Genomic DNA, 57671 nt, shown 5'->3' with positions numbered 1-57671 from the left:
CATATGTTTTATTGGGGATTTGTTATATCCAGCATCTTCCGTAGATTTGGTAGAAGCGGCCTATTCATTTTCGCGGCAGTCATGTTTATTCTGTACAGTGTCGCTGGATTGTTAATGACATATTATCAGTGGTGGGTAGATGTATTTAATTGGTTGGCTAGCCATACCGCATTTGAACTTGCCTTGTGGAGTATGCCCTTGACGGTCTTGTATGCACTCTTATCGTTCTGGATGCTTCGGAAGTCTACAGTATAAGACTCTGCCTGGAATATTGTTAATATTTATAGGGGGTACTGTATGGATTATGTGAGGGATTACGCCATGTATGCTTCTATATTCGGTATGTTTAGTTTTAGTTGGTTTGGTTGGGCACAAGAAAACCCCAGATCCAGCTGGCGAAAATATATTGGCATAGCTTCTGGTGTATCCCTTCTCGTCTGCTTGATTGGTGTCTATTTAAGTGTGACGAACTGGGATGCTCCCTCCGTATTAAATGACAAGACCTCCTTTAATAATTATCTAATTTCTGTCTATATTGAATTATTGTTGGCTGGTGCTGGAGCTTCTATATTGATGAAATGTAAGTATAATGATTATGTTGCTCCTTGGATTGCCTTTATAGTAGGGATTCATTTTATTGGCTTAAAAAGTGTGTTTAACGATTTCAGTTTATACCTTTTAGCAGCACTTCTGGTTGCAATCTCTATCGTATCACTGTTCATATCTAAAAAACTTAAGGTCGCAAACAGTGCAATTACAGGCATTGGTGCTGGAACAGTTTTGCTCACCTTCGCTCTATTAGGGTTAATTCGATATTTATCGATCTAGATACGAGTATGCTAAAGTTACCTTCGATTAATTATATTCACAAAAAAACTCCCTTGATTTCTCAAGGGAGTTTCTTGTGATGCGGTCGAGAGGACTCGAACCTCCACGATATTGCTACCACACGGACCTGAACCGTGCGCGTCTGCCAATTCCGCCACGACCGCACATCATAATGACTACATATCAAACTTGCGGTCACAAGATAGATCATACCATGCTGAGATTAAAGCGTCAATATATTTTCCAGCTTTTCTTATCGATCATTATTTTATGGATAATTATTGCTTTTAATTCGGAATATAAGGTATAATAAGAACAAAAGTTCGCATAATATAAATGAGGTGATTTATAATGGCGACTACGAAGTTGAAGACATCCATTGTTGATGAAGATGTTACTAAAGAAGAACTGTCCCTTGTCAGAAGCTATTTGCTGCTAACGTTTATTCATAAAGTTTTCGAGCGTGACTGCCGTGTAATCAGCAAGAGTGGTCTATTTAAGACCCCTCAGCTTTATATGGAGCTCTTGTCTGGTGCCACTAAGAAGACCTCACTAATGCTTCAAGAGGTTACGCGTGAATTGAGCTCACATGATCTGAAGATCACAACCGTTCGCCAAGATCAACGAGGAGTCGAGGCCTTGTACTCCTGTAGAGGATATCAAGGTGAGATAAATATATTATGGCCAGGATTCCGTAGAGAGATGATGCTGAGAATGCGTGCGTATCTCGGACTGTCCACAGAGCTCTCCATACTCTCCAGAGAAGAAAGTGACTCCCAGCTAGCTTTAAGTATTTAATCCGTCAGAGGCATATATGTAAGCAGAACAGCTCCCCACCCAATTTGGGTAAGGAGCTGTTTTTGCTGCGGAAACTATATATTATCAGGTTCTTTCCTTGGTTCGCTGAAGGGTTGGAATAAATAATTCCGATCCAGCTTTACTACTCGTCTATTCTGACGACGTATCATCACCTGCGAATCATCCCAAGCCAGAACAATCCCTTTTACATCATTACTTTCTATGCCGTCCCGCACCACACGAATTTTCTCGCCGGAAATTCGGTATGCATCCAATTGTTCATCGCTAATCATCATGAATTCCTCCCTCTGTATAGCTTATCCTATTTTCATTAAGCAGAAACGGATACGCCCCCCTTTTAGGGGATAGTTCCGATGCAGTGATACTACATATCGCTCGCAAAGATCCGTTCTGCGAAAAATATAAGGATAAAGGATAGCTTAAAATATATACTTTCTTATATTTCCAGAAAAAAGACCCAAATGAAAAATCATCTGGGTCTCGTATAAGTAATTGACCAATTGCATGTCTACTAAAGCATTCTTATATCAGCGCTTCATTCTTCTCAAACCAGAAATCAAGAACTTTAGCGGACATCACACGTTGCTCCAGATACTCCACTTGGTTTGTTGTGAATTTCTCCCTCCAAGGGAAGGAAAGTTCCTCACATAAACCTTTGATTGTCAGAAGTTCTGACCAAGCTACATAGCGTTTGTACCAAAAAAACTGAGGATGTTCAATCATATAGGGATACAGATCGTCGAATTCCGTGTGTTTGCAATCCAGCGCACGCTCGAAGTGATCCTTGGCCTCGGTTAATTTATCAATAAAAAATTGCTCAGTCACCGGTTCTTTCCCCATTGTGACGCCTCCTCCCTATGTCTGATTTTATTATAAAGGAAAATCTATAGGGTGAAAAGCAGTTGTTTGAAAAATAGGCCTGTTCTTATCTCAAAAACGGGTTATTCCCCAAATTCAATGGTGCCTCCACTAAGAGAAGTAATTCTTACGAGTGACTCCAGTCGGATGCCTTGTTCTTTGATCGTCCGAGCTCCAGCCTGAAAGCTTTTTTCCACTACAACGCCAAGACCTACCAGCTCAGCGCCAGAGCGCTCGATGATCTTAATCAATCCACGTGCTGCATCACCATTAGCAATAATATCATCGATAAAGAGGATTTTATCCTCTGGAGAGATGAATTGGCGAGACAACATAATGTCGGTAACAATACCTTTCGTAAAAGAAGGAACTCTTTCACAAAGTGCGTCCGGATCTGCTAACAGTGTTTTTTTGCGACGTGCAAAAACTAACGGCACCTTTAACTCATATGCGGTGGCAAATGCCACGGCAATGCCCGAGGATTCCACGGTCACAATACGTGTAATTCCGCAGTCCGCAAACCTCCCGGCAAACTCCCGTCCCATTTCCATCGTAAGCTGCGGATCTACCTGATGATTCAACAGTGCATCCAGCTTCAGCACTTCATCTGAAACGACGACACCTTCCTCCAAAATCCGCTGTTTCAACACTTCCATGACTTTGAACCTCCAATACCCTTTATAATCGCAGACGTTCCGTACAAATGAATCACGGAAGTCATGTCCTACTGATCCTCATCATAACCTGTACTATACAGAGTGCACAAGGCAATCCTGCATAGCACGCATTATGATTTTTCTTTTGTTCTTAAAACTATTAGGAGGGGAGCCATGAAATCACATGTCCGAACATTACAGATCGCATTCACTTACATTGGCACCATTGTAGGAGCCGGATTCGCCACCGGACAAGAAATATTAAAATTCTTCACTCGTTACGGACACTGGGCAGTCCTGACCATCCTGCTCTCTACTATACTGTTTATATGGCTGGGTACGAAAATGATGGTCATCGCTCGGCGCATAGAAGCAGAGTCTTATGAAGACTTTAACCGACACCTCTTCGGCGACCAAGTCGGAAGCACCATCAGTTTGTTCACGATGGTCATCTTAATCGGTGTCAACAGTATTATGCTTGCAGGCGCGGGCGCTATTTTTCAAGAGCATCTTGGATTTCATTATCAAACAGGGCTAATACTCACGCTGGTTGGTTCTTATTTTCTGCTTAAACGGGGAATTTCCGGTATTCTGCAAATGAACAGTCTGATCGTCCCATTAATGCTTACGCTGTCACTCATCATTATTTTTAATACCTTTCAAATTCCAGGAGCTCAGCGGTTCTTATTCCTAGAAACGGATCGGACAATCTTTGGCGCTTGGATGTCGCCGTTGCTCTACACCGCCTTCAATCTAGGTATGGCTCAAGCCGTATTAGTTCCCATGGCTCGACATACTGATGAAGAAAAATCTCTTGTCTGGGGCGGTATTATTGGTGGTGCCGGAATCGGCTTTATGTTGATCGCCGCACATTTCGCGATGAGCTCCCAGATGCCTGATATTCTCCAATTTGAAATCCCTATGGGCAACATCGCCATCCGGTTGGGTACTGTAGTACAAACTATATATTTGTTGCTGATCTTCTTGGAGATCTTTAGCACTTTTGTCGCCGACATTTATGGTGTCACCATGCAGCTTAAACAACGAATTCCAGTTAAACCCGCATTGATTACGCCGATTCTGATGTTGGTCTGTTATTTACTGAGCCAATTTGGCTTTAGCTCTCTACTCTCCGTGTTCTACCCGATCTTCGGAGCTTTGTCGATGGTCTGGGCTGTCATGCTACTACGTACGCCATGGTCTACTCCACCACGTAGCGATTCTTCATCGGGTTCGAGTGGAAAAGGGAACAGCCTTGTATCCATAAAACCAGTTACACGGAAATAACTGCTGCTGTTGGAATGATTCGTGCTGCCGCTTCCGCCACATGCTTGTGACAGGTCATCATCACAATCTGGCGGGAGACCGACAGTTCACCAAGCAGTGAAAGCGCAGCATGAAGACGAGCCTCGTCAAAATTGACGAATAGATCATCGAACAGCAGTGGCAGCGATACTTGCCGAGACATCGTCTCTGCAAGTGCACAGCGGATGGAAAGGTACAACTGTTCTGCCGTCCCACGGCTGAGCAGACCGCTGTCCAGCAGTCCAGCATCTTTGTGTTCCGCTTTTAGTTCTTTATGACCTAGAGTCATAACTACTCTTTTGTATTCCCCTTCGGTCAGCTTGGAGAAATAGTCAGATGCAAGCAAAAGTACCTGCGGTTGCTTCTCCTGTTCATAAATACGGCGGGTTCTTCCGATTAATTCAGCAGTTAATGCTGCTACCGCATACTTATCAGCCACGATTCGCAGAGCAGCTCTCTGCTCTTCCAATTGCTGAATAACAGAGTCCTCCATACAACGCTCTTTCAAATACTCCCTTTCCTGAAGCAGCTTTCCTCGTTGCTCCAGCAGGGTGTTCCACAGTTCTTCTTCCCGTTCAGCTAGCTCTTCAGCTGCCGTACGTTCCTTCTGGAGTGCTGAAGCATCATGATGATCTAATAATAACTGCAAGGCGTTAACTCGCTCATCCTCCCAGCCTCCAAACATGGCTAGCTCCCACTGGCGAATGGATTTATTCAGCTCACTACGCCGCTGTACAGCAGCCGATCTCCTTAAGAAATCCTCCCCGCCTGTTGCTCCGCCTTCGTCCAACAGGTGGTCACGCTGTTCTCTTAACTCACCTAATACCCTATGGCTCTCCTTAAGCTCTTCCAGAAGCTCTTGTAACCGTGACTGAATGCCTTCCCGGCGAACCAGGTCCTTTTTCAGTTCATCCCAAGCTCTTTTTCGAAGTTCCAGCCAGCTTAGTAAAGTTAGTGCAGATCGTCGCTGTCCATCGTGCGGATCCATATCAAAGCTAGTTGCCGCTACGCCAGACTCGTCTAAAGGGTCAGTACCAGATTCATAAATGAGAGTAAGCAGCTCCTCCTCGAATACGTTACACTCATCTTCCAGCTCTTTCAGTCGTAAAGAGAGCTTATTCTCTTGGCGCAGCAGTTCGTTCCCCTGCTCCACCATAGCGAAGATATCCGGCAGCCCTTCCGGAGACAACCCTTCGGACAATCTGCGCTCACGCAGCCATTCTTCATAGTGCTCAGCAGTTTGCGTAAAAGCCGTCTCCGCCAGGCTCATTTCTTCCGCGAGCAGCTTCTCTTGGCCTGCCAGCGTCTCCAACTCCGTGCGGCAGGCATCCCGCTCGGCGGCATAGCGTTCAATGCGCTGCCGCCAAGCTGACCAAGCCTCCATGAGCCTGCGAAGATCCCTCATGGAGGCTTCCAGCCCGCCTGCGTCAGGGCTGGACCCCGGGGCGGCCGATCGCCGCCCCGGCATGGCGCTCTCCGGCTCCGCCCCGGAGAGCAGCTGCCCCCGCAGCCGCAGCATCTCGGCTGCGGCTGTGCCCACGTCCCCGCCATGCACTGGCGGGGACGCTTCCGGCCGGCGCGCTCCGCTGAGGCCGGCCCAAAGGGCCAGATCGGCCGCGCCAAGCAGGCCGATCGCGAGCACTGCGCTGACCGGCGGAGCACCGGTCAGCCACAGCGCTGTGGGCAGCAGCACGGTTAGTGCTGCCCCAGCCCACAGCAGGCGCCGGTAGAGCGCGGCCATGCGCTGCGCGCTAGGGCCGTCACTTCCGGCGCCGGGGCCGCGCTGCGGCCCTTCGCTGAGCTGTGCTTCGCGCCAGCGCTCGGCCGCCTGCTGCAGCTCGTCCCACAGCTGCAGCACTTCTCGGGCGCTGCGCGGAGCCAGCTGCGCAAAGGATTCGGCGCCGGTAGCGTGCTCACGCGCCAGCGCTCGTTCTGCTGCCTGCAGCGAAGCTGAGGCAGCGGCCAAGCGGGAACGCAGCGTCTGCCGCGCTGCGCCCTCCGCTTCCATGCGGCGATCATAACTTGCGAACGCCGCCGCAAACCTCCGTGCAGCTTCACGATCCGCCGCTGCACCCGAAAATGCAGTCAGCTCTGCCGCGCTCCAGTTGACATCAATGCCTCGCAGAATTCGCTGCAAATGCTCATTCAGCGCGGTCAATTCACCTTCTAGCCGCTGTCTTTCCGCTCGCAGGTTTTCATAGCTGCTCCGATGGCGATCCAGCCGCTCCAGGGCAGGCCCTTGCGCTGTTAACAACGCATTCGGCGGATTCTGCTCCAGCTCAGCCGTAAGCTCACTTTGCAGACGTTCATAACGAGTTACTGCTCCCTGAGCATTCCGAATTTCACCTTCAAGTGCCTGATAGCGAATCGCTCCATCTTCAGGAAAGGTTGTAATCGCTGGCAGGTCCTGCAGCTCGAGCTGCGCATCGCTCCATTTTAACCACAATTCACGAACATCCTGAGCTTTGCGAAGCATCACGAGCTTGTCTCCAGTAAGTTTACGTTGTTGTTCCAGTTGATCTAGCTCAGATTCCGTAACCTTTAATGCTGCTATATTACCGTTATAACGTGGAAGATAAGAGTGGCTCTCCGCCATCTGACGCTCTAGTTTCTCAATAGCCTGAACGATTTTAGCAGCTTCCTGTAGCTTGCCCCGAGGTTTATACAGCTTCTCAGCTTCCTGTACCAATCGGCGTTCCGCACGCATGATCGTTCCACCACCGCCCATACCCGCGTGAAAGAGAAAGCTGCCCATCTCTTCTGATTGAAGCGCAGCAAGCTCCTGCAGTTCATCGAGAGAGACCGCGAACAATTGATGGAACATGCTCCGAGAGATACCACCAAGCAAAAGACGCTCCATTTCAGCTTGCCCTAGCTCTTGCGTTGTTCCATTCGGATGGTTAACCGTGATGTTCAGTTTCTCATTTCTTCCTGAGCCCTCACCACCAGTTGTATGGCGACGAATGGTCCACAGGGCACCATTACTATCACGTGCCTTCAGTATTCCCCCATGTAATCCGCCTTGCATAGGTTCATACCTCTCCGTAGGGTTACCACGACTTGGAATTCCAAACAGCATGGAGCGAATAAACTGTAACGTCGTGCTTTTTCCTGCTTCATTACGTCCATAGAGTATAGTAACACCTTCCGATAGTTCAATCTCTCGGTTATGCAAACGTCCGAAGCCATGGATCTGCAAATGTTCAATTCTCATCTTCTGGAGCACCCTCCATTCCACCGAGCATTGTGATTCCCTGTTCTGCTGCACTACGAAGCCAACTTAGCTTCTCCTCTTGACTTGTAACCGAGAGCAGCTGTCGCAGCTCCTGATTCTCCATGAGCGGCTTAAGCGCACTGTTTATTAATTCTTCAAGCGCTTCTGCTGAATGTTCCGTACGCTCTGTAATTCGCAGCATTTCTCCAAGAAAGCTATCCTCCTCTAATAACCGTTCACGGTCAATAGCTAACCCGGATTCTACAGCGAATCCTTCCACCCAGACAAGTCCCTTATAATCTTTACGCTCAGCACGTACCGCCTCACGGCGCTGGAGTTCAGACAGCAGATCCTCTACCGCTCCTTTTTCAGCTAATACTTTATGTACGTCCCCGCGTCCGATCAGACGAAATCTGACCACTGACATCAGCTCCGGGAGTTCCTCCCTGATATCGTCAATCACCTGCTCTACCCTTTGTATCCATTCTGCTTCATTACTCAATCCCTCAATGGACAGATCCCGTACCTGCCAGCGAACATAATCAAGCTCATGAAAATGGGGCGTAGCACTTCCAGCCTCATCAACATCCACAACATAACAACCTTTAGGTCCGGTTTCCTTAATGCTACGTCCTTGTATATTGCCCGGGTATATAATCGCCGGTTTTTCATGCAATACACTACGTTTATGGATATGTCCAAGTGCCCAATAATCAAAACCCCGTTCGATAAGGTCCCTACGACTGCAAGGAGAATACGTCTCGTGCAGTAAATCACCGTCTACATTCCCATGCAGCATAGCTATATGAAACAGACGGCTGCCAGGCTTTCGAGAAAAGGTCACTGCAGTGTTGTCCGTAACTTTCGCAGTCGGATAGGAGATTCCACTAACAATAGCCACTTCTTGACCATCTTTGCGACGGTAAGCCGTAGCGAGATCTGGCTTCTCTCCTCCAAACACGGTTACATGGCTGGGCATTTCTGTAGTCAGACGCAATCCGTCAAGTGGATCATGGTTGCCATGGATCAGAAACACGTGTATTCCTTGCTGACCCAGTTCCTTGAGTGCTTCCTGAAATCGCAGTTGACCCTGTAAGGAAGCGTCAGAAACATCGTATACATCTCCACTGATGACGATAAAATCAACATTCTCTTGGATGGCAACGCGGACAAGCCGCCCAAGGGCGGCGAAGGTTGACTCACGTAAATAAGAACGAATGGCTGGCGAAATATGCGCCAGCCCAGCAAAACGGCTATCCAGATGTAAGTCAGCAGCATGTAGAAATCGAAATGGAATCATAGCTGCTCACCCCTTCGTTCCTGAGGGATACTGTAAGTATGTCTTTTTAAGTTCATTAGCGACACGAGTCAGCGAATACAAGCTTTTCGCTTTATCCCAAGCTGAACGAGAAAGCTCATAACGATAAGCCGGATCAGATATCACCTTCTCTAAAGCGTCAGCAAGAGCAATCTCATCATCAGGACTGACGAGCAGGCCATTCACACCATCTTCAATCTGCTCCGGTATCCCGCCTACATTCGTCCCAACTAAAGCCAAGCAGCTAAGCGCTGCTTCTGCAAACACCGATCCGAAGGCCTCCGCCCGAGAAGGCAGCACGAAAATATCAAAGAAAGGCATGAATTCTTCCGGATGGAGCGTATATCCATAAAAAATTGTTTCATTATAAATCCCTAATTGCTTAGCCATGTTTTCCAAATCCGCACGGGAAGGTCCATCTCCAATAATATGCAGTACATATTCATGGCCGCGATTTTTAAGCTCAGCACAGGCCTTGAGTAAAGTATCAATTCCTTTGGCTGGAACTAGACGTGTCACAGTCACTAGCTGTGGTACAGCGTTGTCATGCGGGACTGGCTTAAACCTTTTCTCATCAAAACCATTCGGTATTACTCCTATATTAGAAGGATCTAGAATATAAGGCGCCACATACTCTGCAAAAGCTTGCGACACAGTCATTAACCGATCACTAACATGCTCAAGTTCGCGGTATAGCGAAACTAGAAACTGATGTTCCAGCCCACCTTCAGAAATAGCTCCATTCAGAATCAGCTCTCGCTCATAACTGGAATGTAAGGTTTGAATTAACGGAGTATTTGGAAATACTTTTTTCATTGCTAAACCAGCAATTGGATGATGGGAATGGATAAGATCATATGTCTTGCTCATTCGTAGTTTAGTCCACCATAGATAATCACGGTAGGTCTGAATATATTTCTGAACGATCTGACTTTCCCCAAACTGGGTCCAATCAAAGGTCTCGAATATGACTTCTTCATGTCCCTTGTTGCGAATCCGCTTAGGTAACCAAAACAAATCCATCTCCCAGCGGCTTGAACGGAACCTTTCCTGAAGATAAGGGATCATGGACGATACACCACCGGGTTGCTCCGGTGGGAAGAAGAGCGCTTGCAGCAAATTCATATGGTACATCCCCTTTACAATTGCCTTACGTACAGTAAGACTTGGCAATTATGATATAGTTGTGTATATGTAGAATTTCAGGTACGATTACGTTCCCCATACCTTGATTTTATCGGTATAAACATGAAACAGCAACTAAGAAAAAGGAGAATGATCTATGAAGGAAGAACAGCTGCCTGCCTCTTACACCGCATATATACAAGAAATGCTGGGGCAAGAGGCAAATGCTTTTCTAGAAAGTTATTCAGCTCCACGAACGCAGGGACTTCGCTTTAATCCATTGAAAAGTATCTCAGATTCAGGTCAAGTCGCAGTAGAACGCACAGTCTCACAGTTTGATCTGAAACCTATCCCATGGTGCCCTGATGGTTATTATTATGAAGAGCCCGCTCGACCAGGCAGGCACCCTTACCATGCTGCTGGACTATATTATATTCAGGAGCCTTCCGCAATGTCCGCAGCTGAACTGCTGGCACCTAAACCCGGTGAAACCGTCCTCGACCTTGCAGCAGCTCCTGGGGGTAAAACTACGCATATCGCTGGTTTAATGCAAGGACAAGGCCTCTTAATTTCTAATGAAATCCATCCAGAGCGCGCAAAAATCCTTGCAGAGAACGTAGAACGTTTAGGTATAAAGAATACCCTCGTAACCTGTGCAACGCCAGAGCAGCTGTCTTCGCGCTTTCCACTTGCTTTTGACCGAATTATGCTGGATGCTCCTTGCTCAGGAGAAGGCATGTTTCGAAAAGATCCAAATGCCGTTCAAGAGTGGTCTCCTGACCATGTGGTTATGTGTGCGGCGAGACAATGGGACATCCTGCAAGACGCCTACCTTATGCTTAAGCCTGGGGGGACTCTAGCCTACTCTACTTGCACCTTTAACCGTCAAGAGAATGAGGAGATCATTGCCCGATTGACGGATCGTTACCCCGATATGGAATTAATCACCCACAAGCGCCTTTGGCCACATTTAGAAAAAGGCGAAGGCCACTTTGTTGCACTCCTACGTAAGCAAAGTGTCACCGAAAACGACGTTAACGATGACGCCAAACGCAGCACCAAAAAGCGTCGAAGCAAAAGCAACCCAAAAATTAATTCTTCCGTTCGCGATGCATACCAGTTATTCCAAGACTGGGCTTCGTTAGAGCTTCCTGGTTTCTCATATCAAGGCGTCCCTCTGCTGTTCGGAGAATCCCTTTATTTACTGCCTGAATCCTTTAATGGCAACCTCCATACTGGGCTGCTGGATGGTTTGCGTATTCCTCGTGCCGGGCTACATATTGCCCATTTGAAGAAAAATCGGATTGAACCCGCTCACGCCCTAGCGATGGCGATTCAGCACACACAAGTAACACGTAGTTTTGATCTCAGTAGTGGGGGGCTGGAAATACATGCTTGGCTCCGGGGAGAAAGCTTACCAGTACCGGTGGAATTACATGGATGGACACTAGTAACTTTAGATGGATTGCCGATAAGTTGGGGCAAAGCAAGTGCAGGCCAACTTAAGAATCATCTTCCTAAAGGACTTCGCATCTTAAAAGCCCATATTGACGAGCAATAGGCCATAGACCAGTACATCCAGTCCACTTTGGCATATGATGTCATTATCTCAGAAAGCTGCGACACCCGCCGCAGCACTTGAGAACAAAGACATATGGTAAGGAGGAATTAACATGGGTGAATTTCATGGAGGAGCCTTCACTTCGACTGGAGCGATCTTGGTACTTTTTATCTTGCTCGTAATCATTTCCCGTTCGTTGTTCGTTTAATACCAATCCGGCTAATTAGACGGTGAAATTAAAGCGGCTGTGTCGTCCTTTGTAGGGCGGTGCGGCCGCTTTATTTCTTTCCAGCATAACATCTCCATTTGTTGTTCTCGTGAATATTTACCGTTTGAAAGCCAACTTTCCGAAATAACTGATCTATCTCTTCGTTTTTTGTGTATTGTTTCATGTGATAATTGATTTTATAGACCTCAGAAATAATAACAAACGTTCCGCCTGTCTTCAGCACCCTAAACACTTCACTTATATTTTGTTCAAGATCTGGCCAGAAATAATGCGTCTGAATAGCCGTGATCGTCCCGAAAAATCCATCATTGAACGGTAAAGCCGATACGTCTCCCTGACTAATCTTCACCTTACCTGCGGCAACAGCCTTATTGTTTTTTTGATTGGATGTCTCCACAGCTTGCTGAGAATAATCTATGCCGTAGATTTCCTGATATTTATTATGTTTTGCAAGCATATGTATAGTTTGACCGCCACCACAGCCTATGTCCAAAATAGGTGCGTTGTTCATCATTTCTATTTTTTTAAGCCCCCACGTTGTTATGCTGGAATGCGCCTGGTTCATGATCTTGATCATGATATTCCCCACGAATCCTCTCGGGTTCTTGGCTTGATCGATCAGTGCATTCAATAATCCCATATTTGTACCTCCCAATCAATTGGACAAACCAGCAGCCTGATCACTTGATATATGCTCCGTAAGATTTTCAGCTGTAACTACCCACTTATCTACTTGATACTCTATTTTATGAATACTTGTATATGAAGTCGGGAAATGGGCATTCTTATTGGTCCACGTTAGCCCTTTTAAAATATGATAAATAATATTAATTACGCCACCATGCGTAACCACAATTACATTTTCTTTTGGATCAGTACTCTCCAGTTCATTACATAGTTTTGAGAAACTTGTATTAATTCGCGTAAAAAAATCCTGTGGGCTCTCTCCTCCTGGAAATCTCTCATCCATTCTTAATTCTGAGAAATAGAGACCCGGGTATCGTTCATTTGCAATTTCATGGGGCATTCCAGCGATTACACCATTATTCGTTTCTCTCCAAGACTGACTGCTTTCAACAGGCAAGCTTAGCGCTCTGGCGATCTCATTTGCTGTATCTAACGCACGCTGCAAATCACTACTAAGGATACGAGTGATGTTAAAGCTAGACTGATTTTCCTTAAGATAACAACCAAGTCGTTCGGCTTGTCTATAGCCCTCTACTACAAGCCCACGTTGACTCCAACCCCCACGATAGCCTTCATCATCTATTCCATGCCGTATAAAATATATAGCCATCGATTGTACACCTCCAAAAAAGATTGTTATACATTTGCATTAAACTTCGAGATCGCTTGTTTTTGAAGTTGATCCCAATGGGGCGTCGCAATGTTTGCTTGTTGTTTCAACTTATCAAACGAATTAAACAAAGCAGCAATTTCGCTGAAAGAACCATCTACAAATTTCATAAAGGGTAATTTATGAATTATTTTCAGACCATAGTATACACCCTGTTTATGTTTTCGAATAAAGTCAACTTGACCTGCTGGAGTGATCGTATAGTCTAGCTTCTCCATCATTTGAAACCCTTCGTCCATTACTGAAATGGCTTGTTTTAATAGCTTCTTATCTTTAGATACCTTTTTTAAATCCCCGTCATGAAGATAATTAAGGGAGTTCAAAGCCACTATAGGCACGATATGACTTTTGAGCCAAGCATCCATATCCTCATGATAAGTTAGCTTATACTTAGCGTTCTCAAACGCTTTTTCCAGTAAGTGTTTTATTGGGATCTCACCGTCAAGACTGCCAAGTACCATTTGCCCACCTGCGTGTATTTTGATAACTCGACCGCTCGCTTCACGAATTCCTGCGCTAAGCTGAAATCCAAAGAGTATATTTTTTCTTACATCGCTCATTTCCTGAAGATCCTTTTGCATTTCGTGAGCATCGCCATTATTACCCACAAGAATTATATTCAGACTCTGATTCTCAGCTAGAATAGGTAACACAGATGGAAAATCATTATATTTCATAACAACAAAAATAAGATCATAGAGATCATCCGGTTGAAGCTCTGAGATGACTTTTACAGAATCCATAGTGTTTTTACATTGAAAATAATGGCGAAGTACAAGACCGTCTTTCGTCAATTGCTCTGCACGCTTCCCTCTGGCAAGCACTGTGACATCGTTTCCCCCACGCACCAGGACATGTGCAAGATAGCTGCCTAAAACTCCCGCTCCGAAAACTAATATTCTCATATTTAACTCCTCTATCCCTTTTTAGACATTTGTTGAATTTCGATCATCTGTTCGATAAAATCAGATTATCACATCTCAGATAGGGTTCAATCGTTAGTTTGATCGGTTTTGTTGGTTTTTCAACAAAATACAATACATTGTTTAATAAAAAGGGAGTATTACCATGGATAGAAGAATTAAAAAAAACCAAACAGCCATCATGAATGCATTAATTCAACTAATGGCTGAAAAAGATTTTGAAAAAATAACGATTAACGAAATCGCAGAGCGCGCTGATGTAAACCGCGGAACGATTTATTCCCATTATGCGGATAAATATGACCTGATGGATAAATGCCTGGCGGCTCAGCTCCAGCAACTAATCGAAAGCTGCTCCGCAGTGGAGGATGAAACCGAACCCAATCCCTCTAAGGCATCATTACTCCGCACGCTGGAACAATTGGAGGAGAATGCTCTCTTTTATAAGACTTTATTAAGAAACAAAGCTTTGCTCTCCTTTAGAAACCAATTACAAGATATGATAAATAATCAAATCAAAACACAATTCTTAGAAAACAATTTAAACCTAGATAAGTTAAGTAAGGATATATCCGTACAATTTTTGAGTTCGGCAACTGTCGGAGTGATTGAATGGTGGTTTACCCATAGTAATCCTTGTTCTGCAAAAGAAATTACTGAAAAGTTATGGTCAATGCTAGATCTGAATCTGCAAATGATCCGTTCCCAAGCTTAAAAATATTATCCCATATCCATCTCATAAATGGAGCTGATGATCTTTTCAATTTGGATCTCCTTAATGGATATATCAAGAATCTCTACCTTTTCACTAAGAATATGAAGAAACTCACCCATTTTACACTGCTCGGTATCGATCTCTAATTCCACTTCGTAATCCGATATTCTTTCCGATATCAGAGTCCCAGGCAGGTCAATATCTCCAATCGTTGTAGCTGCAGAAAGCCTGACCACTTTTTTAGCGCCTAGATGAAGTCGAAGTTCGGAGAACTTATCGTCATATACTTTTTTACCTTGATGAATAATTAGTACTCTTTGCACCAAACGCTCCACATCTTCCAAGTCATGTGTCGTTAGAATAAATGTGGTGCCTTCCTGATTCATTTGCTTAATGAATTCTCTGATTCTTTGTTTAGCTATAACATCCAGCCCGATCGTCGGCTCATCCAAAAAAACCACTGGCGGAGAATGAAGCATTGCCATAATAAACTCGCATTTCATTCGTTCTCCCAGTGAAAGGGTGCGCGTAGGCTTAGTGATAATATCACCAATCTCAAACATACTTACAAATCGATCTAGTCTTGTACGAAAGTCATTCGTAGGAATATCATAAATTTCCTTGTTCATATAAAAGCTATCCAAAGGAGGAATGTCCCATATTAACTGCGATTTCTGTCCGAACAGTACTCCGATTTGTTTTACATATTGATTTTTTTGCTTATGAGGGTTGTATCCTAGAACATTTATTTCTCCCGATGTGGGATAGAGAACACCTGTCAGCATTTTAATAGTCGTAGATTTCCCCGCACCATTTGGACCCAAAATGCCAATGATCTCTCCTTTTCCAACACTGAACGAAAGATCTTCTACAGAGGTGATAATCGATTTTTCACGGTGAAACAGACTTTTAAATACGCTTTTTGCATCTTGTCCACGGTGATACGTTTCATATTGCTTAGTTAAATTCTTGACGGTAATAATGTCCAATGTAATTCTCCTTCATACAAATTCATCCTCCGGCACTTTTGTAACTACGAAGCATGTACGTATAGAGCCAAATTCCGAAGGCAGCAAATAGCACACAAGGGATAATCGCTATAAAAAAATAGGCTTCCCATCGTCCAATCAGAGTAGATGCTGGAAAGTAAGCAATCATGGAAACCGGAAAAAGAAAAGAACTTACGGCTACGACTGCTTTAGGGAAAATCGTCCCTGGATAACGCCCAAAAGACTTAATGCTCTCAAACATCTCCGGCAAGCGGGAATTCGCCACCCATTTGAAGGAAATTGCTGCCACAATGAGCGCCACGCCGAACATAACAAGCAGACCTGCGCCAAACAACAACAGGAACAATAACCAAGAGCCGATGGTCATCCCATCGATTCCGCTAAGTGCGTAAACGAACATGACTACTCCTCCACCTAAAAGCCCGATACTTTCGAACTCAAAAGATCTGGCCAACAGCAGAAAAAGGCTCGAGGTTGGTTTAATTAATACCACTTCCAACGTTCCTTCCACTACATGGGACATCGTATTCCACATGATTCCGTTGAAAAAAATCCCGGCACAAGCCGTAGACAGAATGAAGACAGATTGAATTAATAGTGCCTCTTTAAAGGTCCATCCTTCAAATGAAGCATTCGAATTATAAATGAATACTGTTACTAGAGGAAACAACACATTCCCTATAAGCATGATAAGACTATTAAGAATAAAATTAACACGATAAGTGATAGCAGAAGCTATATTCGCCTTCATACAAGTTTTGTATATTAGATACATACGTTTCATGCGCCCACCCCCGTAAAATGCTTAAGCGATACCGCATACAACACCCGGCAGACTATTCCGGCAATAATAACGGCTACAAGCTGCAACAACAAAACTTGGGGAATAGGTAAGGTTATATCAGCTAAAGTATAGCTACCTGTATAGACCATTGCAGGCAGAAAGGTCGTATATTGAAACGGTAAGAAAAAGGAAGCCATCTGTAAGGACTTTGGAAAAAAGACTAATGGAATCAGTGATCCTGAGAATATCCCCTCACAAAGACTAAAAAAGTTACGAATACTGGAGGATTGCACCATCCAAAAGGCCACCATTCCAATACTATAGTGGATGAAAAAATTCATCATGAACGCCATAGCTATCGATAGCATTGCGTATAGTAAATTTGCGGGTAAAACATCAATATGAAAAATAAAGAAGAAGATCATAAAGCAGGGTATAAATTCAAATAGAAGCCCAAGTACCCTATGCCCTGCCTTCTGAGACAATGCATAGAACATATGATTCATTGGTCTTAAAGAGAACGTAATGAATTTCCCGGTGCGAATGAGCATTTGCAAGTTCCAATCGGCAAAATCCATGGTCAAGTAGTTGATCAACATCGTAGCGCAAAAATAAGAGAGCATCTGAGAGAGCGACATCCCGTTAATAGAGGATTCTCCGCTATAAACAGCGCTCCATATATAATACTGCACTAAAAAATATACCGGGCCTACAAAAATAGAAACCATCGAATGCGTTCTGTACGCACTCCATTCCTTATAAGTAACAAAAGCAACCGCTCTCATAACGCGAAAGCGGTGCTTTATCTTCTCAAACATAAGTCACATCCTGCCTATCTTTGATATCTCACAACATATAATCTTATTCTTATTCGAGTCCGGACCAGATCACATTGTTTGTACCGAAAATCCCTCTACCGTCCCATATATTTTTATGAAAAGGGATATACCAAACGGCAATCAGCTTTTCTACCGGATCAACGACCAAAGAACAAGACCCCCATCCTTCGTGAAAAAAAGTGCCTTCAGAATAAGATGTACTTTCATTATATCGAAGGTCTGGCCCAAGACCGTATGGTCTATCCGCTCCTCCATCTCCCCATGCGTAGTTTGGAAGTTTTTCAGAATTGAACCGCTTGGTCATTCTCTGAACAGCCATCCGACTTAAGATATGACCACCTTCGTATTCCCCATGGTTAAGCAGCATGATTCCGAACTTTTGTAGATCATTAACGGTTGAATACAGTCCCCCACCAGTTCCGGGAGTCTTGATTTCTTCCTCAGACCTTTGTTCTTCATCCGTAATTTCCCCGTTTTGCAGCTTCAGAAGATATTCCTTGGCTTCTTCCGAACGAATAGCGATCCTACCAGCTTTCTCAGGCGGTATATCAAAGAAAGTATCTGTCATGCCTAACGGTTTTACAATGTTGTCCATTATGTAATCTTCTGCAAAAACACCTGTTATTTTCTCAATAATTGCACCAAGAACCACGTATCCGAACGAGGAATACATCCATTGAGTCCCTACCGGAAAACGAATGCCATAGGAAAGTCCAGCTTTAATCCAGTTTTCTTTTCCAAGCTCTGATTCATAAATATACCACCATGCACTTTTATAGTAGGTATCACTTATAGTGCCATGATCAGGTGCGATGCCGGAGGTATGCGTCAGTAAATGAGCAATTGTAATCGGCTTAAAAGGATCGGCATCAAACTCCGGAAGAATAGAACTAACTGGTTGTCCCATAAAAATTTTTCCATCATCTGCCAGCTGCCAGATCGCTGTTGCCGTAAACAGCTTGGTAATAGAAGCGATTCGAAAAATAGTATCCGTTTTTAATTCTTGGTCGCTATCTTCTTCGTAACTGAAGCGTCCCCCCGCTCCATTAGCAAATATTTTTCCATAACGACTAAGAGAATAAATATAGCCATCGGCTACTTTCTTATTACAGAGATCCTCATAAAAATGATTAAGTGCCTCTAAACGGTCCTCCCTGTAATTCGCTTCGTGCAGCTTGCTAAGCTCTGTAGTTGATAACATCATTCACACTCCTCTAGTATTCTATGAAAAGCCATGTCAATTCTCAAAAATGTAATATATTGCTTATTAATAATACCTTTTCAGTACTATTGTTACAACAAAATCTAACGAACTGGAAGGTCAACTTTATATTTAACTATTCTATACTGATCTCACTTCAATATGTATGGTTTGCGTCTTCTATAACCTTAAGAGGAGCCCGGTTTAACCGTCAGCTCCTCAGGAAGGTAAAATTATCTGCGTGGCATGGTAACGCCTACTTTGTTATTATACTTTTCTGTAGCTTCTTTGATGACATCGTTGCCGCCTTTGGAAAGCCACTCTTCTACAACCTTCGGCCAGTCGCTGATAGGCTCCTTCCCATATACCATCTTTACCATATGCGTCAGCAGCACCGGAGGAGCAGTGTCCGAGTTAGGTGCAATGTCTGGATTCTTCACCAAGGCATCAAGCCGCGGGTCGAATTGAATTCCATCACGGCCTTCATTAGCCAGAATAGTATCATATACATTGATCAAGCTTCTGCCTTCTTCTGTCGTATTAAGGGCACCCTTGTTATACGTAGTATCCTGCACCAACCAGAGGAAAGACTGACGGTAACGCTCCTCATCTACAGCAACGGAATCCGTAGGAGAAGTGTATACGATTTTGCCGTTCTCTTCCTTATAGGTTTCATCCTTGATCCCAAAGGTAAAGAAGGTTTCTGCCTCTTCACTCAGCATCCAGTCAAAAAATTTCACAATATCCGCAGCATTCTTCGTCCCCTCTTTGATAAAGTAGGTGCGCGTAGCGGAGCCATACAAATAAGAACCCCCTTTTCCGTCAGGTCCAACTGGCGAAGCAATAATCTCCAGCTTGGCGGATGGCGTTGAAGCCTTCAATTGCTGCTCCCATTGTAGAAGTTCGTTTGCATTCATCGTCCACATACCGGCTTTGCCTGAGAGGATCGCATTCTTGTAGTTGGTCGGGTTGATAGTAGCGAATTCTTTGTTGATCAAACCCTCTGTATACATGGTGTTGTAGGTTTGTAACGCCTTCATCATATTTTCGCTATCCATAAACTTCGGCTGAATCTGGCCATTTACTTCCTCGAACATAGTCAGGTACGGAAAAACATCATAAGCGCCAAAGAACGCATCAGCATATTTGAAATCTTGACGGCCCATATAAGGGTTCTCTATCCCCAGCTTTTTGAAGGCACGTAACACATTCAAGTACTCATCAACCGTTTTTGGAACCTGCAAGCCGGTTTGATCCAGCAGATCCTTACGAATCCAAGTCGCACGGCGGGATGGATTGGACAGAAACTCCGGTATTGCGTAAATTTTTCCTTGATAGGTGACGTTCTCCCAAGCTTCCTTCGGGATTACTTTCAAAAGGTTCTGGCCGTTTTGCTGCAGCAGATCATCCAAGGGCATGAACACACCAGCTTCAACGGAACCAGCCATTTCCTTGCCATTTACGCCGCCCGAGCCTTGAACGACATCCGGAATATCATTAGTGGCGAACATCTGCACCATTTTCTGCTCGAACTCTTTATGAGGAACCAACACTATATCCAAGTCTGTGTTTGTCATCTCCTCCAGCTTTTTCACCCATTTGTCCTTATTCAAGTCGGGGGATTTCTCAACATAGTTAAAAGCCAGCGTCCGCATCGAGATCGAGAATTCAGTTTTCTGCGGCGTATTTGACGAACCTCCGGCAGTCTCTTCTTTGTCCTTGTTCGAGCAACCTGCAATAACGGTAGCACCCATTACGGTAGCCAGACAGATGCCAATCCATTTTTTCATAATATAACCCTCTCCTTGTACAATGGGGTGTATACGTAAAATGAAGATATTTTAAGGCTAATAAGCTTTTGGGATCTCAACCCGGTGGGTAATTCCCTGATTCGTAAAGTAGACATGAACCCCATGGTCCTGATCGTCCATAAAGTACGATACGTAATCCCGGCTTCCTGCTTTTTGGGGAATTAGAAGAGTGACGATCCGATGACTTACAGCCTCTTGGGTAGAGGCAGTCAAATGCCAATGCTCGGGCAGCCCTTCCCATTCCTTGGGATCTACATCGGTAAATTGATTGCTTTGACTAAGTGCCATTTCTCCCGAGGAACTATAGACAAATCTGCCCGCCATTTGAGCTTTTTTACCATTTACTTTAAAAGATTGATCCTTCAGCTTCATAGGATAAAGCGTATGAAACAGCCAATCCAATTTTCCTGGACGTTCCAGATCAACACTGTCTGTGATAACAAAGTAAGCGCTATCAAAGAAATGGATTTCCCGCACATAACGCTTGATATAGGGTACATTCTCGCGGTAGGCTTCGGTGGCATCCATTTGCGTGTAGTTGATTCCGGGCGTACTGTACGCCTTCAACACCTTGCCGTAGGCTGCCATGTTCTTCGACTTGTCCGTGCCAGCATATTGGCCTTTGCCGTCAATAAGAATTGCGTTCTTGGAGCGGGTCTGCCTGCGCCACTGCATATGCATCGTACTGTTGAATGCAACGTAATAACCGCTTTCAATAGCCAAGGGCTCGCCGAAGGCATGCAGCAGGAAGGCGTTTTGATCCCCATGGCTATGGCTCACAGAGCCGTAACGGCTGCTCTTGGTCAACAGCATGATATGTTCCTGCGGATCCTCCATCCGATGATGCATGGCCACCCATCCTACATCCTGAAACCACTTCAGAGGTTCTGCAGCCACCGGTGGCTCTGAAGAAATCTGCGGATAATCCGTGCGATAAACCATCTCATCGAACCGGAAATCCCACCAGCCGTAGTTATAAAAGATCATCTGGGTATCAGGGTTCAGTTCCTTAGTTTGCTCAAAAAACCACTGGTACTGCCCATTTCCGGTTAAACCGGCAAATTGGCGGATATTGAAGCCCGTCTTGAGATTGACCGGATCTCCCAGCGACGATTGATCGCCGAAGCTGGCCCTCACGGTATCAGGACTGAAGCAATAGAGCGGAAAATCACCGGTTTTGCGAAAGAAAGGACGGTCATAGAAATTGATTGCCATGTATTTGCGAATTAAATTGAGCGCCTCCGTAACGAACGCCATCTGAGTGGTCCAATACATCGGACCTTCCGCCCACCCGCCGTCTTTGCCACCCCATGGGGTATACATGGCGGAGAAGTACTCCAGCGTATAATCAAGCCATTCCTGCGCCTTCTCCTCCTCACCCAACATGGAAATACAACAGGGGACGAGTACAGAGGATAAAGAGCGGATCGCATGGCTGTCATAAGGAACTTGATGGATTTGGGAACGTTCGATGACATGGAATGCGATCTGCCCGGTTCTTCGCAGTAGCGCCTGCCTTACCTTAAGGCGTTCTTCTTCCGTAAGAGAGCCGTGAAGCCAATCATAGCCCCATGCCAACGCTCCGGCTATGCGAAAGGAGCATTCATCATTGTAATCCCGGCTGGTGGTACCATCCGTGTTCCAGCTAGCAGCATGAAGCAGCCACTCTTTAGCTTTGGCGATAAGCACCTCGTCTTCCAACACAACTCCAGCTATAGCAAGATGCCGGACAGCATAGAAAACTTCCTGGCAGTCCATATACATCTGCCGCCATAGTTTGGCGACACGCTTATTATCTGGATACGGTGCAGGTTCTGGAATAAGATCGCGCTCTGTCCAGGGTAGAACGGAATGCTTCAGGAAGTCATCCCAGCCAGTTGAAATGGGGTCTTGGCGGACAACTTCCCGGTAAGACGGAAGTTGCTCCGCTTGAAGCCAAAGCCGCGGATGGTTGGCGGAAGCAGTTGAATATCGTTCTGTTCGGGAAGGCAGTGGCGTTAGCGGCAATTCATCCTCCACCACAAAAGCTCTTACTTTACTCCACTCGGATCTGATATCATTCTCCCCGATAAGACTGTATCGCCAATAATACGAGCCGGGCGCCAACGGCTTATCCGGGGTAAACAAATTATAGGGAATTCTACTGTAGGTCAACGTACCTTCAGACTCAAATCCAGTGTTTGAGGAGATCTGCAGCTCATACATACTCTCTTCCAGACATGCAGGCATCCAAGTAAACCGTGGAGGATTCTCTCCAACATCTGTATTTTCATCTGGCCCATATGACAGGTCGAGTACCCCGCTGGTAGGTTGAAATAAAGGTTCTAACATCTCTACTCCTCCGTATTCCGGGACTCTTCCTGAATCAGTCCCTCTTTAGGGTCAAGGCAATAGACCACTACTTGCCCAGTTGTTGCTATCTGGATTCGGGGCGGTTCGCCCACCTGACTCACTAGCTTCAGTACAGCAGGTTCGTGACCGTCCCGATAAACCGTAATAAATTCAACCGACGGACCTTTGTGCCGAAGCATAATGCCTCTTAGCAATCTACTCGGATCTTCGGCATTACCCGGTGTGCGGATTTCATACATAGTGGAGCTGGGCGCCAGTAGAGTACTCGTGGATAGTTCATACTCCCGGCCGGTGCTCACTCCATCATAACGGATATTCCACTCCGTATTTAACGTACATTCCGTCTCATTTTTCATTGCGGACAGTACTTCTACTGAGCCATAACCCGCTTCCAGTCCAAGGACTGTCGGAGAATCCTTCTGGACACGGTGAGGGTCGAACGGTAACAGCAAATGTCCCGTCGGATGAAACCATAAGTCTACTTCCTGACTCCGCTCCGTCACCTGCTCAACATGAAACCAATCCAGCAGCCAACCGTCGGCCAAAACAAGATGCCGGTCTAGAACAGCTCCTTCATAGGCGCCGTCTGAGCGAATCCATAAGTACGTAGCGTTGCCTTCCTGGCGGAATTGACAGCAGCTTCCGGTATGTGGAGCTTGGGAGCAGCCTCCGATGGTGACCGTGTTATGGCTCGCGGTTTCGGAATACCATTCCTTGCGCAAAACAGATCCATAAGGAACCATACCCAGCTCGGGAGCAACCTCCCCCCATCGGTGCATAATCGTAATATGAAGCTTGTCGAAATGCCCATGTGATCCGCCATGCTCTCCGAAATCCGCCAGAACGGACAACGGATTGCCCGGGTGGCGGAGCACGGCGAATCCGGAATCCGGCAGTAGGACAGAGTCTCTCACTCTGTAACTGGTCTGAAGTTCCTTACTCTCACCTGCTCCATACAACACTGCCTCCAGACCAGTCCTTAATTCCTGTCCATATAGATACCTATAAGCATTCGCCAGTATTGGCTGGAGACTCGGGTCTTTGTAAACCGCAATACCTATTTCAAATACTTCAGCAATTTCTCGGGCGAAAGGAACGCGCGCATAAGGACCATCATGCACGGCTGGAAGCTCCCCGTTATCGCCGCTAAGCTCTACCAGCAACTGAAACATGCCACGGATGGATTGTCCCTGATCTCCTTTGGCAGCATAGAGGTCAACCCCGAAGCGCCCGTACATCTCGGCTGCTATGAGATAAGCCCGCAATACAAAAATATGGTAGTACGTGCTGCCTTCAAATTCAAAACCATCTGGCTTCACGCCAATGGACAGATGATGATAAAATCCGCCTTCTCCCTCCAGCAAAGAAGCAAGCCTTTCTCTGGTACCTTTGGCGGCATATACACAAGCCAGGCTAGCGTTCAGCCATGCGGTATAATTGTTCTCTGCATTCTTCTTCTCGTAAATGAGGATGTGGCGGTATTGCTCCATACTCTCCTCCAGCATCGAGAAGAACACTTGCAGCTTTACCTCTTCCTCCCCAGTGAACGTTACTCCATGATCCACAAGCAGCAGATAAGCCCGAATAAGCGTGGTGGACCAGATAGCCTCTGTCAGCGCCTGATGAAAGGCACGGCCACTGAGCATCCAGGGTTGAGCATCGGGATGTACCGGATACAAGGGGAACTGCTCTGCATATCCGACAAGAATCTTCTGGGCTAAGCCGCTATAGAAGTCTTCCCCGTCTGCGGCGAATACCGCGGCAGCATGCAGTGCATATCGCGCCATCGCCTGATGCCGGTATACCAACCATGCTCCCCGGTAGGGTTCACCTTCCAGCTTGCAGCCCTTCGGACAAGCAAAGACAACCGCATTGCGCTCCATAGCATCGAAGATTAGCTCAGTATGATGCTGGGGACACACATATTGGTGCCACCAACCACCGGGTTCTGTCGGGAGCAGAATCTCTTCTTTCCAGAAGGGTTCCAGCTCCATTTTCAATTTATCCACCTCGAGACCAACCCAGGAAAAAGTATCTGCTTTCTCCTTAAGGTTCATCATCGCATGAACAAGCCTCCATTAATTTCAATAATTTCGCCTGTCAGATAATCCGACAGCTCTGAAGCGAGGAAGAGTGCCACATTGCCCACATCCTGTGGGACACCTTCCCGGCCCAGCGGAATCTTCGCAATCGTCGCCTGTCTTGCCGCATCCGCGGTAAAGGTGGCATGGAAAGCGGTCTGACCGATAAATCCGGGCGAGATAGCGTTTACATTAATTCCGTGAGGACTCAGCTCTTTGGCAAGTCCCTTGGTATAAGACCATACTGCAGCTTTACCTGCTGCATAAACGGAAGCCCCCGGTCCGCCGCCGTCATGAGCCGCGAGGGAAGATACATTGATGATTTTTCCGCTTTTCTTGGCAATCATTCCCGCTGCTACAGCTTTGCAGGCAAACACGCATGATTTAAAATTGACGTCCATTACCTTATTGTAATGTTCTTCGTTCATTTCAGTATTGGGGACCCGATTGATCATACCGCCCGCATTGTTGACGAGGATATCGATGGTTCCGCCAAAATGCTCCTCTATTTCCTTCACCATATTGTCCAGTTGGGCTGGACTTGTTGCGTCTGCCTGAAAAGCATAAGCTTCTCCTCCGGCCTGACGGATTCCTTCGACCGTCTCCTCCGCAGAACCAAGCAAATAGTTTACAACCACTTTTGCGCCGGAAGCAGCCAAGGTCTGCAAGATTTGCCGGCCTATCCCTGCATTGGACCCTGTAACAAGCGCAATTTTACCCGTTAAGTCAATTTTCATTGCTAATTTCCTCCTAGTAATAGTCTTGTCTGAACACATCTATTTTCTCACTCCGCAGGCATGGATAAGATCAACCGAGTACCTTCATTCTCCACGCTTTCGACGCTTAATCCGTATTGTTCACCGAACACCATTTGAATTCTCCGGTGCACATTCATGAGCCCGATCCCACCGGTATGATAGAGGGAGTCTCCTTCCGTATCCGCCAGCTGATTCAGATTCAGCTTCTCACGAAGTTTAACAAGCCGCTCATGGGACATCCCTGCTCCGTTATCCTCTATGAAAACTAGAAACCGATCTCCCTCAATTCTGGCGTCAATTCGAATATAATGCCTGTCTTCAATTCCCTCAGGAAACGCATGCTGAAAAATATTTTCGATCAAGGGCTGAAGTGTCAGCCTGACCATCTTAGCCAGTAGCAGCGTCGGTGGAATCACAACGTCGATTTCGAACTCCCTGCCGATCCGGTGTTTGAGAATCGTCATGTAGCTCAGAACATGATTAAGCTCATTGGCAATCCTGATCTCCTCAAGGTTGGTTTGGATAGAGTAGCGCAGCATAAATGCCATAGCTTCCACTATTTCTGTAATTTCATCCGAATCCTGAACAACCGCGTAGCATTTAATAGTCTCTAAAGTGTTATATAGATAGTGTGGATTAATCTGCAGCTGGAGTGCTTGGAATTCAGCCTGATGACGCTCCAGAGCCTCCTTCTGGGTTGTAAGCTCCGCTTCGTATACCCGCTCAATCATTTCAGACAACCGGGTCACCATGAGATTGTAGCTACGCATCAATCCCCCCAGCTCATCCTGACGACCGTTCATCTCAAGCCTGCGCCACTTGCCTTTTTCCGTCTCCCTCATCCCTTCCTTAAGAATCAGGATCGGCTTCGTGATGGATCGTCCGAACCAGATGGCAAGCAATAGTGTGCCAACAAGCGTAAGAGCCCCCACCACCAGTGTGGTCGTACGAATGGTAGAAATAGGCTTGCGTAGCTCGCCAACCGGTATGGATACTACAAGCTGCCAATTGGAATAATCGGATTTTCTCGACACGAACAAATACTCTTTCCCGCCTATCTTTTCCATGACAGAGTCATTTGGGTGTTGAAATACGTTCTGAATGTGCTCAGCAGATAACTCAGGATAGTTCTTGTTTCCTTCTGCCCGGTATAGGAGCTTACCGAATTCGTCCATGATAAAATAGGACCCGCCCTGTCCCAGATCAAGAGGTTCCCATATGCGGGCCAGATCCTCTGCCTTAAATTCAATGGCTACTATACCTTTCGGGCGATAGGAAGCGACTCCTCTGATCCGGCGGACCATTGTAATAATGTTCTTATCCCCTTCATTCATCAGATTCGTGTTGAGAATGGTGATGCGGCCGCTCTCCGGCGTATGTTCGCTTAAGAAGCGGTAGCGTTCCTGCGGATGAAACTTCAGGCTATGCGCTTGATTTAAGTTATCGTCGCTAATGGCCTTGCCATGTTCACCGATAACGTACATCAGATTAATCTGGGGATACAGAATAAACAAAGATCGAAACAAATACTTCTGTATGTCATTCGTATATTGATAGTAGGAGTAGCTATCCTCCGGGTCCATATCCAGGAACTCTTTGACTTGATTGTAGGACAGGATGGAGTCGCTAGCCTTTTCATAATTTTGCAAATACAGATCTGTTTGATAGGACGCGCTTCGGATGACTTGGGCAATGGACTTCTCTGAAGATTTATCCAGCTCAGCCGAAGCCTGAAAATAGGAGATAAATCCAACCATGGACAAGGAAAGAAGAATAACGGTCAAAAAGGAGGCAAACAACTTGTTCGACAGACTTTTTCTCATCAATCTATCCCCAGCTGGTTGCGATACTCAGAAGGAGCCAGCCCGGTAAACTTCTTAAATGTCTTCGTAAAATGGGGATGGTCTGCATACCCGACCTCATAGGAAATATCGGTTATCCGAAAGCTTGCATCGGCAAGCAACCTTTTGGCCTTCTCCATCCTACGTTTGATGCGGTAATGTACAAAGGTCTCTCCCGTCGAGTGTTTAAACATCTGGCTGAAGTAAGAGGCATTTAGACCAAGTACTTCCGCCACCTCCTCGAGCGATACTTCCTGGGCGAGATGCTTTTCGATGAATGCTTTAGCTTCCTCTATCGGATCCTTCGCTTTGCCCTTGCGCTTTCTACGGAGTTCTTCCAATATAGTTGCTGACGCTTCTGCGAAGCAGTGGAATAACTGTTCAGGTCCAGCTGCTGCGGACAAGTCTAACACGCTTTTACCGGGTATGACCGAATTGACAAGGAGCTTCTTCACGAGCAAGGCGTAGCCCTCTTCCAAAAGCTCTTTTTGCTGACTTCGGCTCATCTTGCGCTGGAGGAAGTCAGTTTCCCATTCCTGAAGTACAAGGTACAACCTCTCTTTATCCAAGGTCCAGATGGCATCATCCATACGCATGACCCATTCATCAATCTTAGCGACAGAAACAAAACTCTCCAGCTTCTTTCTATACGCTTCCAGTTTGGCGATCACATTTTGAAGGTTCACTTTGCTCACGGGCTTCAGGAGATATTCTTTCACTCCATAAGACACACATTGGCGGGCGTATTCAAAATCACCGTAACCTGAGATAACAACGGTTTGAATATCCGTTTCCATCTCCGACAACCGCCGGCATAACTCCAGTCCGTCGACTTTGGGCATGCGGATATCTGTAAAAAGAAAATCCGGCTGTTCCTCCATAATGAGCTGAATTGCCTCTTCGCCATTCTGAGCAAGTTTGATATTATACGGATGCTCGCTGCATTGCTGGATCATGATAGACAGTCCCTTTCGAATCATGGGCTCGTCGTCTACGATTAATACACATCTCATCCATGGATACCACCTTCCGATTCGTCTCGCTTAACGCGTTCCTATTCTACCACACTATATTAGATCAGGATTTGACGGATCCGACCATCATTCCTTTAACAAAATGGCGTTGAAGAAACGGATAAATCATGATAATCGGAATAGTAGCGACAATGATAACAGCCATTTTAATGCCCTCAGGTGAGGTGTGGGCCAAAGAACTATAAACTGAGGAAGCCGGATCAATGCTGATATCGTCCGTCTCGAAGAGCTTCTTCAACATCACCTGCAGAGGCCATAAAGAAGGCTTGTTGATATAATACAGAGCGCTCATGTACGTATTCCAGTGCCCTACGGCGTAGAAAATCCCCAATGAGGCCATTACCGGTTTGGATAATGGCAGTACCATATTGACAATGATCCGCAGCTCACCACACCCATCGATTCTGGAGGAATCTATCAGCTCCTGAGGTAGCTGCATGAAGAAACTTCTCATCACGAAAAAGTTAAAAGCGCTGATGGCGCCCGGAATCATAAGTGCCCAAAGGGAGTTCATAAGACCCAAATTTTTGATCAGGATAAAGTTTGGAATAAGAGGGGCACTGAATACCATAGTGAACAATACCATCATGACAATATATTTGCGTCCTACGAATTCCGGCCGTGACACCGGATAAGCGAGAGACGCTGTCGCAATCAGATTGATAGCGGTGCCCAGCACCGTAATATAGACGGAGACACCGAACGCCCGCCAAATGGAATGATCGCTGAAAACGTACTGATAATTGATCGCCGTAAAGTCCTTTGGCAGCAAGCCTACCCTGCCATTAATAATTGCTTCAGAGCTGCTAAAGGACTGGGCAATCACATTCAGAAACGGCAGAAACATAGCCAAAGCGAGAGCGGTTAGAAACAATAGATTGAACACATTAAATAGATTCTGGCCGCGAGTATAGCGTACTCTCATCATCCCTACCTCCATAAAGAGCGATTAATACAGCGATTCACCGGTTGTTTTTTTGCTCAAAATGTTGCCGATGAGCACCAGAATGAGTCCAACTACCGACTTGAATAGCCCCACTGCTGTTGTATAACTGTATTGCTGAGACAGCAGCCCCGCCTTATAGATATAAGTGTCCAGAATCTCCCCGTTCCCAGTATTAAGCGCGTTCAGGAATACCCATACCCGCTCGAAGCCAAGATCAAGAAATCTCCCGATATGGAGAAGGAACAAAATCATAATCGTCGGTATCAGTGATGGAAGTGTAATGGCTAAGGTTTGTTTCCAGCGCCCGGCTCCGTCCACTTCAGCAGCCTCATACAGATCTGGATTTATTCCTGCCAGCGCGGCCAGATAAATGATCGTACCGTACCCGGAATCCCTCCAAATGCCGGAACTGATCAAAATCGTGCGAATATATGAATTTTCACCAAGAAAATAAATCGGTTCGAAGCCGAAGGCTTGTAAAACCTGATTCACAATCCCTGTTCCTGGGGAGAGGATACCCAAGGCGATACCGCTCACAATTACCCAGGACAGGAAATGGGGCATATAAACCACCGTTTGCAAAAACCGTTTGTAAAACACAAGACGGATTTCATTCAGCAGAAGCGCAAGCAATATTGGAGCCGGGAAGGCAAATATGAGATCATACAAGCCTAGCAGAATCGTATTGCTTAAGATTCTTCCGAAATCCTGGTATTGAAACATCGTCCTAAAGTGCTCAAGCCCTACCCATTCACTACCTGTAAAGCCTTTAAAAATGTTGTAGTTCTGAAACGCAATCACTGAACCGGCCAACGGCAAGTACTTGAAAATGATAAAATACAAGATCCCGGGAATCGCGATCACATAGAGTGCTCTGAATTTCCACATGTTTGAGAGCAGTGACCTTCTCGTGTCGGCTTTGTAGTTAATAAGGTCAATCCCGGTTAACTTAGCCTTCATAACCGTTTCCTATAGGTCCTTTTTTCAGCAGGTTCGCTGGAGCATTCTCATCTAAGGGAATTTCTTGAAATTCGACGGTAATAAACCGTTCCTCCCGTTCAATAATTCGGGATAACTCCCGTGTGAATACAGTAACGATCTCCTCCTTCTGCTCACTCGTTCGGCCTTCGTACATCCTAATCTCAATATGTGGCATCAGCTTTCCTCCATTTCCTCGAATAGTGATTGAATCTAACCTCATTCTACCTGCAATAAAGCGCTTGCAATATGGATTTTCTATGAGTAAGCTTGTGTTTTCTTTAGGGTATATCCAGTAATAATCGAGCTGGAATTCAAGCGAGCCCCTAAAAAAAGCAGCATCTCTACCGTAGTCTATGGTAGAAATGCCGCTTTATCATTTTAGATTTTTAATTACTATTTTAATACCCCATATAACTTTCCAAACCCGCTGGATCTATAATGAGCATTTGCTTGTTTCCAATTAGTTCAATAAGGCCTGAATCTTCAAACCTTGAGAATTTTCTGCTGATGGTTTCGCGGGTGACCCCAACATAACTGGCCAGTTCTTCACGAGACAACGGAAGGTCAATATGAATATGAGCACCACGTTGTTTGCCATATTTGTCACCGAGTTCCATGATCATATAAGCAATTCGTATTTCTGGATCTTTGGTCGCCAAGCTCTGCGCCAGATTTTCTGTATGGGCTAATCTTTTGGTCACACTCTTCAGCAGCCGGAGTGAAATATCCGGATTTTCCGTCATCAGCTGCTCCATATCTGTTCGAGTCAGCATGCAAATGTTAGTATCTTTTAGAGCATAAGCACTGAAGTTGCTCAGCTCATCGCTGTTAAAAATGCTCAGTTCCCCGAAAAAATCCCCGTTCGTCAAGATGTGCAAAATTTGTTCCTTGCCCTCGGGAGTAATTTTGGATAATTTAACATGGCCTCGCTGAATAATGTACAGCGTATCCGACGGTGCTCCTTCCAGAATTAACGGTTGACCTTTGGTGAACTTTCGATGTTTGATCATGGCACTGATCCGGGAGAGATCGTCATCGCTTAACGCAGCAAAAATCGGCACCTTGCGGGTACAAGGTTCAGCAGCGTATTGGCAAGAATACTCCTTCATAACTGTCCCCCCTGTTGTTCATTTTTTTTATAAACCTTACTTCCCTTTAAGATGCAGAAGTTTTTTTCTCTTCAACCGGCGCAAAATGGCTTGTATCTTCACCACATACAGGACAAACCCAATCTTCAGACAAGTCTTCAAATGCAGTGCCTGCAACAACATCCTCATCAGGATCGCCTACTGCCGGATCATAGATATAGCCACATGGTAGACAGATATATTTTTTCATCATTGTCATCTCCTATAAAGTTAGTAGTTTAGTTCAATCTGGATTGTACTTCAGCCATAATTTCCACGATGCTACTCCCGTTAACATCAATCCCCGTAAGGGGGATGCCTTGCTCCACAGCGGTTTTATACGCCAGAGAAGCAGCTGCACCTTGCCAGGATATCGCACCGATTATTGTGTTATCTTTCACAAAGATACGCGTATACGCCCCATTTTCTTCTCCGTTCACCACCGTATAGCAATACCGCTCATCAACGTTGCCTATCGAAAATAAAGAGACTCCAAAAGCGTTAAACAATGTAACCGGAACAGCTCTACGATACGCAGTCAGATTGGCGACCATATTACTGCCGGCAATCCGGCCCTGCTCCATCGCTCCGCCCCACAGTCCTTCCACATGCCCGTTAATTTCAGCAACATCTCCGGCAGCGTACACATGCGGATCATTTGTTTGCATTTGTTCATTTACGATAATGCCCTGCCGGACTTGAATACTCGAGCCATTTAGCAGTTCCGTATTAGGTACAATACCAATGGAGTAGACTACATGGTCACAGGAAAAATGAGATTGGTCATCCAGCGTAATTCCGGTAACAAACTCTGATCCTGTAATAGACGCCACATCTGCTTGAAGAATAACCTTCACACCTGCTTGTTCAAGGTTCTCTTTAAGGAGCTGTGAGGATTTCTCATCAAGCTGTCTGCCCATCAACCGGTGAAAAGCTTCGATCACCGTTACCTGATATCCTGCTTCATGCAGCGCCCAAGCGGTTTCGATTCCCTGCACTCCACCACCAATTACGGCTACATGGCTGCCATCCTGCAGGTTTTCTTTCAATCTGTCCGCGTCGTTCATATCCCGGAGGGTATGGACATTGTTCAGGCCGAAGCCCTCAAGGGAGAGTGTACGATTCTTCGCTCCCATACACAATAAAAGCTTATGATAAGAAACACTTTGCCCATCTTCTGTCACAACAATTTGCCGGTCCGGGTGGACAGAACTGATTCGGGTCGAGGTTTTTACGGATATACGATTATCGCGGTACCATTTTTCCTTTTTAATCAGCACCTTCTCACTGTGCAGGTCGGTAAACAGCCCTTTGGTCAGCTTAATCCGGTTATAGGGCAGTTGACTTTCCTCCCCGAGGATCGAAATTTCCGATTCTGCGTCTTGATCACGGATGGCTTTGGCGGCATGGACGGCGGCTACTCCGCCGCCAACTATAACGTAATGTTTTGTCATCCTATGTTCCTCCTCCCTAAAATGAACTCAGCAGCAAATCCGAAACAAATTCAGCCGCGTTTTTAATTTTTTGAACTTTCTCAGGCTCTTTCGGGGAAAATCTGATTCGTACAGGGAACTCTACATGTGTCATCCCCGTGGATTTAATAACCTCAGATGTGCTTTGCACCGTCATATTTGTTCCATTCAGATAATCCTGAATGACTTCAATGGCTTCACCACTCCAGCCGTAGGAGCCAAAGGCTGCAGCAAGTTTACCTTCCAGATTCATATTGTGCAATTCTTTCAGAATGTTCTCCAGGTTCCCAATCATGTCCGCGTATTTAGTGGAGCTGCCAATAAAGACCGCGTCAGCTGACGTTATACTGTTCAGAATATCGGTGGCACTACTTTTATCTGCATCCCAGACCTCTGTCTCTATATTATTTTCCTGCAAGCAATCCTGTAAGATTTTGGCCATCTTCTTGGTACTGTTTTTGATGGTGGTATATACGATCGTTGCCTTTTTTCCTTGCGTCGTTTCACGGCTCAACGTGGCGTACATCCCGATATATTTACGTATGTCCTTCCGAATCACAAACCCATGGGAAGGAGCGATTATCCGGATCTCAAGATCCTTAACCGCCTCTAACAGTGTTCTTACATATCTTCTATGAGGATGTATAATAGCTGCGTAATAGCCCTGGAAATCTTCCGTAATATCAAACCCGGCTTCATCGCTGAATAGATTTTCCACCGCAACATGCGTGCTGAAAATATCACAAGGAAATAAAATTTGATCTTCGATACAATAGGTTATCATCGTTTCAGCGGTATGGAGATACGGTGTTTCTTTAAACAGCAGCGTTTTCCCGCCAATATCCAGCTTATCTCCGTCTTTAACCACCAGGAAGTTCCAGCTATGAAGCTTGTACATTTCCTGCAATTCGGGAACAGCAATCTCGGTGCATACGATCGTGGCATTTGCAGCCTTGGCGGCGAGTGCTGCCAGTCCACCAGAGTGATCAGGCTCTGTATGATTAATTACAATGTAATGGATATCTAGAAGATCAATCATTTCACCCAGACACTCGGCATATTCACGTCCGAATTCCATATCTACGGTATCAATGACAGTCGGCTTACCTGTTTTTAATAAATAAGAATTATAGGTAGTTCCTTTTGCCAGAATCAGGCGGTGAAATGGAACCTGGCGGTTATCGATTTTACCTATCCAGTAAGTATCCTCGGCGATTTTTTTGAATTGTGTACTCATTTCTTTAACCTCCAATGATTGATTGATAATGTTTATCAACAACCTTATTTTATTATGGCTGCCAAACAAAAAAGAGGATTTGAATCAAATTATAAAAGTTTGAAAAAAATGAATACCTTAAATTTAGACGATCTAAATAAAATGATTATGCGTTGAGTCACATTTTAAATAAAAACCCACACAAATGTTTGCACTTCGCCTTAAAGAAAGAATAACCCATAACAACTTTATGCCATATCCTAATGAAAATAATAAAAAGGTGGATATCCATGACTGAAATACAAATAGCTGCTGTGGGAGATCTAATGGTCAAACGTTATATTATTTCGGATGCTAAACAGCCTGACGGAACCTATTCGTTCAGCCCCCTGTTTGCAAAAGTAGCTCCTTATCTGAAACAGGCTGATTTGACGATTGGCAATCTCGAAACCACCTTTGCTGGAAGTGGCCCCGAATGCCGGAAAAGTCCCCGATCAGGCGGTCCGATATTCAAATGTCCAGACGAACTGGCCCCTGCACTTAAGGAAGCCGGATTCGACGTATTAGTAACGGCCAACAATCATTGCATGGATTATGGTGCCCCGGGTCTGGTTCGGACGTTACGAGTTCTGGACCGTAATGGAATCGACCACACGGGAACAGCTAAATCATTAGAAGAATCCAAGAGAACGCTTATTAAAAACGTCAAAGGAATTACGATTGGCATCCTCTCCTACACAGCAGGAACCAACCGAATTCCTGTACCAGTGAGTAAGCCATGGCTGGTTAACCGGATATCTACGCCCAAGATCATTCGGGAGATTCGAGATTTAAAAAAGAAAGTCGATCTAGTCTTGCTTTATCTGCATTTCGGAAGCGAATATCGTTACACTCCAAACAAGAGGCAAAAAGAGCTGGTCAATCTCTTCTTTAAAAATGGCGCCGACATCATACTGGGGTCTCACCCACATGTTCTTCAACCGTTAGCGCTTCGTGGAAAAAAACAATTCGTTATTTACTCATTGGGGAATTTTGTTTCGACTAAACTAATGAATATTCCTTATACACAAAGCGGTATCATTCTTACGCTTAAAATAAAGAAGGATGAAAAAGGACACACGAGTATAACTAACGTAGGTTACATCCCGACTTGTGTAGATCGAAGAATAAAAAGCGGCAGGAAAATTACAGAGATCATCCCCATCCGCGACGCATTAAAGAGAAGCGACACCGACATAAAAACAGAACGGCGAAATCTCATGAATCGAATGTTGAAACATACGACAACAATCTTAAAGAGGGAATAGAGTCGTTACAGAAAAATAACGTTCCGCGGAATTTACCGCGGAACGTTATAGATTTAGACCTCAAAACTGTGTTTGGGTTTAGCGTAAACGATCAGGCATCATTAATTTAAGGAATTCTAGAATACCATTCTCTACTACAAGTTCTTCTCTATCTTGATCAGCAAGTACTCTTCTGATGAGATCTTCTTTACCCTCCAGTACTTTACTTGTCCAATGAGGATCAATGATAAGAGACCGTCCTACTGCTACTAATTCAGCATTTGTCAACGTGTCCTCTGCGTCCTGTTTGGTACGGATATCTCCTACCCCAATTAAAGGTATACGGCCATTGATTTTCTCATGCACATATTGCAGGATTGATTTTTCTTTAAAATCTTCTGATGCAGATACTTTCTTGAAGTCCCCTAATGAAATATGCAGATAATCCAGCCTTTTATCAGCTAATTTATCAATGAGATAAAAGGTATCGGTGATTTTAATTCCAGGCTCTTCATATTCTTCTGGAGAAAAACGATACCCGACAATAAAATCCTTAATCTTTGAATTGTCAACGACAGCAATAACTGCATCCACTAATTGGTTAATGAAATTAAATCTTTTCTCTAAGCTTCCGCCCCATTGATCTTCACGACGGTTGGAGTGTGGAGAGAAGAATTGTTGGATTAAATATGTGTTTGCTCCATGAATTTCTACCCCGTCAAATCCAGCTTGAATAGCACGTTGAGTCGCTTTTTTAAAATCCTCGATCACACCGAAAATTTCATCTTCTGTTAATGCTCTTGGAATTTCTGCATTCGGACGTTCGGCAGCAATGGCGCTGGAGGAAACGGGTTGTACGCCACGCAATATTTTTGAATCTGTCATTCTTCCTGCATGGAATAGCTGTAAAATAGCTTTTGTTCCATTTCGTTTAATAGTAGATGCTAATCGGCTAAGGCTAGGAATAAATTCATCGGAGGAAACACTAAGTTCACCTTCCCATCCTTTTCCACCCTCTTGTACATTTGCTGCCGCAGTGATGACCGCACCTACTTCGCCCGTTCTTAGCGAATAGTATTTCAATTCATCTTGTGTTACTACACCGTCATAAAAGCTCATTCGTGTGGTCATTGGAGCCATAACCACTCGGTTTTTTAATGTCAGCCCTCTGCGAAAAGTTAATGCTGTGTCTAGTGCTATCATCTTTTTCCCAACTTTCATTAAATTATATTTAGATAAATTATTATATACATGCGCATACATATAAATTACAGCAATGATTTATTCTTGTCAACTAATAAAGAACTGCTGTTGGATACAACAAAAAGCGCTGTTCCGCTGAACAGCGCTTTTCGCTCGTTATGAATCGTCCTTATTATTCTAGTTCGGCCGGTTTTACAATGGCTGCACCTTTATTATTTTTGGAATATTTAGCTTCGATTTTCGTGGTGTATGTATCTTTGGCTCCATCACTTACCAGCACATAACTCAGATCGACTGTCAGCTTTTCCGTTTGCCAGGTCTTAGTATTGACGAATAATTTCCACGTTACACTTTTGGGTTGAACTGTCTCTCCATCCCAGAGGTTCTCCTGGTCATAGAGTTTGATTATCCCCTTAGCTGCTGTCGGATCGGTTACCGTGAATTGTAAGACTGTTTGTGCGCCAGCAGTGCTGACTTTCATGGATTTTTTATAACTTTTGACCGAATCAAGCATGAAAACAGGATCGTATTGGCCTTTAGAGTAAAAGGCATCCCATTCCGTTTTCTCCAGTCCAAGCCAATATTGTGCATCAGGATCGATTGGCTCCCCGTCATCGTCGTAACCTTCATCTTCAGATTCATCGATCAGTTCACTTCCGTCTACAAGATAGTAAAACTCCTTGTCATTGGCATATAGACTGTACGATGTTTCTAAAAGACTACTAGCGACAGTGCCTGCTGCGGCAAAATTCGGCAGACGGTTGATATCCAGCTTCAGAGTGTTGGTGTTGCTGATACGCACCCCGCCGCTTTGAATATCCTGTTTTTTGGTCACATCCAGATGGAAATTCTTTATTGCTTTGGAGGCTGCCGTTACTTTGCTGATCATCTGATCCGCGGTTACTACTGTTGAGGTAGCTGCTGACACTACTCCTGGATTAGACATCCATCCGATCGTTCCGGACAGCAATAAAGCACCTACTGCCAAACTAGTACCTATTGTTTTGAAAAAACTGTTCATGTACTTCCCCTTTCGGCCCCTTGCGATAATGTAACGCCGTATAGGTCGAAATAATAAAAGAGCTCAAAATAGACTACATATTCTTAGAGCTATCCTTTATGCTTCATAAGACATCCCTATGGCGGCCTGGCGATCATTTCCTTCTGTCGAAAGGCTTTAGACCCATGGCTTTGTGTCATCATCTTTCGATGATTTTACCTTTAACGCGGACATTCAATTAGTTTTAATAGATTACGGACGCATGTCCCACCGCTAATTTTATCATGGTTATAATTACCTGTAAACGACTTATCTTCCATTCGAATTCGCTATGATACTCAGAAGAAATACTACAATCAAAATGAAAAATGAACGATTACATACGCTTATAAGTCTTATTAATGAGAACAGCAAAGACAGGGGGTGCAGCAAAATGAGTGACCGGGAAATTTTCGAGCTCTATAAAGAACAAGTATATTATTTTTGTTACTACTTAATGAAAAATCAGGCAGATGCGGAGGATATTTCCCAAGAGGTATTTGTAAAAGTTATCTTAGCGGATAAGTCGAAGGTAAGAAACTTGAAAGCTTGGATTTTACGAATTGCTTCGAATGAGTGCAACAGTGTGATCAAAAGGCGTAAGACGGGGTGGATGAAAGAAGTACGTAATTATTTACTATCCAGGTCTGAGGAATCAAACCCTGTAGAAAAACGTTTGGATCGACAGGAAACTAAAAAAGAATTACAAGGGTTATACAGTCAGCTTTCCGACAAAATCAGAATGGTAGTAGTCCTTCGTTTTATAAACGAATTGACTGTACCCGAGATCTCTAAAGTTATGAGCATACCCGAAGGAACTGTAAAATCCAGACTGAACAAGGGACTTAAAATACTAAATAGAATGGGTGGAACCCAACTAAAGGAGCTGAATAGTAATGAGTCTCTATATTGAAAAAGATAAACATATTCCCCGACCGGATTATGATTTGATGTGGACTGCCATAGAACAAGAGGCATATACACGTCAAAGAAATCTGCATTCCTCCCAGAATACTCCTAGGTCTAATAAAAAGGTTATTCCTATCAGTATTGTCTTCTCTTGCCTCTTACTTGTAGCCATTCCTGTATTCGCTAGTATGACGATTAATTGGGATAAAATTGGTGGTCGAAGTGTGAGCAATGCATTAAATAATGGCATCGGTCAACAGTATAATCTTCAAGCTTCCAGTTCAGGAGTAACAATGAATTTGAACGGTGTTGTAACTGACGGAGAAAAAATGAAAATGCTGTTATCACTTGATACTAAATCTGATCTATCCCAATATACTGGATTTGCTACAGAAGAAAACACTATGACTAGTGAATCCGGTGCCAAGGCAAAGGTATACGGTTATTTAGAATACGATCCTGAAAGCCAGAAACTCATTGGAGTATATGAGACACCTGATACATTAAAGGATGATAAAAAGGACTACAGGTTTGAAGCACGGAATCTCATTTTTTACAGTGATCGGAATATTCCCTTACAATCTAATCATAAAGCAGGAGATACAATTGATACGGGAGTTAAGCAATACCCAAGCATTCAAATCGAATCCGTTCGACAAGTTTCCAATCAAACCATTATCCGTTACAAAGTCGCTGCATCACCAGCTGACTTAGGACGGGGTAACCCACATTTGGTAGTTAGTACTGCTGGTCAAGAGAATGAGGCAATTCCAACCATCATGCCTAACGAAGGATCGGATTTATTTATTGAACAGGTTTTCAATATAACTGAATCAGATTGGAAGGAAGCTAGTCTTCATTTTAGTTACATTGAAGAAGCGAAACGAATTTCAGGTACGTGGAAGTTCGATTTTAAAGCAGATGGACAAAAAGCAAGTGAAGCGATTTACACTAAGAAACTGTATAACAGTCCTGAATTTCAAGAAAAGACCGGTATAACCTTAGATCAGCTAGTGGTTACCCCTTTGGATATCCAAATTCTAATAGATGAAAATGATTCGCTTAAAAAAGGAATTGTCCACTATAATACCGCTCAGTTGGTTATAGGTGATAAAACAATCACTGGGGGTTGGAATTTGAAAGGAGATCATTCCGAAAGCTACCAGCATTTATTTCAATTCGAATCTCCGGAATGGTATAACGACTGGTCCGATGTTCCAATGAAACTTATATTAAAGGATGCTGTCATTGAGAAACGTGATACCAGCAAGAATTGGATCACAATAAACAAACCTAAAGAAGAAAAACAGTTCACTTCACTTGATGTCGATGGATTAGAAATTGAATTCACGTACTATACTGAAGGCGAAAATTTGATTGTTGAATCATCATCCAAATCTCCTCACTTCAAAAGCGTTAACCAAACTACGTTACGGATTTATGGCAAAGAAGTGGTGCCTGAAATTACACCTAAGGGCATGATATCTACAGGAACTAATATTGATAGCTACAAAGATATTCCTTTCGACGAAAAAATTGAACTGAACCCTGGTATCTATAAATATAGAGATCCTAGCCGGAACGAGGAAATTAAACTTTAATACAGGAAGTTAATCTATTGTCCCGCCCTTTCTAGTTAATCCTAAGGGCGGGTTATTTTTGGATAGAATCAATTCTGTTATGTATCTCTTTTATTTCCTTCATAACAAAAAAAAGCATAGAACGGACTCAAGTCCGCTTTATGCTTTCCATTATTAGGATAAACAATATTTAACCAGCGCATCACGCACACCATGCTCGTTGTTCGAACCCGTAACAGCATTCGCTGCCGCTTTTACCTCTACAGGAGAATTATCCATCGCCACGCCCATCCCCGCATAGGTAAGCATTGAAATATCATTAAAATAATTACCGATTGAGAGGACTTCTTCTTGCGGAATTCCCAGCTTCACAGCGAGATTTCTTAATGCGTTGCCCTTAGAAGATTCGGGATGCATCAAATCAACGAAAAATTCACCACTTCGCAAAATATTGTACTCAGGAGCCCAAGTACGCCATTCACGTTCAGCTTCGTCAAGGATTTCTGGCTGTGTAAATACAGTAAACTTAACAACCGGTTCACGGAAATCTTCCCAGGCTGGTAGCGTCGCTGGCACAATACGGAAGTGCTCATACATATAATTAGCTTCTTTAGTCAGATTCTCTACATTATCAACATACATATCAAAAGCAGTATTCACATCATAATGAATATTGTGCTTACGGCAATAGTCAATATAGGGGTCAAGACCACGTGCATCCATACCATATTGGTGCAGCACTTCTCGATCTTCCACTCGTACCGTCGCTGCTCCATTGTGACCAAGCACGTAACCAGTCAGCCCCATTTCCTCCATGAAAGGAATCGAGTTCTGTGGACTGCGTCCCGTACACAATACGATTTGACCGCCAAGACGTGTAACCTCAGCAATAGCTTCCTTATTCTCAGAGCTTAAGTGGTGATCATCATTTAATAGCGTACCGTCCACATCTAGTGCAATCAGTTTGTATCTCATACTCCACCATCCTTGTCTTTCTTTTTCTATATTATCCTTGAGATGATTCTGCGCCTAAGAGTGCCAGTTCCTCTAACGTCAGTTCCCGACAAGCTCCAAGCGGCAGACTTTCATCCAGCTTCAATTCTCCCATAGATACACGTTTCAGAAAAGTGACTTTTTTGCCAACCGCCTGAAACATACGCTTCACCTGATGAAATTTCCCCTCAGTGATGATAAGTGAAATATGAGAAATCACTTTGCTGCCGCGCTCTCTTCCAAGAATGGTTAAGTGTGCAGGTAAAGTAACGTAGCCATCTTCCAGCTCCACCCCTGCTGCAAAAGCCGCGACATCATCCGCGTCTACATCGCCCTCGATGGTTGCCTCATACGTTTTCGGGACATGCTTACGTGGCGACAGCAATTCATGGGCAAGCTTCCCATCATTAGTGAGCAGCAGCAGTCCCACAGTATCCTTATCTAGCCTTCCTACAGGAAACGGTTCAAACTGTGCATATTCGTGCTTTAAAAGATCCAAAACCGTCCGATCCCGCTTGTCCTCCGTAGCTGACAGGACACCCGGGGGTTTGTTCATCATAAGATATATGAATTCACGGTAGGTAACAACCTCTCCCCCTACCTCTATTTTATCGGCATAAGGATCCACATGGTACCCACTATCTTTTACCACTGTCCCGTTCACCAATATTAAGCCTTGTTTAGCTTGTTTACGGATATCACTGCGCGACCCCACTCCAATATGGGACAACACTTTATCTAATCGTTGTTTTTTGGCGGGCTTACCTGATTGGCTCATTGTTACATCCACCTCCAGCCTGCGGGATATTCGTTCTTGAGTATGCCATCCTGCCACTTACCCCAGCCTGCGCTGTAGCCATCAATGCAGACCAGAACGTATCCCTTTTGGGCACTTCCTATTCTAATAGAGAGACGTTCTTGAGAAATCGACAACGTCTCTCCTTTAAGATAGGAAATAGCTTCATGATTCGTACTGGAGAGTGAGACACTTCGGCAGCTTTCTTCCGGATGCAAAGCTGTAGCCATTGGATGCCCTGGAATAAATCTTCCGTTACGGATTTGTCCTACATACCATCCCGGACGAATCGTCTTTAATCCATTTAGTCTTTCCTTAGGAAGTGGAGAAATGTACAGATGGTCACCGAACAGAACCGGATATCCTTGCGGTTCCCACCCAAGCTGATCTCGCACAAAATTTCCATACGCAGTCAAAGCTTGCTCGTCACCTGAAACTTGCCGACCACGGTCACCACCACCAGTAGGTTTGTGAGAGGGTTTCCCTTCTTTCCCCCGTCTTCCTTCTGATTTATTGGATGATTTAACGTGTGCTGCACTTTTTGGAGTAGTAGTTCTTGCTCTTGCAGATTCGTTTAACTTGACCTCTAAGTGATCACGTTCCTCCATTGAGCGCTTAGTTCCCCCATGTTGCAATACAGCCATGAAATGTCCTTCGCCTTTCACCTTATGCGGCCACAGTCTTGCTGTACCTGAGAGTTCTCCGAAGCCAGGAGCGAATGAGCCTGTACCTCCTACCGCTACCACTGAGAACTGTGGATGTTCAGAAATAAACTCCGCTATAATTCCCTCATTTTCTTCTGTAGCAAAGGTACAGGTGGAATAGACAAGTGTACCTCCCGGTGCCAATGCTGTTGCAGCAGAACGTAAAATATCCCGCTGCATGGAAGCATATTTGGCAGGTGTACCTGAATCCCACTGCTTCACCATGTCTTCATCTTTACGGAACATCCCTTCACCAGAGCAGGGAGCATCAATCAAGATCTTGTCAAAAAAAAGCGGGAATGCAGCCGCGATATGATCTGGACTTTCGTTCAAAACAATACCATTACGAACCCCATACAGCTCCAGATTTTTAGCTAGAGCTTTAGTCCGTTCTGGATGAAGATCATTACTAACCAGCAATCCTTCTCCTAACAGCTTGGCTGAAATCTGCGTAGATTTCCCCCCAGGGGCGGCACATAAATCAAGTACACGATCACCTGGTTCAATATTAAGTAATTCCACAGGTGCCATCGCACTCGGCTCTTGAATGTAATACAAACCTGCGTGGTAGTGAGGATGTTTACCAGGTCTAGCCCCATTCTCTGTATAAAATCCTGTCGGACACCAAGGAATGGGTTCGAGTCCTAAAGTAGAAAGAGCCTTTAAGCTCTCCACGGAAATCTTCAAGGTGTTAACACGGACGCCTCCGTATGGGGTTTCCTTATAAGAATCCGCAAATTGATTATAATCTGTTCCCAGCATGTCCATCATACGCTCGCTGAAAGAACTGGGCAATTGTGCCGCCATGATAACGTCCTCCTGATAGTATTGCAAAAATTTAGGTGTTTAAAGATTCAAGGAACACCCCTACGGGTGTCCCTTATACAATACTCATATATAGAGGATCTTTTACTTACGATGAAAGGATGTCGGTCTCTGAGGACCACGTCGTTGAGGGTTATTCGGTGTGATAGCTACAGCTGCATTCTCCACTTGGTCCGCTAGACTCGGATCAACAATCTCTATGGTCAGATCGTAATAAGAAAATGGCCGCTCATCATATGATGCTAAGCGCCGAACATAATCTTTCACTTCCTCCACGAGTTTCGCCAGATTAATGCCGAGTGTCGCTGCTGGATATTCTTCCAGTTTGGCAGAAGCACCACTCAGCATAATAGCTGCACCGCGCACATTCTGATTGCGAAAATGGTATAACCCTACCGCTACTTGGAGAAGTGCTTTGTACAAAGGATCTCGTTCCTGGGCAAGCCACAGTTCTTCGAGTACCTCGTGACATTCGAAATAATCCCTGTCACGATTAAAGTACACTAGGTATTCCAAGTACAATGGTTCATAAGCCATCCGGCAAACTATCCTTTTTAGCTGCGGAAAGAAGTCCCCGCACATGATCTAGAAGTTCCTTCATCGCTTCCATATCCTGAACCTGCCATATTTCGTTAAAGCGAGCCTGTGTATCTATAGCCTCATTCACCAAGTGATAGAAATACAATTGATGAATGGCCTTGAGAATCTGAGTGGTCATATTCGAGTTTTCCTCGAATGTCTTCTGTGCTTCCAGAATCTCTTCCCGAATACTGGACATTTCACTGTCGAGGATCGATGCTGCTTCAGCTGCCGTCTTTAGTCGAACACGCATTTCATCGGGTAGACTCTCCCGATATTTATAGTTCAGGGAATGCTCTATGGTAGCCCAGAAATTCATAGCTAGCGTACGAATTTGGATCTCCGCGAGCACAATTTTCTGGCCAAGCGCTGTTTGCACAGGATATTTAATAATCATATGGAAGCTGCGGTAGCCGCTCTCTTTATAATTAGTGATGTAATCCTTCTCATAGAGTACTTCAAGATCCTTACGGGCCCGGATATATTCGGCCACTCTGCGGATATCCTCCACGAATTGGCACATGATCCGAATTCCTGCAATGTCTTCAATCCCCGTCTCCAGATCTTCCATCTTCACATTCAGCCGTTTAGCCTTTTCCAGAATGCTTGACAGCCGCTTTACACGCCCCGTTACGAATTCTATCGGCGTGTATTCCTCTCTTTTCTTCAACTCCGAACGCATTGTTTTGAATTTAACTTTCAATTCTTCCACAGTCTGTTCATATGGAAGCAAAAAAGTTCCCCAGTCCCTGCCGTCCATCGCCTTCGTCCTCCTGTCCTTTCGTCTCCTTCAGTGATGATCAGCGCCCACTGCTTCAGAGATATGACTGAATCCATCCCGCCGTAATAGCTGCCGTAATCCGGCATGCAATTTGCGGTTAACCTCCGGTCCTTCGTAGATGAGAGCTGTATAAATTTCGACCAGACTCGCACCTGCTCTTATCTTGTCATACGCATCCTGACTGGTGAAAATGCCGCCTGATCCTATGATCGGCATCTTGCCTTCCGTCTGGCGATAAATACTGCGAATGATCTCCGTTGAGCGGTCCCGCAGCGGTTTGCCGCTTAAGCCCCCCGTCTCATTAGCCTTTTCATGACTAAGTCCATCACGGTTCAATGTAGTATTCGTAGCAATAATACCATCCATACCAGCTTCTGTCAGTGTCTGAACCATATACTCCAGCTCTTCATCACTTACATCTGGTGCTATCTTAACCAACAAGCTTTTGGTAATCCCGGTCGCTTTACGCTGAATCTCCATTTCTTCCTTCACTTGAGCCAGCAGGAACGATAATTCACTGCCATGCTGGAGATTGCGAAGACCAGGTGTATTCGGCGAGCTGATATTGACCACAAAAAAATCACCGTACGGATAAAGCGTACGGATGCACTGACGATAGTCCTCATGAGCCGCTTCATTACTAGTTATCTTATTCCGGCCAATATTAACTGCTATAGGAATTCTCCGATTCTTTAATTTCTTCAGACGCTGTGCCATAGCATCAGCCCCTTCATTATTGAAGCCCATTCGATTAATCAGCGCTTCATCCGAAGGAAGACGGAACAAACGAGGGCTATCATTACCCGGTTGACCCTTAGGAGTAACCGTGCCCACTTCCATAAATCCAAACCCGATCGAAGAGAATCCGACTACCGCATCGGCATTTTTATCTAAACCTGCAGCAAGTCCAACTGGCGTCGGGAAATGCGTGCCAAACAGATCAACCGCTAAATCCGCCGTTTCAGGAACTCCGTACATTAAACGTAGCGCCGCGCTTCCACCTGGCACTGATGACGATTTATCCAATCCACCTATGACGAGATGGTGAGCCTTCTCGGGATCAATCTTGAAAAAAATTGGTTTACCAAAATTACGATACAACACCGTTCTCGCTCCTTAAGGGGTACTTCACTAATCCACGTGTCTACCCGTTTCTGTAGGTTTCTTCTTAATTTTAGCCTTTTCTTGAACAAAAGAAAAGTATTTTACAGTGCGAGTATATTGAGTACATAACGCAGAGTATAGTAATTTTGTTGTAAACGCATTACAATATAGGTGTAATCAGCGATTAAGAGAGAAAGAAGGTATGCCCAGTATGTCTACTAAACGTAAACCACCAACTTTGCAGCAAAAGAAAGAAGAAGTTAACCGTAAAGCGCTAATGTGGATTGGCGTCAGTTTAACTTTACTAATTCTTCTAATCATCGTTCTGTTTATCGTTGCAGGAAACTAATTCAGCCAGTGGTATACTTTGTGGGGGTTGGTCTGATCATGCTTAGCAGTAGAGCTGAAGCGTTTAGCCGGCACAAGCTGCTTTTCAGGCAGAACCCCTTTACTAATCACTACTGTTGTACCTTTAGGAATCAGCGCGAAGAGTTCCTCCACATCTTCTCGGCCCATTCGAATACATCCAAGGGATTCATCCTTACCAACACTGTCAGGCTCATTCGTACCATGAATAGCATAATTACTGTCCGAAAGTTGAAGCCCTCTGCTGCCGAAATCCCCATCATCTCGACCATTTGGATTGACGACTTTATCTGTAATCACGAAATTCCCCTCTGGTGTCTTATCTCCGCCAAGTCCTACCGCATAATTTCGTAGAATAATAGAACCGCTGACTACCGCCAACCGGTGATTTTGTTTATCCACAACGACCCTCAACGGCTGATCAAAAAAAGGAACGTCACTCGCAACACTTCCACTCACACTTAATGCTGTCGGTATAGTCCTCACACCATCGTTAGATGAGCTTGAAGGCTCCGCTATGTCTTCTGTTCCCGGTGCCATCTTGTTCTTAGCCACCGCTTTAAGAGGGCTGAATTCCCGCTTCATGACGGTGGTCGTCCCACCTATCCAGTTCTCAGGAAAAGATCGTGTCAAATCCGCTAATGTATCTGGAAGCTTTCCTTTAGCATCTTGATAAGCCCGAATAGCACTCCATAGTGTGGCAAGCTCCTCTTGGTCACCCTGCCATTCTGCTCCATCCTTGGCGAGTTGCCCTTGCTCTGGCGGCTCACATGCACATACCTTAGGATCGTAAGACTGATATACCATCCGTCCCTTTCCATTCTTTTGCAGTGTGAAATTTAGCGGAAGCTTTTCTTTCCAGAGCAGCCATTTTCCCTCTCGCTCCATCCCTAACGCAGCAGCTTCAAAAGGTTCTTTACGCATTTGCATTTTCGCCATTAACTTTCCTTGCGAAGCCTCAGTTGCATTTTCTTGCGCTGTATACATCACTTTTTTCGCCTCAATAACTGACTCTTGGACGGAGACTTTTGGATCTGGTAGATCTTTGACTTCTGGAGCTGCCGTGTCTTGAAGGACTTCTTGTTCTTCAGTAACACCAATACCCGGAGCCACTGCTGAAGGTACCATTAACAGTATAAGAAGCATTAGCACCAGTGATATGTATCTCAATCTTTGTTGGCCACGCTCACGCTGGCGACTCGCTTGTAGCAATCCATCTTCGTATTCGCGCAGCATTTCAGCAGGTACCTTACTATGCTCGAAAGCCTCATACACTTCACCAGCCTGATTGAAGCAATAATTAGCTTTTCCATGTTGACCGTTCTTATAGTATTCCTTCCCCAGCAAGTACCATGCCATTTTGTTATCTGGGTGCATCTGTACATATGCTTTGAGGTGCTGTGAGTTCTTCATCGGAACCTCCGAGAGTTTATAATTCCTACTTTATTAATATCGGTCAGACACAGCAAAAAAGACATCCCTAGCCGAACAAAATGTTCGCAGAAGATGTCTTTATCTGGTGTCGCACGTTACTCTTTATCGAGTAATTAACCTTCTTTGTTAAAAGGTTCGTCCGCAATTTTAATGGAGTCGGTTGGGCAACCATCACAGGAATCTTGGAGATCATCAAACAAATCGTCCGGAATCGCTGTCACACCGCAGTTTCTGTCATTTTCGTAAATAACTTCTGCCAAACCTTCATCATCGTAATCAAAAATATCAGGAGCCGTTGCGCCACATGCACCACAAGCGATACAAGTGTCTTTTTCGACCCAAGTGTACTTAGCCATTTTTTTCTCTGCCTCCCGTTAAGCAATGCTGCGCTGTTGAACCAGCGTCTTATTTTTCTCATATTAATATAAAAAGAATACAATTTCAATTGATTTTCAATACGTTTGCATTTCTGACGCATTCTATAGTATCAATTTCGACACGTTTTTTCAATCTTTATCTGACTCAACAGACAACAGATTATCCTTTTGCAGTGAGGTGCCTCGTTCCTTATGATTACGGAGCCTTGCAGAATGGGTGTCACTTAACATCCCAGCGGTCAAAACTGCATTTTCACCAAACTTATTGCGAAGCATATCCATAGCCTTGGTCAGTGACTCTTTCTTAGGCTGCTGTTCGTAATCGAACAAATCCAGCTGAATTGCAGAATCCTCTTTAGCGATCAATCCTTGCAAGGTCACACCAAGCAGTCGAACGGGCTTCTCACCATTCCAATGTCGAACATAAAGATCACAGACAGACTTGTAGATATCTTCTCCACTCTCTGAAGGCGCCTCAAGCTGCCGCGAACGTGTAATGGTCTTCATATCCGGTGTCCGAATGGTAAGCTGCACACCTGAAGCCACAAGCCCTTGCTTTCGCAAGCGCCGCGCTACCTGATCACTTAGATTCAGCAAAATGGGGCGTACCTCAGCAAGGCCAATAACATCCCGCGGCAGTGTAGTGGTGTGTCCGATCGACTTACTTTGCTCTCGCTCAGGATTTACTATCCCATGATCGATGCCGTTCCCTGCACGCTTTAGCCATGAGCCCATAACTCCAAAATTCTCAACCAGCATTTTCTCATCAGACGCCGCTAATTGACCAATGCTGTAAATTCCCAGCTTACGGAGCTTCTCTGCCGTTTTTCCACCGATACCGAACATTTCATTACAGGGCTTATCCCATAAAATCTTAGGTACATCCCGCAGCCGCAGCACCGAAATACCATTTGGCTTTTTTAAATCCGAAGCCATCTTCGCCAGGAGCTTATTTGGAGCAATACCAATGGAGCATGGCAAGCCCAATTCTTCCATTATACGGCGCTGAATAGTTTCCGCGATTTCCATAGGCGTACCGAATTGTCGAGAGCCAGTTATATCTAAGTAACATTCATCTATCGACACTGCTTCCAGTAATGGTGTATAGCTATAAGCAATCTGCATAAACGCATTAGAATATTTGCGGTATAAATGGAAGTCCGGCTTAATAACGATAAGCGATGGACAAATACGAAGCGCCTTCTGAACCTGCATACCCGTCGAGATCCCCAATCTGCGGGCGACATACGAACAAGTAACAATAATCCCTTTCCGTAATTCAACGCTACCCGCAACCGCAGTAGCCTTACCTCTGAATTGGTCAGGATCCTCTGCCTCATGTACCGAGCAATAAAAAGCATTCATATCCACATGCAGGATAACCCTGCCAGTCGTTGGATAGTACTGATCAACATTCTGCACAATATCTACCTTCTTATCCTCAGGGTCTCTATTGTCCAATTTAGAATACCTCTCCGCTGCGGTTAGGTCAACTTAAGAGGCTGTAAAGTTCTTTGTTACATTCCCGCGTAAAAATGCTATAATGTATAAATTCATTTCCCTTGCCAATGCTTCCGATGTGAGTTTTGCACGAAGTGAATCCGGAAGACGAGGCTTACAAAACTTTTAGGAGGACACTCATGTCTAAGTCCATCTCCATCTTCGATACTACATTACGCGACGGCACCCAAGGTGAAGGCATCAGTCTGTCGGCTGACGACAAGCTGAAGATTGCCAAGAAGCTCGATGATCTGGGTGTGCACTATATTGAAGGTGGCATCCCGGGAAGCAACAATAAAGACATTGAATTTTTTAAAAGAGTCAAGGAGCTTCATCTGAACGCCAAAATCACAGCGTTCGGCAGCACACGGCGGAAGAATTCCTTGGCCGAAAACGATGACAATTTAAAACGTATGATTGATGCAGGAGTTCCTGCTGCTACACTCGTCGGAAAGTCTTGGGATTTTCATGTACACACTGCATTACAGACTACGCTTGAGGAGAATCTCGCCATGATTGGCGACTCCATATCCTACTTGAAACGCAAAGGCCTTGAAGTAATTTTTGATGCCGAGCATTTCTTTGATGGATACAAGAACAATCCTGAATATGCAGCAGCCGTTCTGTCCAAATCCCGGGAAGCCGGAGCAGATTGGCTTGTAATGTGCGATACCAACGGTGGAACATTGCCTTTTGAAATTCATGAGATTGTTACCGCTCTGGCTGGGCAGCTACCTGGAGCAAATCTCGGAATTCACACTCACAATGACTGTGAGCTGGCGGTAGCTAATACACTTAGCGCCATCGGTGCTGGAGCACGGCAAGTTCAAGGTACCATTAATGGTTACGGCGAACGATGCGGCAATGCCAACTTATGTTCCATCATCCCTACCCTTCAGCTCAAAATGGGATACCACTGTATTCCTGGTGATTCTTTACCGCAGCTTACGAACACAGCACGCTATATTAGTGAAGTTGCCAATGTTAATCTGCCGGTAAATCAACCTTATGTCGGAAATGCAGCTTTCGCACACAAAGGTGGAATCCATGTCTCCGCTATCATGCGTGATTCACGGACCTATGAGCACATCGCTCCTGAGCTTGTCGGGAATAAACAACGTGTGCTGGTCTCTGAACTGGCTGGACAGAGCAATGTGCTCTCCAAGGCGCAAGATATGGGTTTAAATTTGGATCCAAGCAGCGAGCAAGCTCGCCGGGTGATCGAGAAGATCAAAACGATGGAGCATCAGGGGTATCAATTTGAAGGTGCCGATGCCTCGCTGGAGCTATTGCTTCGGGAAGCTACTGGCGAGATGAACGAAACCTTTACCTTTGAATCCTTCAAGATGTTAGTCGAAAAAACCGCAGAGCTTCCAGTTGTATCTGAAGCCTTCGTTAAACTGAAGGTTGGCAATGAGAACCTTTATACCGCTGCTGAAGGTAACGGTCCGGTCAATGCACTCGACAACGCTCTTCGTAAAGCGCTGCAGACCTACTTCCCGCAATTGAAGGAAATGCATCTATCCGACTATAAAGTCCGTGTTATAGATGAACAGGATCAGACCGCTGCGAAAGTACGGGTATTGATTGAATCCAAGAACTTCACAGACACTTGGAGTACGGTAGGCGTCTCCAGTAACGTCATTGAAGCCAGCTGGGAAGCGCTTGTTGACAGTATGCGCTACGCACTTCTGAATCAACTCTCGCTGGAAAATGAACAGTCTGGAAGTACTGAACCTAGAGGCCTGGTAAATCATTAATTCATACCTTTCATAAGCATTCATATGACGAAGAACCCCCTTCAACAGTTTAACTGTAATGAAGGGGGCCTTTTATAATTCTTTGGTGTAGATCCTTTATGATTCGGTAAGCTTGATAATTTTTTTCTCCAGCTCTTCCGGACTAAGAATGCCTAGAATAATCTCTGAGATCACTCCATTCTTGTCAATAAGCACATTGGTAGGAAATACTGCTCCGTTATATTTGCTGTACACCTCATCTTTCACATCAAACATAACCGGGAACACAAGACCGTATTTCTTAATAAAACGTTCTGCATTGGGTTTATAATCCTGACTACTCACATTAATACCGTAAATATCTAGAACATCCTTATACTTAGTGGCCATGGTGTTAAGCTCCGGAGCTTCCTCCTTGCAGGGATCACACCATGAAGCCCAGAAATTAACGAGAACTGCCTTCTCTCGCGGCCCGTCAACTACATATGTAGTTCCATCCGTTCCTTGGAGTGAAAATGAGGGAGCGAGCAGTCCAGCCTTAGGTCCTATTTTCATTGGCGGCTCATCTTGTTGTCCAAAAACAGCGGTAGCCTTCGGCTCACGATTATGCCACACCGCAAACACAGCTACACATACAATAAGAATCACTATCGTGATATTCAATTTATTTACTGCTTTCATAGGGATCTGTTCCTTTTCGAATGGAATAGTTTTCTACTATTGTACCCTCATTAACTTCAATTTCAAACCATCCATTTTTTAGACAAAAAGAAAAATAAAAAGAGGGTATCGTCAGCGACGAAACCCTAATGAAGAGAGAGGGGTGAACAAATGGCAGCATTACAGGGAAATGTCCAGCCTATAAGACTGAAATATTCCGTACAGCAAGCACTGGGGAAGCACTTGCTGTCCAGTTACCCGCATGAAGCATGCGGAGTCCTGCTGGGTGCTGCCGCAGCGGGTGGCATGCTCATCGATACTTACGTACCTATGCGCAACGTAGCGCCAGACCCGCTGCACACATTCACTCCCCACCCTGAAGAATGGATTCATGTTCTTTACAATGAGCCGACACTCATCGGTTTATTTCATTCCCACCCAAATTCAGAACCTATACCTTCGGTTGCCGATTATAAAGGATTAGCAGCACTTGGACCTGAATTTAAGGTCTACCTTATTGGTTCTCCCAGAACTGAAGATGGCTGCTCTCCATTTCTGAATGGATTTTATATTGAGCGGTATTCAAATGAACAAGGAACAGCTTTCCCTGAACTATCTCATGCCCCGCTTCACGTTCTACTTAAATAAGCATATAAATCGCCTAAGGTATCTACTTGGCCCCGCTCCGAAATTTCGCGAAGATAAGCCACCCACAGCTGGGCTGTCATTTTGGCATCCTCTAATGCATTGTGACGTCCATGAATCGGAATTTCATGGACAAATAACAGTTCATCGAGTGTATAGTTATTTCGCTGCGGCTCAAGCCAACGTGCAAGCATCATCGTGTCCAGCACCCGGTGTGTAAGCTGAACTTTAGAAGTTCTCCATAGCGCGGCATTGAGAAAAGCTTTATCATGCGAGCTTGCATGTGCCACTAGCACATTTTGCCCCACAAAGGACATGAAATTATGAAGGCCATCAATTAAGGATGGGGCGGACCCAGTCATCTCTTCCGTTATCCCTGTTAACCTCGTAATATCTTCTGGAATTGCCGTCTGACAATTCACCAAGGTGTAAAAGCATTCATCTTCCTTAATTTCCTCTCCAACAACCTTAATTGCACCAAACGACATAATTTCATCTCCATGCTGATGAGAAAATCCCGTCGTCTCTAAATCAAATATAACCGTCTCCAGTTCAGACAGCGGAGTACGCAGCACCTCAGGACGACGCTTCTCACGCATGAGAGATCGGATGTAGGCCATTTGCTGCGCAGTCTGATGAGCAGTTTCTCCCCCTCTCATCGAAGCGATTGCCGACGGCATTCCACCTTGTCTCAGGTTGTTCCAGAATCCTCCATTCTTGCTTGGCTCCCTCATGTTCGCCACCTTTCCGCTGAGCGGAGCTGACGCTGCAACGCCCGATGAAGGCGTCTAACAAGCAGCAGACTTTCACGCAGCTCAGACAACAGCTGCTTATTCTTCAGTTCACTCTCAGCAATATAATCACTGCTGATTAACAAGCCATTCTGGACACTAAATGGCGTGTTCACTCGCATCCGCATCGCCAATAAGAAAGCTCGCCGAATATCATCCAGATGTTGATATTTGTGAAGTCTTTCAAGCTCTTCAATTCGCTCTAAGGTCGAGCTAGCTCTAATATGATGCAATAACGATAAGCGTCTAACAATGTTCACTACCGGGATATAGACTCCATACTTAATGTCAAATCCACCTGCATAATCCCCAAAGCGCTCTGTTAACACCTGTCCCAGCAGATTTAAAGTCGCTTTATGGCGGACTGTATTGCGAAGAACAGCCACAGACAACTCCTCATTGTCAATAAAACCCTCATAAAAAGCCTCTTGCCACAATGCTGATAACTCCGTACTTCCCGCAACATGGCGCATATCTGAAGAAATGATAAGATACCGAATTGGCTCCCATTCCAACTGGGTTCTCCATTCCTTCAGCTGCTCCTTCCATTCCGATAACGTCTTCCTCCACATCCCTTGGGAGCACATTACCTTGCCTGCACATTTCTCATATCCTACTTCTTCAAGCAGATCGGATAACATCATTCCAAAAAACTCAAAGTATCTATTCTTCTCCCCATCCGGTTCACCATCAACGATCAAACCATTATCCTGATCGCTCCACAGTGTAGCTTCCTGCCTTCCACTACTGCCAAACACAATAAATGAATAAGCACAGGGAGGCGGGCCATAGCCCGCCTCTTTCATCTGCGCCTCACATATTAGTACTGCAGTCTCTGCAATAAGATCATGCATTGTATTCACACGAAACATCCATTCCTCAATCGGAATTACATTCAACTGTTCCAGTAGAATACTTTGGCAGGCAATTCGCCTCTCCCTAAGTTCCTGTGGCGAACCGGCTAAAACGATGGTCCTAAAGCTTTCTTCATCATACCCGTCTGTTAACTCCATCGAAGCCACACGGTCCGCCTCCCTATCTGAGGATTCATATTATTGTTTAAGGGTTTTGGATTCCGATTCTGCAATTAATTTCATTTGTTCAGGGTATCCGTAAGTACCATGCTCACTGATATCCAGACCCATCAATTCTTCTTCTTCCGTAACACGAAGTCCTGTTGTTACCTTCATTACATATAAGATAATGAATGAAAGCACGGCTACGAAAGCAAATGTTCCTACTACCCCAAGCACTTGAACACCCAGCTGGTGGAAACCTCCACCGTAGAACAATCCGGCTTCCCCTACCAAAGCACCTTTAGTAATAAGATCCGGTGCAGCGAATAGACCCGTGGAAACCGCGCCCCACATTCCTGCAATACCATGTACCGAGAAAGCATAGATTGGATCATCAAGTCCTGCACGTTCCAGCCATTGGGAAGTCATGAATGTGAACGCACCCGCTACTAAACCAATAATGATTGCTGCCCATGGTTCAACGTAAGCACATGCACCAGTGATCGCAACCAATGCAGCTAGAACACCATTCAGCATTGCTGGAATATCAGATTTACCAAAATACAACCAAGAAGCAATTAATGCCGCCAAACCGCCTGCTGCTGCTGCGATATTCGTTGTTAATGCTACGTGACCAAAGAAACCTCCCATTGGGGACAAAGCACTACCTGGATTAAATCCGAACCAACCAAACCAGAGGATAATCACACCGAGTACAGTAAATACTTGGTTATGACCTGGAATAATAACAGGTTTACCTTCTTTATTAAACTTACCAAGTCGTGGCTTAAGCAATATGGTTGCTACTACCGCTGCAGTGGCACCTGTAAGATGGACAACCGTGGAACCTGCATAATCTTGCATTCCCAGCTCAGCCAACCAGCCGCCGCCCCATACCCAGTGTGCTACGACAGGATAAATTACGATTGAGAATAAAATTCCGAATATAATGTACACACTGATCTTTGCACGTTCTGCCATGCCTCCAGATACGATAGCTAAGGAAACTGCTGCAAACGCCATTTGGAACAAGAATTTAACATTTAAAGTAACATCAGAAAATGCAAGTGATTCAAATGAAGATGCTGTTGAATCTCCGCCATACAAGAAGCCTGTAGTACCGAAGAAGCCGTTACCGTTACCGAAGCCAAGTCCAAAGCCAACAGCCCAGAAACATACACTCGCAATGGCTAGTGTCAGTACCGTCTTACCGGCTACGTGACCTGCATTCTTCATTCGAACTGATCCTGCTTCAAGCATCGCGAACCCTGCTTGCATAAAGAAAACTAAGATGAATGCCAGGAAGGTAAACGCGGTATCCAATCCGACCTGCAAATCTGCATTTGTTGGACCGTCCGCCGCAAAAGCACTTACCGGATAAACCATCAGCGTAATCATGGCCAGTAACATCATCAACCATTTCTTTTTCATTTTTACCCCACTCCCCAATGTTATATTTTCTAACAAAGCGTGAAACTCTTAATGTCATTATAATCAGAAGTCAGGTAAATTGACAAGACTATTTTTGGGAATGTTTTTATTTTATTTTCACTAAACTCAAAATTCTCCATAGTACACTTGGACTATCTCAGTATTTTAGGCCCATACAGCTATGAATTCATTGAAATAACTACGTGAAGATCCGCTCTAATATTACTTTTTTATCGAATCATCCTTATTGATTCTCCAATAAACATAACATTAAATGTCATGTTTATAGTTGGGATTTATTAATGAGCATAATCGGTTCAAATTTGATATCACATGGAGTTTGAGTGTATTGTATATAAACAACGCATTTCATTTCATGAATTAACCTCTCTTTAATGCATATACTTTATGAAAGTATGACGTTTGACTGTATGGTTTACAGTTTGTTATCATTACAGATAGCATAATAGAAACCACCAATATAGGAGACGACTATCCTTTATGGACAGTCGAATTCGATTAGTGAGGCGAGGTAGCATGGGGATATGATTCTATATCGAATTGGAGAATTAGCTAAGGCTGCTCACATCAGTGAGCGCACCATTGATTATTACACGAAATTGGGGTTAATCTCCCCAGAGTCAAGAAGCACCAAAAATTACCGACTTTACAGTCATGAAACCTTGGTCGACTTAGAACGTATTAATCAATTAAAGCATGACAAGTATTCATTGGAAGAAATCAAATCCATGATGAGCAAATGGAGCGAGGCTACTCCTGAAACTGACGTATCTGATAAATTAGTCGAGCTTGAGCAGCATATGCAACGACTAGAACGTGAAGTAAAGGCACTTGAACCCATTATAAGCGGTCTGAAGCCGGGACAGGCCAAACGCGCGCTCTCTAACTTACTCCCACAAGGAGTGGCCTGCATGGAGGCGATTCGGCTTCTATTGCTTACGCAAGGACCGCCAATGTAAATACCATATTTACAATACAGTGGAGGAATGCAGCTATGGGAATGTATCTATTAGTAATTATCGCTTTTATTTTTTCATTATGGGCCCAGTTCAGAGTTAAAGGGACATTCAGCAAATGGTCCAAGGTCGCCAACTTAAACGGTCTGACAGGATATGAAGCAGCTAGACGCATGCTCGACGCGAATGGACTTCACGATGTTCCGATTGAGCCTGTAAGAGGTACGCTTTCTGACCACTATGATCCGATTCACAGAGTTGTACGCTTATCTGAGCCTGTTTATTATGAGAGTTCTATCGCAGCAGTCTCAGTCGCTTGTCACGAAGTGGGTCACGCCATTCAGCATAAAGTAAGTTATCCTATGTTAACACTACGTCACCGGATGTTCCCAGTAGTTAATTTTGCATCAGGTATAGCACCATTCATGCTTATGGCAGGATTTATATTCGGTTACTTTAATCTTGTAGGCCTTGGTATCATTTTCTTCTCGGCCGCTGTTGCCTTCCAGCTTGTGACACTCCCAGTTGAGTTCAATGCCAGCAACCGGGCACGTCAAGTCATGGTAGAGCAAGGC

General features: G+C 44.8%; 56 protein-coding genes, 1 tRNA gene and 1 riboswitch (2 of these 58 cut by a window edge). Of the genes, 15 read left to right on the top strand and 42 right to left on the bottom strand.

All coding sequences use genetic code 11. The features are described from left to right. Positions 1–255: the 3' end of a hypothetical protein gene (locus NYE25_RS00595; RefSeq protein WP_042186907.1), read on the top strand. The gene continues 429 nt to the left of window position 1, outside the view; 255 of the gene's 684 nt are visible here — the last part of the coding sequence; the start codon falls outside the window, past its left edge; its stop codon occupies positions 253–255. Positions 256–297: 42 nt separating this feature from the next. Beyond that, positions 298–828: a hypothetical protein gene (locus tag NYE25_RS00590; protein ID WP_341144829.1), complete on the top strand. Its 531-nt coding sequence runs from the start codon at positions 298–300 to the stop codon at positions 826–828. 80 nt (positions 829–908) lie between these two features. Here NYE25_RS00590 and NYE25_RS00585 read toward each other — a convergent pair. Beyond that, positions 909–992 (bottom strand) — tRNA-Leu (locus NYE25_RS00585). 187 nt (positions 993–1179) lie between these two features. Here NYE25_RS00585 and NYE25_RS00580 point away from each other — a divergent pair. Continuing rightward, positions 1180–1626 (top strand): hypothetical protein, encoded by a 447-nt coding sequence (locus tag NYE25_RS00580; RefSeq protein ID WP_341144828.1) that lies wholly within the window; start codon positions 1180–1182, stop codon positions 1624–1626. Positions 1627–1700: 74 nt separating this feature from the next. Here the strand turns inward: NYE25_RS00580 and NYE25_RS00575 are convergent, their stop codons facing one another. The 3 genes from NYE25_RS00575 to NYE25_RS00565 all read right to left on the bottom strand — a co-directional run bounded on the left by NYE25_RS00575 (position 1701) and on the right by NYE25_RS00565 (position 3161). After that, positions 1701–1919, bottom strand: coding sequence for a hypothetical protein (locus NYE25_RS00575; protein WP_042186900.1), 219 nt, complete (start codon positions 1917–1919; stop codon positions 1701–1703). Between the two features lie 250 nt (positions 1920–2169). After that, positions 2170–2487 (bottom strand): hypothetical protein, encoded by a 318-nt coding sequence (locus tag NYE25_RS00570; protein WP_036689410.1) that lies wholly within the window; start codon positions 2485–2487, stop codon positions 2170–2172. Positions 2488–2588: 101 nt separating this feature from the next. Next, positions 2589–3161, bottom strand: coding sequence for a xanthine phosphoribosyltransferase (locus tag NYE25_RS00565; RefSeq protein WP_076283133.1), 573 nt, complete (start codon positions 3159–3161; stop codon positions 2589–2591). 174 nt (positions 3162–3335) lie between these two features. On the opposite strand from NYE25_RS00565, the gene NYE25_RS00560 reads away from it, so the two are divergent. Beyond that, complete coding sequence (locus NYE25_RS00560) at positions 3336–4448, top strand: YkvI family membrane protein (RefSeq protein ID WP_042186895.1); 1113 nt, start codon at positions 3336–3338, stop codon at positions 4446–4448. Here the strand turns inward: NYE25_RS00560 and NYE25_RS00555 are convergent. The 3 genes from NYE25_RS00555 to NYE25_RS00545 are packed head-to-tail and all read right to left on the bottom strand — an operon-like array spanning position 4435 to position 10123. Then, a complete protein-coding gene (locus NYE25_RS00555; RefSeq protein WP_341144827.1) occupies positions 4435–7680 on the bottom strand; it encodes an AAA family ATPase in 3246 nt (1081 codons plus the stop codon). The genes NYE25_RS00560 and NYE25_RS00555 overlap by 14 nt on opposite strands. Then, positions 7670–8980, bottom strand: a complete 1311-nt coding sequence (locus NYE25_RS00550; protein ID WP_341144826.1) for a metallophosphoesterase family protein — start codon at positions 8978–8980, stop codon at positions 7670–7672. Before NYE25_RS00550 ends, NYE25_RS00555 begins: the two co-directional genes overlap by 11 nt. A gap of 6 nt (positions 8981–8986) precedes the next feature. Continuing rightward, positions 8987–10123: a glycosyltransferase family 4 protein gene (locus tag NYE25_RS00545; protein ID WP_042186889.1), complete on the bottom strand. Its 1137-nt coding sequence runs from the start codon at positions 10121–10123 to the stop codon at positions 8987–8989. A gap of 157 nt (positions 10124–10280) precedes the next feature. Here NYE25_RS00545 and NYE25_RS00540 point away from each other — a divergent pair, with 157 nt between their 5' ends. Together NYE25_RS00540 and NYE25_RS00535 are read left to right on the top strand one after the other, a co-directional pair. Further along, positions 10281–11684 carry an RsmB/NOP family class I SAM-dependent RNA methyltransferase gene (locus NYE25_RS00540; protein ID WP_149643981.1) on the top strand — a complete coding sequence of 468 codons (1404 nt, stop codon included), beginning with the start codon at positions 10281–10283 and terminating at the stop codon, positions 11682–11684. Between the two features lie 112 nt (positions 11685–11796). Continuing rightward, entirely contained in the window at positions 11797–11892 is a 96-nt protein-coding gene (locus NYE25_RS00535) for a sporulation protein YjcZ (RefSeq protein ID WP_197069771.1), read from the top strand. A 70-nt stretch (positions 11893–11962) separates the two neighbouring features. Here NYE25_RS00535 and NYE25_RS00530 read toward each other — a convergent pair whose 3' ends face one another. The 3 genes from NYE25_RS00530 to NYE25_RS00520 are packed head-to-tail and all read right to left on the bottom strand — an operon-like array spanning position 11963 to position 14175. Further along, on the bottom strand, positions 11963–12553 hold the full coding sequence (locus tag NYE25_RS00530; protein WP_341144825.1) for a class I SAM-dependent methyltransferase: 591 nt from the start codon (positions 12551–12553) through the stop codon (positions 11963–11965). 15 nt (positions 12554–12568) lie between these two features. Beyond that, positions 12569–13210: a histidine phosphatase family protein gene (locus NYE25_RS00525; RefSeq protein ID WP_340968735.1), complete on the bottom strand. Its 642-nt coding sequence runs from the start codon at positions 13208–13210 to the stop codon at positions 12569–12571. A gap of 26 nt (positions 13211–13236) precedes the next feature. Beyond that, the gene (locus tag NYE25_RS00520; protein WP_341144824.1) at positions 13237–14175 is read right to left on the bottom strand and encodes a ketopantoate reductase family protein; all 939 of its coding nucleotides are present in this window, start codon (positions 14173–14175) and stop codon (positions 13237–13239) included. Between the two features lie 163 nt (positions 14176–14338). On the opposite strand from NYE25_RS00520, the gene NYE25_RS00515 reads away from it, so the two are divergent. Then, positions 14339–14908, top strand: a complete 570-nt coding sequence (locus NYE25_RS00515; protein WP_042186879.1) for a TetR/AcrR family transcriptional regulator — start codon at positions 14339–14341, stop codon at positions 14906–14908. Positions 14909–14913: 5 nt separating this feature from the next. On the opposite strand, the gene NYE25_RS00510 is transcribed toward NYE25_RS00515, so the two are convergent. The 17 genes from NYE25_RS00510 to NYE25_RS00430 form a co-directional block, all read right to left on the bottom strand. Beyond that, the gene (locus NYE25_RS00510) at positions 14914–15897 is read right to left on the bottom strand and encodes an ABC transporter ATP-binding protein (RefSeq protein ID WP_231573419.1); all 984 of its coding nucleotides are present in this window, start codon (positions 15895–15897) and stop codon (positions 14914–14916) included. 22 nt (positions 15898–15919) lie between these two features. Then, complete coding sequence (locus NYE25_RS00505; protein WP_341053704.1) at positions 15920–16702, bottom strand: ABC transporter permease; 783 nt, start codon at positions 16700–16702, stop codon at positions 15920–15922. Then, positions 16699–17520 carry an ABC transporter permease gene (locus NYE25_RS00500; RefSeq protein ID WP_149643976.1) on the bottom strand — a complete coding sequence of 274 codons (822 nt, stop codon included), beginning with the start codon at positions 17518–17520 and terminating at the stop codon, positions 16699–16701. Before NYE25_RS00500 ends, NYE25_RS00505 begins: the two co-directional genes overlap by 4 nt. Before the next feature lie 49 nt (positions 17521–17569). Then, the gene (locus tag NYE25_RS00495; protein WP_341144823.1) at positions 17570–18745 is read right to left on the bottom strand and encodes a serine hydrolase domain-containing protein; all 1176 of its coding nucleotides are present in this window, start codon (positions 18743–18745) and stop codon (positions 17570–17572) included. Between the two features lie 230 nt (positions 18746–18975). Further along, positions 18976–20532: an extracellular solute-binding protein gene (locus NYE25_RS00490; protein ID WP_341062004.1), complete on the bottom strand. Its 1557-nt coding sequence runs from the start codon at positions 20530–20532 to the stop codon at positions 18976–18978. 57 nt (positions 20533–20589) lie between these two features. Further along, complete coding sequence (locus NYE25_RS00485) at positions 20590–22884, bottom strand: DUF4962 domain-containing protein (protein ID WP_341144822.1); 2295 nt, start codon at positions 22882–22884, stop codon at positions 20590–20592. 2 nt (positions 22885–22886) lie between these two features. Next, positions 22887–24965 (bottom strand): heparinase II/III domain-containing protein, encoded by a 2079-nt coding sequence (locus tag NYE25_RS00480; RefSeq protein WP_341144821.1) that lies wholly within the window; start codon positions 24963–24965, stop codon positions 22887–22889. Continuing rightward, the gene (locus NYE25_RS00475) at positions 24962–25723 is read right to left on the bottom strand and encodes an SDR family NAD(P)-dependent oxidoreductase (RefSeq protein ID WP_076283149.1); all 762 of its coding nucleotides are present in this window, start codon (positions 25721–25723) and stop codon (positions 24962–24964) included. The genes NYE25_RS00480 and NYE25_RS00475 overlap by 4 nt, the downstream gene beginning before the upstream one ends. Before the next feature lie 47 nt (positions 25724–25770). After that, positions 25771–27567 (bottom strand): cache domain-containing sensor histidine kinase, encoded by a 1797-nt coding sequence (locus NYE25_RS00470; protein WP_341144820.1) that lies wholly within the window; start codon positions 27565–27567, stop codon positions 25771–25773. Then, positions 27567–28598 (bottom strand): response regulator transcription factor, encoded by a 1032-nt coding sequence (locus tag NYE25_RS00465; protein ID WP_076283151.1) that lies wholly within the window; start codon positions 28596–28598, stop codon positions 27567–27569. The genes NYE25_RS00470 and NYE25_RS00465 overlap by 1 nt, the downstream gene beginning before the upstream one ends. Before the next feature lie 64 nt (positions 28599–28662). Then, positions 28663–29547, bottom strand: coding sequence for a carbohydrate ABC transporter permease (locus tag NYE25_RS00460; protein WP_143759319.1), 885 nt, complete (start codon positions 29545–29547; stop codon positions 28663–28665). Positions 29548–29568: 21 nt separating this feature from the next. Continuing rightward, positions 29569–30525: an ABC transporter permease gene (locus tag NYE25_RS00455; RefSeq protein ID WP_076298530.1), complete on the bottom strand. Its 957-nt coding sequence runs from the start codon at positions 30523–30525 to the stop codon at positions 29569–29571. Further along, the gene (locus NYE25_RS00450) at positions 30515–30721 is read right to left on the bottom strand and encodes a tautomerase family protein (RefSeq protein WP_060624355.1); all 207 of its coding nucleotides are present in this window, start codon (positions 30719–30721) and stop codon (positions 30515–30517) included. The genes NYE25_RS00455 and NYE25_RS00450 overlap by 11 nt, the downstream gene beginning before the upstream one ends. A 223-nt stretch (positions 30722–30944) precedes the next feature. Further along, positions 30945–31655 (bottom strand): Crp/Fnr family transcriptional regulator, encoded by a 711-nt coding sequence (locus NYE25_RS00445; RefSeq protein WP_076298531.1) that lies wholly within the window; start codon positions 31653–31655, stop codon positions 30945–30947. Between the two features lie 46 nt (positions 31656–31701). Beyond that, the gene (rd, locus tag NYE25_RS00440; protein WP_076283155.1) at positions 31702–31884 is read right to left on the bottom strand and encodes a rubredoxin; all 183 of its coding nucleotides are present in this window, start codon (positions 31882–31884) and stop codon (positions 31702–31704) included. Between the two features lie 28 nt (positions 31885–31912). Further along, positions 31913–33127, bottom strand: a complete 1215-nt coding sequence (locus NYE25_RS00435; RefSeq protein WP_340968714.1) for an NAD(P)/FAD-dependent oxidoreductase — start codon at positions 33125–33127, stop codon at positions 31913–31915. A gap of 16 nt (positions 33128–33143) precedes the next feature. Further along, positions 33144–34382, bottom strand: a complete 1239-nt coding sequence (locus NYE25_RS00430) for an FprA family A-type flavoprotein (protein ID WP_341144819.1) — start codon at positions 34380–34382, stop codon at positions 33144–33146. A gap of 269 nt (positions 34383–34651) precedes the next feature. On the opposite strand from NYE25_RS00430, the gene NYE25_RS00425 reads away from it, so the two are divergent. After that, positions 34652–35668, top strand: a complete 1017-nt coding sequence (locus tag NYE25_RS00425) for a CapA family protein (RefSeq protein WP_076130122.1) — start codon at positions 34652–34654, stop codon at positions 35666–35668. A gap of 78 nt (positions 35669–35746) precedes the next feature. On the opposite strand, the gene NYE25_RS00420 is transcribed toward NYE25_RS00425, so the two are convergent. Continuing rightward, positions 35747–36910: an NADH-dependent flavin oxidoreductase gene (locus NYE25_RS00420; protein ID WP_305953471.1), complete on the bottom strand. Its 1164-nt coding sequence runs from the start codon at positions 36908–36910 to the stop codon at positions 35747–35749. 112 nt (positions 36911–37022) lie between these two features. Further along, complete coding sequence (locus tag NYE25_RS00415) at positions 37023–37871, bottom strand: DUF6612 family protein (protein ID WP_341144818.1); 849 nt, start codon at positions 37869–37871, stop codon at positions 37023–37025. Between the two features lie 117 nt (positions 37872–37988). After that, a riboswitch (cyclic di-GMP riboswitch) is annotated at positions 37989–38080 on the bottom strand. 203 nt (positions 38081–38283) lie between these two features. Between NYE25_RS00415 and NYE25_RS00410 the strand changes: the two genes are divergently transcribed. Together NYE25_RS00410 and NYE25_RS00405 are read left to right on the top strand one after the other, a co-directional pair. Beyond that, positions 38284–38802: an RNA polymerase sigma factor gene (locus tag NYE25_RS00410; protein ID WP_341053688.1), complete on the top strand. Its 519-nt coding sequence runs from the start codon at positions 38284–38286 to the stop codon at positions 38800–38802. Beyond that, on the top strand, positions 38786–40399 hold the full coding sequence (locus tag NYE25_RS00405) for a DUF4179 domain-containing protein (protein ID WP_341144817.1): 1614 nt from the start codon (positions 38786–38788) through the stop codon (positions 40397–40399). Before NYE25_RS00410 ends, NYE25_RS00405 begins: the two co-directional genes overlap by 17 nt. Before the next feature lie 153 nt (positions 40400–40552). Here NYE25_RS00405 and NYE25_RS00400 read toward each other — a convergent pair whose 3' ends face one another. From NYE25_RS00400 to NYE25_RS00375, 6 genes are all read right to left on the bottom strand, one after another. Further along, on the bottom strand, positions 40553–41353 hold the full coding sequence (locus tag NYE25_RS00400) for a Cof-type HAD-IIB family hydrolase (RefSeq protein WP_042186870.1): 801 nt from the start codon (positions 41351–41353) through the stop codon (positions 40553–40555). A gap of 31 nt (positions 41354–41384) precedes the next feature. Continuing rightward, positions 41385–42149 (bottom strand): pseudouridine synthase, encoded by a 765-nt coding sequence (locus NYE25_RS00395; protein ID WP_341144816.1) that lies wholly within the window; start codon positions 42147–42149, stop codon positions 41385–41387. Between the two features lie 2 nt (positions 42150–42151). Beyond that, a complete protein-coding gene (locus NYE25_RS00390; protein WP_341144815.1) occupies positions 42152–43678 on the bottom strand; it encodes an RsmB/NOP family class I SAM-dependent RNA methyltransferase in 1527 nt (508 codons plus the stop codon). Positions 43679–43780: 102 nt separating this feature from the next. Then, complete coding sequence (locus NYE25_RS00385) at positions 43781–44233, bottom strand: DUF309 domain-containing protein (protein WP_042186863.1); 453 nt, start codon at positions 44231–44233, stop codon at positions 43781–43783. Then, positions 44223–45035 (bottom strand): GTP pyrophosphokinase, encoded by an 813-nt coding sequence (locus NYE25_RS00380; protein WP_042126350.1) that lies wholly within the window; start codon positions 45033–45035, stop codon positions 44223–44225. The genes NYE25_RS00385 and NYE25_RS00380 overlap by 11 nt, the downstream gene beginning before the upstream one ends. Positions 45036–45065: 30 nt before the next feature. Further along, complete coding sequence (locus tag NYE25_RS00375; RefSeq protein ID WP_341053684.1) at positions 45066–46160, bottom strand: quinone-dependent dihydroorotate dehydrogenase; 1095 nt, start codon at positions 46158–46160, stop codon at positions 45066–45068. 211 nt (positions 46161–46371) lie between these two features. Between NYE25_RS00375 and NYE25_RS00370 the strand changes: the two genes are divergently transcribed. Beyond that, positions 46372–46509, top strand: a complete 138-nt coding sequence (locus NYE25_RS00370; RefSeq protein WP_167348489.1) for a hypothetical protein — start codon at positions 46372–46374, stop codon at positions 46507–46509. Here the strand turns inward: NYE25_RS00370 and NYE25_RS00365 are convergent. The 3 genes from NYE25_RS00365 to NYE25_RS00355 form a co-directional block, all read right to left on the bottom strand. After that, on the bottom strand, positions 46506–47939 hold the full coding sequence (locus NYE25_RS00365; RefSeq protein ID WP_341144814.1) for a L,D-transpeptidase family protein: 1434 nt from the start codon (positions 47937–47939) through the stop codon (positions 46506–46508). The genes NYE25_RS00370 and NYE25_RS00365 overlap by 4 nt on opposite strands. A 134-nt stretch (positions 47940–48073) precedes the next feature. After that, positions 48074–48316, bottom strand: a complete 243-nt coding sequence (locus tag NYE25_RS00360) for a ferredoxin (RefSeq protein WP_042186857.1) — start codon at positions 48314–48316, stop codon at positions 48074–48076. A gap of 150 nt (positions 48317–48466) precedes the next feature. Next, a complete protein-coding gene (locus NYE25_RS00355) occupies positions 48467–49798 on the bottom strand; it encodes a DNA polymerase IV (protein WP_445164917.1) in 1332 nt (443 codons plus the stop codon). Positions 49799–49977: 179 nt separating this feature from the next. Between NYE25_RS00355 and cimA the strand changes: the two genes are divergently transcribed. After that, entirely contained in the window at positions 49978–51597 is a 1620-nt protein-coding gene (cimA, locus tag NYE25_RS00350; RefSeq protein ID WP_341144813.1) for a citramalate synthase, read from the top strand. A gap of 96 nt (positions 51598–51693) precedes the next feature. On the opposite strand, the gene NYE25_RS00345 is transcribed toward cimA, so the two are convergent. Further along, positions 51694–52257 (bottom strand): TlpA family protein disulfide reductase, encoded by a 564-nt coding sequence (locus NYE25_RS00345; protein WP_076283167.1) that lies wholly within the window; start codon positions 52255–52257, stop codon positions 51694–51696. Between the two features lie 150 nt (positions 52258–52407). Here NYE25_RS00345 and NYE25_RS00340 point away from each other — a divergent pair, with 150 nt between their 5' ends. After that, entirely contained in the window at positions 52408–52884 is a 477-nt protein-coding gene (locus NYE25_RS00340) for a M67 family metallopeptidase (protein WP_341144812.1), read from the top strand. On the opposite strand, the gene NYE25_RS00335 is transcribed toward NYE25_RS00340, so the two are convergent. From NYE25_RS00335 to NYE25_RS00325, 3 genes are read right to left on the bottom strand one after another with little or no spacing between them, the layout of a single operon-like run. Further along, positions 52866–53615: an exonuclease domain-containing protein gene (locus NYE25_RS00335; protein WP_341144811.1), complete on the bottom strand. Its 750-nt coding sequence runs from the start codon at positions 53613–53615 to the stop codon at positions 52866–52868. The genes NYE25_RS00340 and NYE25_RS00335 overlap by 19 nt on opposite strands. Next, entirely contained in the window at positions 53612–54685 is a 1074-nt protein-coding gene (locus tag NYE25_RS00330) for a DUF294 nucleotidyltransferase-like domain-containing protein (protein ID WP_341147659.1), read from the bottom strand. The genes NYE25_RS00335 and NYE25_RS00330 overlap by 4 nt, the downstream gene beginning before the upstream one ends. A 39-nt stretch (positions 54686–54724) precedes the next feature. Continuing rightward, the gene (locus tag NYE25_RS00325) at positions 54725–56119 is read right to left on the bottom strand and encodes an ammonium transporter (protein WP_042186849.1); all 1395 of its coding nucleotides are present in this window, start codon (positions 56117–56119) and stop codon (positions 54725–54727) included. A 545-nt stretch (positions 56120–56664) separates the two neighbouring features. On the opposite strand from NYE25_RS00325, the gene NYE25_RS00320 reads away from it, so the two are divergent. Both NYE25_RS00320 and NYE25_RS00315 read left to right on the top strand, forming a co-directional pair. Beyond that, positions 56665–57099: a MerR family transcriptional regulator gene (locus NYE25_RS00320; protein ID WP_341053681.1), complete on the top strand. Its 435-nt coding sequence runs from the start codon at positions 56665–56667 to the stop codon at positions 57097–57099. A 35-nt stretch (positions 57100–57134) separates the two neighbouring features. Beyond that, positions 57135–57671: the 5' portion of a zinc metallopeptidase gene (locus tag NYE25_RS00315; protein ID WP_042186846.1), read on the top strand. The gene runs 135 nt beyond the window's last position; 537 of the gene's 672 nt are visible here — the first part of the coding sequence; it begins with the start codon at positions 57135–57137; its stop codon lies off the right edge, out of view.

The sequence above is a fragment of the Paenibacillus sp. FSL E2-8871 genome (assembly GCF_038000345.1).
Taxonomy (GTDB): Bacteria; Bacillota; Bacilli; order Paenibacillales; family Paenibacillaceae; genus Paenibacillus_AQ.
This window is presented reverse-complemented; position numbering and strand designations above follow the sequence as displayed.

Coding starts and splice junctions, on each gene's coding strand:
- NYE25_RS00590 (WP_341144829.1), top strand. CDS start 298: ATGGATTATGTGAGGGATTACGCCATGTATGCTTCTATATTCGGTATG.
- NYE25_RS00580 (WP_341144828.1), top strand. CDS start 1,180: ATGGCGACTACGAAGTTGAAGACATCCATTGTTGATGAAGATGTTACT.
- NYE25_RS00575 (WP_042186900.1), bottom strand. CDS start 1,919: ATGATTAGCGATGAACAATTGGATGCATACCGAATTTCCGGCGAGAAA.
- NYE25_RS00570 (WP_036689410.1), bottom strand. CDS start 2,487: ATGGGGAAAGAACCGGTGACTGAGCAATTTTTTATTGATAAATTAACC.
- NYE25_RS00565 (WP_076283133.1), bottom strand. CDS start 3,161: ATGGAAGTGTTGAAACAGCGGATTTTGGAGGAAGGTGTCGTCGTTTCA.
- NYE25_RS00560 (WP_042186895.1), top strand. CDS start 3,336: ATGAAATCACATGTCCGAACATTACAGATCGCATTCACTTACATTGGC.
- NYE25_RS00555 (WP_341144827.1), bottom strand. CDS start 7,680: ATGAGAATTGAACATTTGCAGATCCATGGCTTCGGACGTTTGCATAAC.
- NYE25_RS00550 (WP_341144826.1), bottom strand. CDS start 8,980: ATGATTCCATTTCGATTTCTACATGCTGCTGACTTACATCTGGATAGC.
- NYE25_RS00545 (WP_042186889.1), bottom strand. CDS start 10,123: ATGAATTTGCTGCAAGCGCTCTTCTTCCCACCGGAGCAACCCGGTGGT.
- NYE25_RS00540 (WP_149643981.1), top strand. CDS start 10,281: ATGAAGGAAGAACAGCTGCCTGCCTCTTACACCGCATATATACAAGAA.
- NYE25_RS00535 (WP_197069771.1), top strand. CDS start 11,797: ATGGGTGAATTTCATGGAGGAGCCTTCACTTCGACTGGAGCGATCTTG.
- NYE25_RS00530 (WP_341144825.1), bottom strand. CDS start 12,553: ATGGGATTATTGAATGCACTGATCGATCAAGCCAAGAACCCGAGAGGA.
- NYE25_RS00525 (WP_340968735.1), bottom strand. CDS start 13,210: ATGGCTATATATTTTATACGGCATGGAATAGATGATGAAGGCTATCGT.
- NYE25_RS00520 (WP_341144824.1), bottom strand. CDS start 14,175: ATGAGAATATTAGTTTTCGGAGCGGGAGTTTTAGGCAGCTATCTTGCA.
- NYE25_RS00515 (WP_042186879.1), top strand. CDS start 14,339: ATGGATAGAAGAATTAAAAAAAACCAAACAGCCATCATGAATGCATTA.
- NYE25_RS00505 (WP_341053704.1), bottom strand. CDS start 16,702: ATGAAACGTATGTATCTAATATACAAAACTTGTATGAAGGCGAATATA.
- NYE25_RS00500 (WP_149643976.1), bottom strand. CDS start 17,520: ATGTTTGAGAAGATAAAGCACCGCTTTCGCGTTATGAGAGCGGTTGCT.
- NYE25_RS00495 (WP_341144823.1), bottom strand. CDS start 18,745: ATGATGTTATCAACTACAGAGCTTAGCAAGCTGCACGAAGCGAATTAC.
- NYE25_RS00490 (WP_341062004.1), bottom strand. CDS start 20,532: ATGAAAAAATGGATTGGCATCTGTCTGGCTACCGTAATGGGTGCTACC.
- NYE25_RS00485 (WP_341144822.1), bottom strand. CDS start 22,884: ATGTTAGAACCTTTATTTCAACCTACCAGCGGGGTACTCGACCTGTCA.
- NYE25_RS00480 (WP_341144821.1), bottom strand. CDS start 24,965: ATGATGAACCTTAAGGAGAAAGCAGATACTTTTTCCTGGGTTGGTCTC.
- NYE25_RS00475 (WP_076283149.1), bottom strand. CDS start 25,723: ATGAAAATTGACTTAACGGGTAAAATTGCGCTTGTTACAGGGTCCAAT.
- NYE25_RS00470 (WP_341144820.1), bottom strand. CDS start 27,567: ATGAGAAAAAGTCTGTCGAACAAGTTGTTTGCCTCCTTTTTGACCGTT.
- NYE25_RS00465 (WP_076283151.1), bottom strand. CDS start 28,598: ATGAGATGTGTATTAATCGTAGACGACGAGCCCATGATTCGAAAGGGA.
- NYE25_RS00460 (WP_143759319.1), bottom strand. CDS start 29,547: ATGATGAGAGTACGCTATACTCGCGGCCAGAATCTATTTAATGTGTTC.
- NYE25_RS00455 (WP_076298530.1), bottom strand. CDS start 30,525: ATGAAGGCTAAGTTAACCGGGATTGACCTTATTAACTACAAAGCCGAC.
- NYE25_RS00450 (WP_060624355.1), bottom strand. CDS start 30,721: ATGCCACATATTGAGATTAGGATGTACGAAGGCCGAACGAGTGAGCAG.
- NYE25_RS00445 (WP_076298531.1), bottom strand. CDS start 31,655: ATGAAGGAGTATTCTTGCCAATACGCTGCTGAACCTTGTACCCGCAAG.
- rd (WP_076283155.1), bottom strand. CDS start 31,884: ATGAAAAAATATATCTGTCTACCATGTGGCTATATCTATGATCCGGCA.
- NYE25_RS00435 (WP_340968714.1), bottom strand. CDS start 33,127: ATGACAAAACATTACGTTATAGTTGGCGGCGGAGTAGCCGCCGTCCAT.
- NYE25_RS00430 (WP_341144819.1), bottom strand. CDS start 34,382: ATGAGTACACAATTCAAAAAAATCGCCGAGGATACTTACTGGATAGGT.
- NYE25_RS00425 (WP_076130122.1), top strand. CDS start 34,652: ATGACTGAAATACAAATAGCTGCTGTGGGAGATCTAATGGTCAAACGT.
- NYE25_RS00420 (WP_305953471.1), bottom strand. CDS start 36,910: ATGTATGCGCATGTATATAATAATTTATCTAAATATAATTTAATGAAA.
- NYE25_RS00415 (WP_341144818.1), bottom strand. CDS start 37,871: ATGAACAGTTTTTTCAAAACAATAGGTACTAGTTTGGCAGTAGGTGCT.
- NYE25_RS00410 (WP_341053688.1), top strand. CDS start 38,284: ATGAGTGACCGGGAAATTTTCGAGCTCTATAAAGAACAAGTATATTAT.
- NYE25_RS00405 (WP_341144817.1), top strand. CDS start 38,786: ATGAGTCTCTATATTGAAAAAGATAAACATATTCCCCGACCGGATTAT.
- NYE25_RS00400 (WP_042186870.1), bottom strand. CDS start 41,353: ATGAGATACAAACTGATTGCACTAGATGTGGACGGTACGCTATTAAAT.
- NYE25_RS00395 (WP_341144816.1), bottom strand. CDS start 42,149: ATGAGCCAATCAGGTAAGCCCGCCAAAAAACAACGATTAGATAAAGTG.
- NYE25_RS00390 (WP_341144815.1), bottom strand. CDS start 43,678: ATGGCGGCACAATTGCCCAGTTCTTTCAGCGAGCGTATGATGGACATG.
- NYE25_RS00385 (WP_042186863.1), bottom strand. CDS start 44,233: ATGGCTTATGAACCATTGTACTTGGAATACCTAGTGTACTTTAATCGT.
- NYE25_RS00380 (WP_042126350.1), bottom strand. CDS start 45,035: ATGGACGGCAGGGACTGGGGAACTTTTTTGCTTCCATATGAACAGACT.
- NYE25_RS00370 (WP_167348489.1), top strand. CDS start 46,372: ATGTCTACTAAACGTAAACCACCAACTTTGCAGCAAAAGAAAGAAGAA.
- NYE25_RS00365 (WP_341144814.1), bottom strand. CDS start 47,939: ATGAAGAACTCACAGCACCTCAAAGCATATGTACAGATGCACCCAGAT.
- NYE25_RS00360 (WP_042186857.1), bottom strand. CDS start 48,316: ATGGCTAAGTACACTTGGGTCGAAAAAGACACTTGTATCGCTTGTGGT.
- cimA (WP_341144813.1), top strand. CDS start 49,978: ATGTCTAAGTCCATCTCCATCTTCGATACTACATTACGCGACGGCACC.
- NYE25_RS00345 (WP_076283167.1), bottom strand. CDS start 52,257: ATGAAAGCAGTAAATAAATTGAATATCACGATAGTGATTCTTATTGTA.
- NYE25_RS00340 (WP_341144812.1), top strand. CDS start 52,408: ATGGCAGCATTACAGGGAAATGTCCAGCCTATAAGACTGAAATATTCC.
- NYE25_RS00335 (WP_341144811.1), bottom strand. CDS start 53,615: ATGAGGGAGCCAAGCAAGAATGGAGGATTCTGGAACAACCTGAGACAA.
- NYE25_RS00330 (WP_341147659.1), bottom strand. CDS start 54,685: ATGGAGTTAACAGACGGGTATGATGAAGAAAGCTTTAGGACCATCGTT.
- NYE25_RS00325 (WP_042186849.1), bottom strand. CDS start 56,119: ATGAAAAAGAAATGGTTGATGATGTTACTGGCCATGATTACGCTGATG.
- NYE25_RS00320 (WP_341053681.1), top strand. CDS start 56,665: ATGATTCTATATCGAATTGGAGAATTAGCTAAGGCTGCTCACATCAGT.